At 73.6% G+C, this 56259-nt stretch carries 49 protein-coding genes, 1 other RNA gene and 1 pseudogene (1 of these 51 only partly in view); 26 read left to right on the forward strand and 25 right to left on the reverse strand.

What is annotated here, in order from left to right:
* Positions 1–12 precede the first annotated feature (12 nt).
* From KBZ10_RS10825 to KBZ10_RS10840, 4 genes are all read right to left on the reverse strand, one after another.
* Entirely contained in the window at positions 13–309 is a 297-nt protein-coding gene (locus KBZ10_RS10825) for a hypothetical protein (RefSeq protein WP_039818594.1), read from the reverse strand.
* A gap of 335 nt (positions 310–644) precedes the next feature.
* Positions 645–1517 carry a hypothetical protein gene (locus tag KBZ10_RS10830; RefSeq protein WP_210987316.1) on the reverse strand — a complete coding sequence of 291 codons (873 nt, stop codon included), beginning with the start codon at positions 1515–1517 and terminating at the stop codon, positions 645–647.
* A 233-nt stretch (positions 1518–1750) separates the two neighbouring features.
* Positions 1751–2710: an N-acetylmuramoyl-L-alanine amidase gene (locus KBZ10_RS10835; RefSeq protein WP_210987317.1), complete on the reverse strand. Its 960-nt coding sequence runs from the start codon at positions 2708–2710 to the stop codon at positions 1751–1753.
* A 23-nt stretch (positions 2711–2733) separates the two neighbouring features.
* Positions 2734–3402, reverse strand: coding sequence for a class I SAM-dependent methyltransferase (locus tag KBZ10_RS10840; protein ID WP_210987318.1), 669 nt, complete (start codon positions 3400–3402; stop codon positions 2734–2736).
* Positions 3403–3713: 311 nt separating this feature from the next.
* Here KBZ10_RS10840 and KBZ10_RS10845 point away from each other — a divergent pair, with 311 nt between their 5' ends.
* Positions 3714–4577 carry an SDR family NAD(P)-dependent oxidoreductase gene (locus KBZ10_RS10845; protein WP_210987319.1) on the forward strand — a complete coding sequence of 288 codons (864 nt, stop codon included), beginning with the start codon at positions 3714–3716 and terminating at the stop codon, positions 4575–4577.
* A gap of 197 nt (positions 4578–4774) precedes the next feature.
* Here the strand turns inward: KBZ10_RS10845 and KBZ10_RS10850 are convergent, their stop codons facing one another.
* From KBZ10_RS10850 to KBZ10_RS10860, 3 genes are all read right to left on the reverse strand, one after another.
* Positions 4775–5260 (reverse strand): hypothetical protein, encoded by a 486-nt coding sequence (locus KBZ10_RS10850; RefSeq protein ID WP_210987320.1) that lies wholly within the window; start codon positions 5258–5260, stop codon positions 4775–4777.
* 272 nt (positions 5261–5532) lie between these two features.
* On the reverse strand, positions 5533–5694 hold the full coding sequence (locus KBZ10_RS10855; RefSeq protein WP_210987321.1) for a hypothetical protein: 162 nt from the start codon (positions 5692–5694) through the stop codon (positions 5533–5535).
* Between the two features lie 163 nt (positions 5695–5857).
* The gene (locus tag KBZ10_RS10860; RefSeq protein ID WP_210987322.1) at positions 5858–7360 is read right to left on the reverse strand and encodes a hypothetical protein; all 1503 of its coding nucleotides are present in this window, start codon (positions 7358–7360) and stop codon (positions 5858–5860) included.
* A 550-nt stretch (positions 7361–7910) separates the two neighbouring features.
* On the opposite strand from KBZ10_RS10860, the gene KBZ10_RS10865 reads away from it, so the two are divergent.
* Genes KBZ10_RS10865 through KBZ10_RS10875 form a run of 3 tightly spaced genes read left to right on the forward strand, consistent with a single transcriptional unit; the run spans position 7911 to position 10775 of the window.
* Complete coding sequence (locus KBZ10_RS10865) at positions 7911–8786, forward strand: Nif3-like dinuclear metal center hexameric protein (protein WP_210987323.1); 876 nt, start codon at positions 7911–7913, stop codon at positions 8784–8786.
* The gene (locus KBZ10_RS10870) at positions 8783–9526 is read left to right on the forward strand and encodes a zinc ribbon domain-containing protein (RefSeq protein WP_210987393.1); all 744 of its coding nucleotides are present in this window, start codon (positions 8783–8785) and stop codon (positions 9524–9526) included. The genes KBZ10_RS10865 and KBZ10_RS10870 overlap by 4 nt, the downstream gene beginning before the upstream one ends.
* 4 nt (positions 9527–9530) lie before the next feature.
* On the forward strand, positions 9531–10775 hold the full coding sequence (locus KBZ10_RS10875) for a bifunctional RNase H/acid phosphatase (RefSeq protein WP_210987324.1): 1245 nt from the start codon (positions 9531–9533) through the stop codon (positions 10773–10775).
* A gap of 93 nt (positions 10776–10868) precedes the next feature.
* On the opposite strand, the gene yaaA is transcribed toward KBZ10_RS10875, so the two are convergent.
* From yaaA to KBZ10_RS10895, 4 genes are all read right to left on the reverse strand, one after another.
* Positions 10869–11678: a peroxide stress protein YaaA gene (gene yaaA, locus KBZ10_RS10880; protein WP_210987325.1), complete on the reverse strand. Its 810-nt coding sequence runs from the start codon at positions 11676–11678 to the stop codon at positions 10869–10871.
* 380 nt (positions 11679–12058) lie between these two features.
* The gene (locus KBZ10_RS10885; protein ID WP_210987326.1) at positions 12059–12343 is read right to left on the reverse strand and encodes a hypothetical protein; all 285 of its coding nucleotides are present in this window, start codon (positions 12341–12343) and stop codon (positions 12059–12061) included.
* A gap of 145 nt (positions 12344–12488) precedes the next feature.
* On the reverse strand, positions 12489–13520 hold the full coding sequence (locus tag KBZ10_RS10890) for a hypothetical protein (RefSeq protein ID WP_210987327.1): 1032 nt from the start codon (positions 13518–13520) through the stop codon (positions 12489–12491).
* A complete protein-coding gene (locus KBZ10_RS10895; RefSeq protein WP_210987328.1) occupies positions 13517–14347 on the reverse strand; it encodes a MerR family transcriptional regulator in 831 nt (276 codons plus the stop codon). Before KBZ10_RS10895 ends, KBZ10_RS10890 begins: the two co-directional genes overlap by 4 nt.
* A gap of 186 nt (positions 14348–14533) precedes the next feature.
* Here KBZ10_RS10895 and KBZ10_RS10900 point away from each other — a divergent pair, with 186 nt between their 5' ends.
* Together KBZ10_RS10900 and KBZ10_RS10905 are read left to right on the forward strand one after the other, a co-directional pair.
* Positions 14534–15118, forward strand: coding sequence for a Uma2 family endonuclease (locus KBZ10_RS10900; RefSeq protein WP_210987329.1), 585 nt, complete (start codon positions 14534–14536; stop codon positions 15116–15118).
* A gap of 196 nt (positions 15119–15314) precedes the next feature.
* A pseudogene (locus KBZ10_RS10905) lies at positions 15315–15548 on the forward strand (STAS domain-containing protein); the annotation flags it as partial.
* Here the strand turns inward: KBZ10_RS10905 and KBZ10_RS10910 are convergent.
* Positions 15543–16661 carry a sigma-70 family RNA polymerase sigma factor gene (locus tag KBZ10_RS10910; protein ID WP_210987330.1) on the reverse strand — a complete coding sequence of 373 codons (1119 nt, stop codon included), beginning with the start codon at positions 16659–16661 and terminating at the stop codon, positions 15543–15545. The pseudogene KBZ10_RS10905 and the gene KBZ10_RS10910 sit on opposite strands and share 6 nt — an antisense overlap.
* Positions 16662–16835: 174 nt before the next feature.
* Here KBZ10_RS10910 and rnpB point away from each other — a divergent pair.
* An RNA gene (gene rnpB, locus KBZ10_RS10915) (RNase P RNA component class A) lies at positions 16836–17234 on the forward strand.
* A gap of 219 nt (positions 17235–17453) precedes the next feature.
* Positions 17454–20183 (forward strand): FG-GAP-like repeat-containing protein, encoded by a 2730-nt coding sequence (locus KBZ10_RS10920; protein ID WP_210987331.1) that lies wholly within the window; start codon positions 17454–17456, stop codon positions 20181–20183.
* Between the two features lie 224 nt (positions 20184–20407).
* Here the strand turns inward: KBZ10_RS10920 and KBZ10_RS10925 are convergent, their stop codons facing one another.
* The 6 genes from KBZ10_RS10925 to KBZ10_RS10950 form a co-directional block, all read right to left on the reverse strand.
* Entirely contained in the window at positions 20408–20863 is a 456-nt protein-coding gene (locus tag KBZ10_RS10925) for a hypothetical protein (RefSeq protein WP_247702134.1), read from the reverse strand.
* Positions 20864–21111: 248 nt separating this feature from the next.
* Positions 21112–21390 carry a hypothetical protein gene (locus KBZ10_RS10930; RefSeq protein WP_210987332.1) on the reverse strand — a complete coding sequence of 93 codons (279 nt, stop codon included), beginning with the start codon at positions 21388–21390 and terminating at the stop codon, positions 21112–21114.
* An 88-nt stretch (positions 21391–21478) separates the two neighbouring features.
* Positions 21479–22036: a hypothetical protein gene (locus KBZ10_RS10935; protein ID WP_210987333.1), complete on the reverse strand. Its 558-nt coding sequence runs from the start codon at positions 22034–22036 to the stop codon at positions 21479–21481.
* Between the two features lie 162 nt (positions 22037–22198).
* Positions 22199–22597 (reverse strand): hydroxyphenylacetyl-CoA thioesterase PaaI, encoded by a 399-nt coding sequence (paaI, locus tag KBZ10_RS10940; RefSeq protein WP_247702199.1) that lies wholly within the window; start codon positions 22595–22597, stop codon positions 22199–22201.
* A gap of 280 nt (positions 22598–22877) precedes the next feature.
* On the reverse strand, positions 22878–23423 hold the full coding sequence (locus KBZ10_RS10945) for a MarR family winged helix-turn-helix transcriptional regulator (RefSeq protein ID WP_210987335.1): 546 nt from the start codon (positions 23421–23423) through the stop codon (positions 22878–22880).
* Positions 23420–24775 (reverse strand): MFS transporter, encoded by a 1356-nt coding sequence (locus KBZ10_RS10950; protein ID WP_210987336.1) that lies wholly within the window; start codon positions 24773–24775, stop codon positions 23420–23422. The genes KBZ10_RS10945 and KBZ10_RS10950 overlap by 4 nt, the downstream gene beginning before the upstream one ends.
* A gap of 350 nt (positions 24776–25125) precedes the next feature.
* On the opposite strand from KBZ10_RS10950, the gene KBZ10_RS10955 reads away from it, so the two are divergent.
* Genes KBZ10_RS10955 through hpaD form a run of 6 tightly spaced genes read left to right on the forward strand, consistent with a single transcriptional unit; the run spans position 25126 to position 32055 of the window.
* A complete protein-coding gene (locus tag KBZ10_RS10955; RefSeq protein ID WP_210987337.1) occupies positions 25126–25653 on the forward strand; it encodes a flavin reductase family protein in 528 nt (175 codons plus the stop codon).
* A 59-nt stretch (positions 25654–25712) separates the two neighbouring features.
* Positions 25713–27164: a 4-hydroxyphenylacetate 3-monooxygenase, oxygenase component gene (hpaB, locus tag KBZ10_RS10960; RefSeq protein WP_210987338.1), complete on the forward strand. Its 1452-nt coding sequence runs from the start codon at positions 25713–25715 to the stop codon at positions 27162–27164.
* A 13-nt stretch (positions 27165–27177) separates the two neighbouring features.
* On the forward strand, positions 27178–28626 hold the full coding sequence (locus KBZ10_RS10965; RefSeq protein ID WP_210987339.1) for a fumarylacetoacetate hydrolase family protein: 1449 nt from the start codon (positions 27178–27180) through the stop codon (positions 28624–28626).
* On the forward strand, positions 28623–29558 hold the full coding sequence (dapA, locus tag KBZ10_RS10970) for a 4-hydroxy-tetrahydrodipicolinate synthase (RefSeq protein ID WP_210987340.1): 936 nt from the start codon (positions 28623–28625) through the stop codon (positions 29556–29558). Before KBZ10_RS10965 ends, dapA begins: the two co-directional genes overlap by 4 nt.
* Positions 29555–31045: a 5-carboxymethyl-2-hydroxymuconate semialdehyde dehydrogenase gene (gene hpaE / locus KBZ10_RS10975; RefSeq protein ID WP_210987341.1), complete on the forward strand. Its 1491-nt coding sequence runs from the start codon at positions 29555–29557 to the stop codon at positions 31043–31045. Before dapA ends, hpaE begins: the two co-directional genes overlap by 4 nt.
* Positions 31042–32055 carry a 3,4-dihydroxyphenylacetate 2,3-dioxygenase gene (gene hpaD / locus KBZ10_RS10980; protein ID WP_210987342.1) on the forward strand — a complete coding sequence of 338 codons (1014 nt, stop codon included), beginning with the start codon at positions 31042–31044 and terminating at the stop codon, positions 32053–32055. The genes hpaE and hpaD overlap by 4 nt, the downstream gene beginning before the upstream one ends.
* 183 nt (positions 32056–32238) lie before the next feature.
* Here hpaD and paaK read toward each other — a convergent pair whose 3' ends face one another.
* Positions 32239–33612 (reverse strand): phenylacetate--CoA ligase PaaK, encoded by a 1374-nt coding sequence (gene paaK, locus KBZ10_RS10985; protein ID WP_210987343.1) that lies wholly within the window; start codon positions 33610–33612, stop codon positions 32239–32241.
* 475 nt (positions 33613–34087) lie between these two features.
* Between paaK and KBZ10_RS10990 the strand changes: the two genes are divergently transcribed.
* The 4 genes from KBZ10_RS10990 to KBZ10_RS11005 all read left to right on the forward strand — a co-directional run bounded on the left by KBZ10_RS10990 (position 34088) and on the right by KBZ10_RS11005 (position 37817).
* Entirely contained in the window at positions 34088–34555 is a 468-nt protein-coding gene (locus KBZ10_RS10990; protein ID WP_307847335.1) for an Hsp20/alpha crystallin family protein, read from the forward strand.
* A 215-nt stretch (positions 34556–34770) separates the two neighbouring features.
* On the forward strand, positions 34771–34911 hold the full coding sequence (locus tag KBZ10_RS10995) for a hypothetical protein (protein WP_210987344.1): 141 nt from the start codon (positions 34771–34773) through the stop codon (positions 34909–34911).
* Positions 34912–35062: 151 nt separating this feature from the next.
* On the forward strand, positions 35063–35509 hold the full coding sequence (gene flK / locus KBZ10_RS11000; protein WP_210987345.1) for a fluoroacetyl-CoA thioesterase: 447 nt from the start codon (positions 35063–35065) through the stop codon (positions 35507–35509).
* 679 nt (positions 35510–36188) lie between these two features.
* Positions 36189–37817: an alkaline phosphatase gene (locus KBZ10_RS11005; RefSeq protein ID WP_210987346.1), complete on the forward strand. Its 1629-nt coding sequence runs from the start codon at positions 36189–36191 to the stop codon at positions 37815–37817.
* Positions 37818–37940: 123 nt separating this feature from the next.
* Here KBZ10_RS11005 and KBZ10_RS11010 read toward each other — a convergent pair whose 3' ends face one another.
* On the reverse strand, positions 37941–38915 hold the full coding sequence (locus KBZ10_RS11010; RefSeq protein ID WP_210987396.1) for a Gfo/Idh/MocA family protein: 975 nt from the start codon (positions 38913–38915) through the stop codon (positions 37941–37943).
* 84 nt (positions 38916–38999) lie between these two features.
* Between KBZ10_RS11010 and KBZ10_RS11015 the strand changes: the two genes are divergently transcribed.
* From KBZ10_RS11015 to KBZ10_RS11030, 4 genes are all read left to right on the forward strand, one after another.
* Entirely contained in the window at positions 39000–40388 is a 1389-nt protein-coding gene (locus KBZ10_RS11015) for a multidrug effflux MFS transporter (RefSeq protein ID WP_210987347.1), read from the forward strand.
* A 133-nt stretch (positions 40389–40521) separates the two neighbouring features.
* On the forward strand, positions 40522–41643 hold the full coding sequence (locus KBZ10_RS11020; RefSeq protein ID WP_210987348.1) for a small ribosomal subunit Rsm22 family protein: 1122 nt from the start codon (positions 40522–40524) through the stop codon (positions 41641–41643).
* Between the two features lie 35 nt (positions 41644–41678).
* On the forward strand, positions 41679–42281 hold the full coding sequence (locus tag KBZ10_RS11025; RefSeq protein WP_210987349.1) for a TetR/AcrR family transcriptional regulator: 603 nt from the start codon (positions 41679–41681) through the stop codon (positions 42279–42281).
* A gap of 223 nt (positions 42282–42504) precedes the next feature.
* Entirely contained in the window at positions 42505–43245 is a 741-nt protein-coding gene (locus KBZ10_RS11030) for a bifunctional DNA primase/polymerase (protein ID WP_210987350.1), read from the forward strand.
* A gap of 21 nt (positions 43246–43266) precedes the next feature.
* On the opposite strand, the gene KBZ10_RS11035 is transcribed toward KBZ10_RS11030, so the two are convergent.
* Complete coding sequence (locus tag KBZ10_RS11035) at positions 43267–44241, reverse strand: hypothetical protein (RefSeq protein WP_210987351.1); 975 nt, start codon at positions 44239–44241, stop codon at positions 43267–43269.
* Positions 44242–44554: 313 nt separating this feature from the next.
* Between KBZ10_RS11035 and KBZ10_RS11040 the strand changes: the two genes are divergently transcribed.
* Entirely contained in the window at positions 44555–45292 is a 738-nt protein-coding gene (locus KBZ10_RS11040) for a CDP-alcohol phosphatidyltransferase family protein (RefSeq protein WP_247702136.1), read from the forward strand.
* Here KBZ10_RS11040 and KBZ10_RS11045 read toward each other — a convergent pair.
* Positions 45246–45716 (reverse strand): adenylyltransferase/cytidyltransferase family protein, encoded by a 471-nt coding sequence (locus KBZ10_RS11045; protein WP_210987353.1) that lies wholly within the window; start codon positions 45714–45716, stop codon positions 45246–45248. The two genes, KBZ10_RS11040 and KBZ10_RS11045, sit on opposite strands and share 47 nt — an antisense overlap.
* A 173-nt stretch (positions 45717–45889) precedes the next feature.
* Between KBZ10_RS11045 and KBZ10_RS11050 the strand changes: the two genes are divergently transcribed.
* The 3 genes from KBZ10_RS11050 to KBZ10_RS11060 all read left to right on the forward strand — a co-directional run bounded on the left by KBZ10_RS11050 (position 45890) and on the right by KBZ10_RS11060 (position 50411).
* Entirely contained in the window at positions 45890–47152 is a 1263-nt protein-coding gene (locus KBZ10_RS11050; RefSeq protein WP_210987354.1) for a glycosyltransferase, read from the forward strand.
* Positions 47152–48942, forward strand: coding sequence for a lipopolysaccharide biosynthesis protein (locus tag KBZ10_RS11055; protein WP_210987355.1), 1791 nt, complete (start codon positions 47152–47154; stop codon positions 48940–48942). The genes KBZ10_RS11050 and KBZ10_RS11055 overlap by 1 nt, the downstream gene beginning before the upstream one ends.
* Before the next feature lie 239 nt (positions 48943–49181).
* Positions 49182–50411 (forward strand): hypothetical protein, encoded by a 1230-nt coding sequence (locus KBZ10_RS11060; RefSeq protein ID WP_210987397.1) that lies wholly within the window; start codon positions 49182–49184, stop codon positions 50409–50411.
* An 84-nt stretch (positions 50412–50495) separates the two neighbouring features.
* On the opposite strand, the gene KBZ10_RS11065 is transcribed toward KBZ10_RS11060, so the two are convergent.
* The 3 genes from KBZ10_RS11065 to KBZ10_RS11075 form a co-directional block, all read right to left on the reverse strand.
* On the reverse strand, positions 50496–50987 hold the full coding sequence (locus KBZ10_RS11065; protein WP_247702137.1) for a hypothetical protein: 492 nt from the start codon (positions 50985–50987) through the stop codon (positions 50496–50498).
* Positions 50988–51078: 91 nt separating this feature from the next.
* Complete coding sequence (locus tag KBZ10_RS11070; protein ID WP_247702138.1) at positions 51079–55725, reverse strand: RHS repeat-associated core domain-containing protein; 4647 nt, start codon at positions 55723–55725, stop codon at positions 51079–51081.
* A 428-nt stretch (positions 55726–56153) separates the two neighbouring features.
* Positions 56154–56259 carry the 3' portion of a hypothetical protein gene (locus KBZ10_RS11075; protein WP_374223331.1) on the reverse strand. It continues 1484 nt past the right edge of the window, so 106 of the gene's 1590 nt are visible here — the last part of the coding sequence; its start codon lies off the right edge, out of view; its stop codon occupies positions 56154–56156.

The following is a 56259-nucleotide window of genomic DNA, read 5'->3' on the forward strand; positions in this document are numbered from 1 at the left end:
CGTCCGGCGGGGTCAGGCCCCGCGCGGCATGCGGGCCGCCAGGGCGTGCCCGATGGCGAGGTACACCACGGCCGGCAGGCCGTAGTTCAGCACCACGCGCAGCCAGTCGAGTTCCATGGTGAACAGGTCGCGGGACCACCCGGCCAGCCAGTGGGCCGCGTTCTGCACGAAGTTCACCAGGTCGTTCGCCCGGTTCGCGTCGAGCAGATACATGATGATCCACAGGACCAGGATTCCCGCGGCCACATCAGCCACCAGCCGGATCGCCGCGGCCGCGGTACTGCCGCCTGAACGTCGGTAAGGGCTCATGCAGGGGCGTGTTGCCCCGTTCATGCCACGGAAACCCCGGGGCCCGCGGGACCGTACGGAGCGGCCGGAACCGTCAAGTCCGGTACTGGACGGGTGGGTCCACCGGGGCTGCCGGGTCCACCGGGGCGGCCGGGTCCGCGGGAGGGGCGCCGGATCCACCCGGCCCGTGATGTCCGTACGGGGGCGCGGGACATCCGTGAACGGCCGCGGCCCCCGCCCTCCCGGACGTCCCGGTGACGGGACGGAACAGGGGAGCGGGGGCCGGGGAAAACCACCGGGGCCCGGCACGGTGCGGCACGAGGCGGTGCCGCCGTGCAGGGCCGGGCGGCGCCGGATCAGCCGCGCTGGATGCCGGAGGTGTCCTGCAGGACACCCCGCCGGCCGTCCTGGGTCTGCGCGACGAGCGCCTGGCCGCGCTGCTCGACCGCCAGGTACCAGGTGCCCGGCGCCAGTTCGGCGATCGGCGTCGGCGAGCCGTCCTCCGCGTACAGCGGGCGGGCCACCGGCACCGCGAACCAGAACGGGGAGAACTCGCCGCCACCGTGCGGCGGCTGGCCGCCCTGCGGACCGGGCGCCGGGGCGCCGGCCTGCGGCTGGCCGCCGTACGACGGCTGCTGCCCGCCGGGGCCGGGCTGTCCCGCCGGACCCGGGTAGCCGTAGCCCTGGGGCTGCTGCTGGCCGCCCGGGTAGCCGTAGCCGCCCTGGCCCGGTGCGCCCGGTCCGGCCCCGTACGGGGTGGGCGCCTGCGGCTTCGGGGCGCCCAGCAGGGACGCCCGCAGGGCGGGCACCCGGCTCGGCAGCAGGGCGCCGGCGGCCAGGGCGAGCGCGCCGAGCAGAGCCAGGATCGCGCCGAGGCCGACGCTCACGCCGTCCGGCGTCACGATGAGACCCCAGACGGAGTTCCAGGCGGCGGCCAGCGCCAGCCCGGTGCCCCACTCACCCAGGGACAGCCCGAGGACCTTGCGGCCCTCCGGCTGGAAACGGCCCGCGATCAGCAGACCGGTCGCGATCAGGCCGAGCAGGAAGACGGCCGGCAGGACCAGCAGGAGCGTCTCGATGTCCCACGCGTTGGGGAGCTCCTTCTTGGCCTGGTCGCAGAACTCGCCTTCGCAGTCCACGGAGTAGTAGTTCAGAAACGAGGCGATGAACAGCAACACCGCTGCTCCGATCACCACGCCGTCGCCTCGAGTGAGGGAGCGGATGTTCACGTAAGGTCCTTCGTCGTCTCGTGAGTGTGGTCGCTGCCGCCGGTACGCGGGTGGCCTGGCGCGGGGGTGGCCCCCATCGTACGGACGGACAAACCGCCCTGTGGTGCGGGGTGTGACAGCGGGTCACCATGGCGTCCGCTTCCGCTGCTTTCCCCCGTTTCCTCCCCCGTCTCCCCGTCCGGCCCGGTCCTCCCCTTCTGCAGGGCGGCCGGGGAGGCCTCGGGCGGTGCCGTTCACGTCCTCAGGAAGGACTCCACGCCGTCCGCGATCCCCCGTGCCGCGCGGCCGCGCCAGCGTGCGCTGGTGAACTGCCCGGCGTCGCGCGCGTTCCGCATGTTGCCGCACTCGACGAACACCTTGGGGACCGTGGAGAGGTTGAGCCCGCCGAGGTCGGAGCGTACATCCAAGCCGGTGCCGCCGCCGAGGTAATCCGCAGGCCCGAAACCCGTCTCCCGGGCGTAGGCGCGCGCGACGCGCTCGCCCAGCTCGCGGGAGGGCCCGGTGATCGCGGTGGTGTCCGCCCGTCCTTCCCGGACCCGGCCCGGGAGGATCACGTGGAAGCCCCGGGCGGCGGCGGGGGCGCCGTCGGCGTGGACCGAGACGACGGCGTCGGCGTGGGCCTCGTTGCCGATCTCGGCCCGCTCGTCGATACAGGGGCCGTACGGACGGTCGCCGTCCTGGGTCAGCACCACCCGGGCACCGCGCTGTTCGAGCAGGGTGCGGACCCTGCGGGCCACATCGAGGGTGAACTCGGCCTCCGCGTAACCGGAGTCGGTCGCCGTGCCGGTGGTGTCGCACTCCTTGCGGTGGGTGCCGATGTCGACGGTACGGGCGATCTCGCGCGTGTGCTCACGGTTGCCGGGGTTGTGCCCCGGGTCGAGGACGACCACCTTGCCGGCCAGCGATCCCTCCCGGTCGCCGCCCCCGCCGCCGGAGCCGCCGGCCCCCGGGGACGTCGGCACCCCCGGGACGGGCTTCCCCGGCGGCGCCGGGGAGACCCCGCCGTGCGGCCGTCCCCCGGGGGCACCGCCGTCCGCCGCCGCGGCGCCCCGGCGACCGCCGTCGTCCGGACCGCCGGACACCGGCTGCCAGACCAGCCAGCCGGCCACCCCGGCGGGCACCAGCACGCACAGCCCGATCAGCGCACGGCGGCGGGCCCGGCGGGGCCGTGCGGAAGTGTTGCCGTTCGACACGCCGGCGATGCTATCGGCGGGAGTCAGCCCTCCGCGCCGGTACGGCGCAGCACGTGCAGGGAGCGGGTGACGGACACCTCGGCGAAGCCGCCGGACTCCAGGGCGCGGCGGTAGATCCGGTACGGGGCCTGGCCGCCGTCCGCCGGGTCGGCGAAGACGTCGTGGATGAGGAGCAGCCCACCGGGCGCCAGGTGCGGCGTCCAGCCCTCGTAGTCGGCGGTCGCGTGCTCGTCGGTGTGGCCCCCGTCGATGAAGACCAGGCCCAGCGACCGGCCCCAGACCCGTGCCACCTGCGGGGAGCGGCCGACGACCGCGACGACGTGGTCCTCCAGCCCGGCGGCGTGCAGGGTGCGGCGGAAGACGGGAAGGGTGTCCATCCGGCCCACGTCCGGGTCCACGAGGGTGGCGTCGTGGTATTCCCAGCCGGGCTGCTGCTCCTCCGAGCCGCGGTGGTGGTCCACGGTGACGGCGACCGTGCCGGCGTCCCGGGCGGCGGCGGCCAGCAGGATCGTCGATCGGCCGCAGTAGGTGCCGACCTCCAGCAGCGGCAGCCCGAGCCCGGCCGCCTCCACGGCGGCCGCGTACAGGGCGAGCCCTTCGTCGGCGGGCATGAAGCCCTTCGCCGCCTCGAAGGCCGCCAGGATCTCCGGGGCGGGCCGGGCGGTCGTCGCCTGCTGAAGCTGGGGGGCCATGGCTGTCCTCACTGTTCTGCGGTGCTGTCCGGCGGGGCCGTCCGTGCGGCGGTCGGCGGTACGGGCCCGCGCGGCCCGGGCCGCCGCCCCGGGGCGGGGCAACTGCTCCGGCGCCCGCGGCGGCGAAGCCGGCGGAGAACCTCATGCTGCCCGATGACCTGCGCGGGGAGGCGGGCGGGGGCGGCGTACGGGGGGGCCGGGGACGGCCGCTCGTAGGGTGGTCTCCGCTCCGGCCGGTCCGGCGCGGGCCTCCGAGGCGGCGCCGGCAGCCGCGAGCTGTCAGGAAACCAGTTGTGAGGAAGTGATACGCCATGGTTGCCGCCGACCCGCCGTCCGCGAACCCCGGTGCCGTGGAGGCTGCGTCCGGCCCGAGCCCCGGGGCGGTGTCCGGCGCCCCGGCCGCCGTACCGCCGTTCCCGTCGCGAGGGCGGCGAGTGCTGGTGACGGGTGCCTCGCGCGGGCTGGGGCGGGCGCTCGCCCGGGCGTTCGCGGCCAACGGCGACCGCGTCGCGGTGCACTACGGGACGCGGCGCACGGAGGCGGAGCGGACCCTCGCCGCCCTCGACGGCGACGGCCACGCCCTGCTGGGCGCCGACCTCGCCGATTCCGGCGCGGCGGCCGGGCTGGCCGACGCCGCCCGTGAGGCGCTGGGCGGCCTGGACGTCCTCGTCAACAACGCGGCCGTCAACACCCCCCACCCACCCGACTCCACCGGTTTCGCCGCCTGGGCGGAGGCGTGGCGCCGCCATGTGGACGTCAATCTGCTCGCCACCGCCCACGTCTCCCACAGCGCCGCGCGGTGGATGATCGAGCAGGGAACGGGCGGGCGGATCGTCAACATCGGCTCCCGGGGCGCCTTCCGCGGCGAACCCGACCATCCGGCGTACGGGGCGACGAAGGCCGCGGTGCACGCGCTCGGCCAGTCCCTGGCGGTCGCCCTCGCGCCGTACGGCATCGCGGTCGCCTCGGTGGCGCCGGGCTTCATCCGCACGGAACGGGTCGCGCACCGGCTGACGGGCCCGGAGGGCGAGGCGATCCGGACGCAGAGCCCGTACGGCCGCGTCGCGGACCCGGACGAGATCGCGGCGGCGGTCCGCTGGCTCGCCTCCCCGGAGGCGGAGTGGAGCTCGGGCACGGTACTGGACCTCAACGGGGCCTCTTACCTGCGGACTTGAGGAACGCGGCCGCGTCAACGGCGGACCTCCCGCCCGGCGCCCGGCGCCCGGCTCTGCGCCGCCGTGCCGCCGTGCCGCCGTGAGCGGATCGCACCGGCTTTCCGGGGCCGGGGACCAGTCGTTCCGGCTCACGCGGGGACGCCGGGGAGGAAGCGGGCCGCGGGCCGGGCCGCCGGACGGAACGCGGAGCCCGGTGATCAGCCCTCTCGCCGCCGGACCGATCCGGGCAGCGACCGCACGAACCGGACGTACCCGGCCAGACCGAGCGATCCGCGCACCATGGCGTCGGCCCACACGGGCACGATGCCGTTCCCGGCGTCCCACCCCAGGCCCCGGAGGAGGAGCCAGCTCAGCACGCCGGCCGCGGCGAGCGCGCTTCCGTACCTTGCCGGCGCCGTGCGGTTTCCGCCCGGCCGGGCTCCCAGAAGCCCGGCCGGGATCTGCACCAGCACGTGGAACATCGCGCAGGCCGCCGGCACGGCGAAGAGCAGGATGAAGGGGGAATCCGCGGTGGGATCGCCCGGCGGCGTCGTGTCCGCGGCGTCCAGCATCCAGAACGGCGGCACCAGGAACGTGAGCAGGAGGAGGACTCCGCTCAGATGCATCGCGCCGAGGTGCCGCAGCGCGGGATGTGCGGGGCCCGTGTTCCGTTGCCCGGCCGCCGGGCCGCTGGTTCTCTCCACCGTGTCTCTCCCCGCCGTGGCGCGTTCGCGGGTCATGGTGATCGGGCCGCCATCCCCTCCCGGGCGGAGCCTCCTTCCGCGCGGTGAGCAGGGGTGACCGGCGGGGCGTCCCGGCGCGGCCGGCCTTCGCCGCTGCCACCGGTGCGGACCCTCGCGGGGCCGGACCGGTCGCGCACGCGGCCCGCGCGCTCCGTGTCCGGACGCGGCTGTGGCCGCCGGGGGTCGGCCGGCGGCCACAGACGTACCGTTTCTGCTTCTGCGGGCAGGGCCGGTCAGGCCTCGCGCTCCGGGGACGGGCGGCGGTGCCTGCCGTGCGCGGGAGCGGCGGCGTCCTCGGACGCGGCCGGCCCCCGGTGCTTCCCCGGGCCGGAAGAGGCCTGGGCGGTCCCCATGTGCGGGCGGGCCGCGCTGGTCTCGGTCTGGGTTTCGGACATGTCGGTGCTTCACCCCGTTGACTGACTGCTTGCTGTGTCCGGGGTCCGCGGCCCGCGACCACGGCATGCGGCACCCGCCGGCCATGCCAAGTCCCCTGCGGCGCACCGGTCGTGGACGGGCGCCGACCCCCGCCCCGAGTCTATCGCCGCGCCGCTGCGGCGCTCACCCGGAGGTGCCGGGACACGCGGTGGGCATCTCCCGGAGGGGAACCGGTCCGGTGCCGGGCCGAGTCGCGCTGCGGAACAGCCCAACGGGCACCGCGCGCACCGCTGTTGCGGAGCCGCCGCTGTGCTGCCCGGCGGCTGCGCCGAGCGGTGGCGCGGGATCCCCCGCCGGTGCGCCCTCCGCTCCGGCGGGTGGCGCGGGCGGTGGCGCGGGCGGTGGTGCCGCCGGTGGTGCGGTGCGCGTTCCGGGCCGGGCTTCCGCAGCCCTGGCCGCTGCCGCCCGGAGATCCCTCCGGGGGATCATCCGGAACGCCATCCTGGGCACCCGGGCCGGGCGGAGGAGCGGTGCGGTGGCGGGCAGGGGCACCCGGGCCAGACCGCAGGGCACATCCGCCGTCGCGTACGGGAGCCGCAGTTCGCCGTCCGCCGTCCACAGCCCGGTGCCCGGCAGCCATCCTTCCGGCGCCGTGAGCAGCCGCAGCCGGCCCTCCGCCGGCCGCCACACCCCCACCCGGGGGCCGTCCGGACCGTCGACCCGCAGGGCCACCCCGCACTGCTCGGGCAGCAGCACCTGGCCCGGCTGCACCGCGAAGGGGGTTGGTCCCGGCCAGGCCGCCTCGGCTTCCCCACCGCCGCTCCCGGTGCGGCTCTCACCGGAGTTCGGGCCGCCCGCACCCCCCGTACCTCCGACGGTGTCCGCGCCGGTCCGGCCGGCGGCTGCGGGCAGCAGCGCGCCGGGGAAGCGCGCCGGGCGGGCGCTGCCCAGCACGCCCCAGCCCAGCCGGTCCTGCCCGGGTGCGTTCGACCGCAGCAGCAGCAGCCCGCTGTCCGGGTCGGCGAACAGCAGCCGGTCGTCGCTGTCCTCCGTGATCCGGAGCAGCGGGCTCGTCTCGCCGCCGCGCCCCACATGGACGGTGACCGTCTTGGTGCGGCCGTCCACCGTGCGGTCCAGGGCCAGCAGTTGGCCGCCGCGGTCCAGCCAGGAGCCGCCCGAGCAGTGGCCGGGGATCTCGGTGACACGCTCCGGCCCGCCCGGGCCGCCGTGCACCCGCCACAGCTCCGTGGACCGCTCGCCGGGCGCCAGCGCGTAGACGGTGCCGCCGTCGGGCGCGGGCGGGAGCAGCCGCAGCCGCTCGCGCCCGACCGAGCCGACGGGCTGCTCCCCCGTGACGGAGCCGGCCGGGTAGAGCAGCGCGAGGGCGTGCCGGCCGTCCAGGCGGCGCCGGATGAGCACCCGGCCGTCCGCCAGCGGCAGCACCTCGCTGTCCGGTCCCTCCGGACGGGCGCCGGGCAGCCGCACGGCATAGGGCTCGGGGCCGCTCAGCGTCCACCGCTCCGTGAGCAGGCCGCCCTCGGGGCCGGGCAGCAGCCGGGCGGCGTACGAGCCGTCCGCTGCGAGGGTGAGAGCGGGGGTGGCCTCCGCCGGGGCGGGGGCCGGGGGTCTTTCCGGTGCCGTGGACGGGGCACCGTCCATGGTGGTCTCCAGGACACAAGCCGTCATATCGGGGTCACCTCCGGTTACCGATACTGGATTTCGTCCGCCGGAACGACCCCATGGAGCCAGGACGCTTCATGCATACGGGTGGCGTTCCCCCGAACCGGCTGAACACAGGGGCACATATGTGCTGCCGTTCCGCCGGCGATCCGGTCCGGGTCCGCGCACGGCGGACGTGAGGCGGCGGGCGGACAGCGGACGCGCACCGGGACCCCGCGCACCCAGCACCTGCGGCACCCGCCGGCGCCGTCGGTGATGCGGCGGGCCCGGCCCGCGCGGCTCGCGCGGGGCGCCCGGGCGGAGGGCGGAGAGCCGCCCCGGCGATCCCGCGCAGGCGCGTCGGCGGTGCGGGCCCGGCCGCGGGTCCGTGCCGGTCCGCGGCAGGGCGGGGTGCTGCGGGGGCGGCCCCGGCGGGTCGGCGCCGACGTCGCGGACCGGCGCGACGGCCGGGGGGCGGCCGGACGGCGGCGCGGGGCCCGGAGGCGGCCGGCCCGGGCGGCCGCGGGGGAGAGCCCGGGGCGGGATCGCGGGTCCGGGTGCGGGGTAGCCTTTGCCCGTGCCCGCACTGTCTGAAGTCATCGCCGCGCTCGACGCCCTCTGGCCCCCCGAGCGGGCCGAGGAGTGGGACGCCGTCGGCACCGTCTGCGGCGACCCCGACGCCCCCGTCCGGCGCGTGCTGTTCGCCGTCGACCCGGTGCAGGAGGTGGCCGACGAGGCCGTGCGGCTCGGCGCCGATCTGCTCGTCACCCACCACCCGCTCTATCTGCGCGGGACGACCACGGTCGCCGCCACCACCTTCAAGGGCCGCGTCGTGCACACCCTCATCCGCAACTCCGTGGCGCTGCACGTCGCCCACACCAACGCCGACCGCGCCGACCCCGGCGTCTCCGACGCCCTCGCCGGCGCGCTGGACCTGCGGATCACCGGTCCCCTCGTGCCCGACGCGGCCGATCCCGAGGGCCGCCGGGGCCTCGGCCGGATCTGCGAACTCGACGAACCGGAGACCCTCGCCGCCCTCGCCGACCGCGCGGCGGCCCGGCTGCCCGCCACCGCGCAGGGCATCCGCGTCGCCGGCGACCCCGGCCGCGTCATCCGCACCGTCGCGGTCTGCGGCGGCTCCGGTGACAGCCTCTTCACCGACGTGCGGCGCGCGGGCGCCGACGCGTACCTCACCGCCGACCTGCGGCACCACCCGGCCTCCGAGGCGCGCGAACACGCCCTGCACTCCGGGCACGGGCCGGTGCTGCTGGACGCCGCGCACTGGGCCACCGAGTGGCCCTGGACCGAGCAGGCGGCCGCCCAGCTCGACGAGATCTCCGACCGGAACGGGTGGGATCTGCGCACCCACGTCTCCCGTACGGTCACCGACCCCTGGACCGCCCACGCGGCGTCCGCCGACCCCTTCACCGACACCCCGGGAGCCCCGAACTGAACGCCGAGCCCGCCGACCAGATCCGCCTTCTCGACGTCCAGGCCCTCGACGTCCGGCTCTCGCAGCTCGCGCACAAGCGCAGGACGCTGCCCGAGCACGCCGAGATCCAGACCCTCGAAGCCGACCTCGCGCAGCTGCGCGACCTGCTGGTCGCCGCCCGGACCGAGGAGAGCGACACCGCCCGCGAGCAGACCAAGGCGGAACAGGACGTCGACCAGGTGCGCCAGCGCGCCGCCCGGGACCAGCAGCGGCTCGACTCCGGTGCCGTCACCTCCCCCAAGGACCTGGAGAACCTCCAGCACGAGATCGCCTCGCTCGCCAAGCGCCAGGGCGACCTGGAGGACATCGTCCTGGAGATCATGGAGCGCCGCGAGTCCGCGCAGGAACGGGCCCGGGAACTGGCCGGCCGCGTGGAATCCATGGAGGCCAAGCTGGCCGACGCCGCCACGCGCCGGGACACGGCCGTCGCGGAACTCGACGGGGAGGTCGCGAGCCTCACCAAGGAACGCGAGGTGGTCTCCGCCTCCGTACCGGCCGATCTGATGAAGCTGTACGAGAGGCTCCGCGTCCAGCAGGGCGGGGTCGGGGCGGCCCGGCTCCACCAGCGGCGCTGCGAGGGCTGCCGGCTGGAGCTCAACATCACCGAGGTCAACGACGTCCGCGCCGCGGCACCCGACCAGGTGCTGCGCTGTGAGAACTGCGGCCGCATCCTGGTCCGCACGCCCGACTCGGGGCTGTAGGCCCATGAGCGGACGCAGGCGTCGCTTCATCGTCGAGGCCGACGGCGGTTCCCGGGGCAATCCGGGACCCGCCGGCTACGGCGCGGTGGTCCTGGACGCGGCCAGCGGCGAACCCCTCGCCGAGGCCGCCGAGTTCATCGGCACGGCGACCAACAACGTGGCCGAGTACCGGGGGCTGATCGCCGGGCTGCGGGCCGCGCGCGCCCTGGACCCGGACGCCGAGATCCAGGTGCGGATGGACTCCAAGCTCGTCGTCGAGCAGATGTCCGGCCGCTGGAAGATCAAGCATCCGGACATGCGGCCCCTGGCGGCCGAGGCCAAGACGATATTCCCGGCTCCCGGGCAGGTCAGCTACACCTGGATCCCCCGGGAGAAGAACAAGCACGCCGACCGCCTCGCCAACGAGGCGATGGACGCGGGCAGGCGCGGCGAACGCTGGAAACCGTCACTCTCCACGGCGGCCCTCGACACCGGGCCCCGGCCGGAGGCCGTCGCCGACTCCGCCGAACCGGACGAACTGGACGAGCTGCGAGAGCTGCCCGAACGGGCCGGAGCCCCCGCGCCGGCGGGGCGGGCCCCCGCGCCCGCCGTCCCGCCGCCCGGCTGGGCGGCCCCCGCCGACCTCGGGGCCCCGGCCACCTTCGTCCTGCTGCGGCACGGCGAGACGGCCCTCACCCCGGAGAAGCGCTTCTCCGGCAGCGGCGGCACCGACCCCGGGCTGTCCCCGGCCGGCCGCCGCCAGGCCGAGGCCACGGCGGCCGTCCTCGCCGCACGCGGCACCGTCCAGGCGATCGTGAGCTCCCCGCTGCGCCGCTGCCGTGAGACGGCGGAGCTCGTGGCGGCCCGGACGGGCCTCGACATCCGGGTCGACGAGGGCCTGCGCGAGACCGACTTCGGCGCCTGGGAGGGTCTGTCCTTCGCCGAGGTGCGCGACCGCTACCCGGACGACCTCGACGCCTGGCTCACCTCGCCCCGGGCCGCGCCCACGGGCGGTGGGGAGAGCTTCGAGACGGTCGCCCGCCGGGTGGCCCTCTCCCGCGACAAGCTCATCGCGCGCCACGCCGGCCGGACCGTGCTGCTCGTCACGCACGTCACGCCGGTCAAGACCCTGGTCCGGCTGGCGCTGGGGGCACCCCCGGAGTCGCTCTTCCGCATGGAGCTGTCCCCGGCCTCCCTGTCGGTGGTGGCGTACTACGCGGATGGCAACGCCTCCCTGCGCCTGCTGAACGACACCGGCCACCTCCGCTGACCCGCCGCGCCGGCCCGCCGGTCCCGTCCGGTCCCGCCCCCGCGGGCGGCGGCGGCCGGGCGGGGCCGGGCATCGGTGCCCGCCGGGGTGCGCTCAGTGGACGTCGGTGACGACCACGTCCAGCGCCCAGGGCCTGCCGGTCCTGCCCGCCTTGGGCGCGGGCTGCACCTCGACGGTGTGGCCCAGCTCCCGCAGCACGTCGGCCAGTTCGGCCGGATGCGCGGGCTCCACGCCCGCGACCAGCAGGTCCCGGACGATCCTGCCCTTGGTGGCCTTGTTGAAATGGCTCACCACGGAGCGCTTCTCCACCCCGCCCACGGTCTTCGAGTGCAGCACCCGGACCGTCGCGGTCCGCTCCGCCACCGCGCCCTTCGGTTTCCAGGCCGTGGCGTACGCCGCCGAGCGGAGGTCCAGCACCAGGCCCTCACCGGCAGCCTCCGGCAGCACCTCCGCCATCGGACCGCGCCAGTACGCCCCCAGGGCACCGAGGCCCGGCAGCTTCACGCCCATCGAGCAGCGGTAGGAGGGAATCCGGTCACCGATCCGCACCGCGCCCCACAGCCCGGAGAACACCAGCAGCGTCCGCTCCGCCCGGGCGCGGGCGGCGGCGTCGAGGGAGGCGAGATCCAGGGCGTCGTAGAGCACCCCCGTGTAGATCTCACCCGCCGGCCGGGTGCCGGCTGCCGGCAGGGCGGCGTTCTTGGCGACCTCGCCCCGCAGCCCCTCACCGATCCCGAGGACCGTCCGCGCCTTCTCCTCGTCCGCCTCGCACAGGGCCACCAGCTCGCGCAGTACCTCGCCCCGTGCCGCGGAGAGTCCCGGCAGCGACAACGCGCCCAGATCCAGCGGGGCGCCGGACCCGCCCGCGGCCTTACCTTCGGACGGCGGCAACAGCACGAGCACGGCGGAACTCCTCGCGGGGGCGGACGGAAGCGGCGTGGACACGGACGGTGACGGAACCGGCCGGGCTCCGCGCTGCGGAACGACCGGCTCCGATCCGAGCTTAGAACCCCCGCCGACACCCCCGCCGACACCCCCGCCGGGGACCCGGAGCCGGGCCCGGCAGCCGTGCACCGGACCGGGGTGCCGGTGGCTCCTGTGCTGCGGGCGTCCCCGCACCGGCATGGGCATCGCCATGGGGCCGAACCAGGGGTGGGCCACAGACACGGAGGGCAAGGACTGGCAGGGACTGGCGCGGACGAGCAGGGGCGGGGGACGGCTGAAGCGGGGCGTGCCCGGGGAGCCGGAGCGGCCACCGGGAGGCGGAACCGCCCGGTCGCAGGTCAGCCCTCGGACGCCCTGCCGAGCCGGAAGGGCCCCGCCGCCCCGGGCCCGAACATCACCGGCAGTTTGTTGCCCGCCGGGACGAGCACGATCGGCTCGTCCCGGTACTCCCGGAGGAAGCACTCAAGCGGTTCCCAGATCAGCGTCCGGTAGCCGGATTCCGTCCGCTGCGGGGCGAAGGACAGGGACAAGGACTCGCCTTCGGATTCCCCGTCGGTCACGCTGACGGCCTCGATCGGGAGCCATTCCCCGCCGACCCACGCTTCGAGGCGTATGTAGTCCATGGCGCAAGCCTGCCCTGAGTCACCCTCCGTTCGCACCTCGGCCGGGAATCGGTTCGGCCTCGGTCGGATCCCGCGCGGAACAGGAACCGGAGCCGGACCGAACCGGAGCCCCGGCCGCCGGGAGCAGGGAGCGGAAGCCTCAGCCTCAGCCGGAGCCGGAGCCGGAGCCGGAGCCGGAGCCGGAGGCGCAGCCCGGAGCCGCAGACCCGGCGGCCGGCGCCGAGACCGGAAGCTGCTCCCGGGCAGTCGACGCGCCCCGGGCGGGCGCCCCGGCCGACCGCTCACCCTCCGCCACGGCCCCGTGCCGGAGCGCGGCCACCGCGGCCCGCGGATCATCGGCGTGGAACCGTATGAGCCGGGTCCGGACCGGCTTGCCGAGCGGCCGCACGGCCGTCACGGGCGCCGTCAGCTCGACCGTGACGGAGGTCTGGCTGTCCACGGCCAGATCGAGGGCGCCGGCCTCGTCCACCCGCAGCAGCCGGCCGTCCGTGTACCGCCGCTCGTACCGGGCCGAGGCGATCAGCTCCGCCGGTATCCGCAGGTCGAAGAGCGCGCCATAGCGGAGACGCAGCGAACCGTCCGCACCGACGACATGGGGGCGGGTGACGCAGGAGGCGTGCAGCGCCACCACCATCAGCAGCCCGTACAGCCCCAGCACGAGGAGGACGGCGTGGACGACGGGCCAGGGAATGACGAGCGCCAGCACCACCGTCTCGATGACGGAGGCCAACGTCAGCAAGAACATCATCGGAGCCTGGCACCGGGCGTACCCGGCGGCCCGGGCGCCCGGGCCCACCCCGTGCCTCCGCCGGGCCGCCCAGAGCACGAGACTCACCATCGCCCGCGCCTCGTGCGCGATCATCCGCCGCGCGAGCGGGGGCACGCCCCGCCCCGCGGCCCGGCGCAGCGCGGGGCCGCGCTCCTCGCCGGCGCGACGGAACCGCCGGTAGCGCCGGGCCGCCATGACCACCCCCGTGGTGAACGCGGTGAGCACCAGCGCTTCGGCGGCGAGCACCACCGGCCACGGAAACCGCACCCCGGAGACGAGGCACAGCAGCACCGTCAACTCGCCCACCACGAGGGCGCCGACACCCCACCGCTGCCACCGGGAGATGTGGCCGCCGTCCGCTCCCGCCGTGACCGGATCCACCGCTCCACCGGTGCCGTCCCCGTTCATGTCCGCTCCTTCCGCTCGGTGAGAAGATCCATCGCACGGCTCAGCGCCGCCGCCTGGGCCGGGCGGAGACTGTCGAGGAGGGCGGCCCGGAAGCCCTCGGGCGAACGGCCGCCGGCGCCGCCCGCTCCGGCGTTCCCGGCTCCCTCCGCCGCCATGAGCTCGGATATCGCCTCGCCGGGGACGCAGTCGGCCAGCGCCCGCGCGGCCCGCTCCACGCGCGGATCCGCCGGGTCGGCCTCCGCCAGCTCGTCCAGCAGTGCGTACACCGCGTAGGCGCGCTCGGCCGCCTGCGGGGCCGCCGCCATCTCCCGGACCAGCTCCGCCAGCCGGCGCCGTTCCTCCGGGCCGGAGCCGGCGGTTTCCAGGAGCGCCAGCATCTCCCGGTCCATGGCGGCCATGCGGGGCTCCGGGCCCGGCAGTCCCGCGGACACCCGGGCCATCTCCTCGAACAGGGCTCCCAGCTCCGGGGAGACCGGCCCCTCCGGCGGGAGGCCGCCGCCCTCCCGGGCCTGCCGCAGCAGCACCCCCAGCCGCTCCCGCCGGGCGCGGAGCGCCTCCTCCTGCCGCGCCAGATCGGCGTCCAGTTCCTCCAGGACCTCGTGCAGTTCCCGGCCCGCGTCGTTCGCGAGGACGTCCCGCACCTCCTCCAGCCCGAGCCCCAGCTCCGTCAGCCGCCGTATCCGCGCGAGCCGCACCGCGTCCCGCAGGGTGTAGACGCGGTAGCCGTTGGCACGCCGTACCGGTTCCGGCAGCAGGCCCAGATGGTGGTAATGGCGCACGGTCCGGGTGGACACCCCGGCCAGCGCGGCAAGCTCTCCGATCCGCATGCCACCCATCCAAAACGTTGACGCTGCGACAAGGTCAAGCGTCGCCGTCTCCCGCCCGTCCGGCCCGCCGCGCTCGTGGCAACCCGGAGTCCGCGTATGCCACGATCGAGAGAAGTAACCCCTTCGCGCAGGGATGCGGCCCCCTCCGCTCCCTACCGTGGCGGCGAGACCGGGAAGGTGCGTGACATGAGCGCCATGGCACATGAACACGAGCCGCTCACGCAGGAGGAACGCCTGCTGGAGGGCTTCTTGGCCCTGGACACGCCGGAAGGCTACCGGGCCGAGCTGATCGAGGGGGACATTGTTGTGACGCCGCCGCCCGACGGGGATCACGAGGAACACATCAGCTCCATCGCGGAGCAGGTGTACATCCGGTCGGCGACCCCCATGCAGTTTTCGGGCAACAAAGGGCTGGCCGTCCCGAGAAACTCCCTCAGTGTGAGAAACCATGTCATTCCGGACGGGACGTTCGCGCCGAAGGAACTGCGGCTCTTCCGGGGAGCCGAGCCGTGGATGCCCTGCCAGGGGGTGGCCATGGTGGTCGAGGTGACCTCGACGAACCCGGATCGTGATCGCCGGGCCAAGCGCCTCTGCTATGCGCTGGGGAGCATTCCGCTCTATCTGCTCATCGACCGCCAGAAGGGTTCGGTGACGCTTTTCAGCGAGCCGGAGGGCGGGGAATACCGGCACACCTCGGCGGTTCCCTACGGCAAGCCGATCGCTCTCCCCGCGCCCTTCTCCTTCGACCTCGAAACGGGCGACTTCGTCTGAGTGTCCGAGTGCCGCTCCGGCCGTGCGGGGCCGGGCGGCTTCCGATGAGTTCCGCGCGGTCCGGCCGTCTGTCCTCCTGTGAACCCGCGACAGGAGGACGGCGATGCCCCGTTCCGATGAACCATCGGCCGCGCCCTCCGGGAAGGCGCCGCCGCACGGCGGACCGCGCCGCCCCGTGCCCGGCGGACCACCGGGCATGGTCGTGCTGACGCTTCCCGGCACAGTCACCCGCAGCGAGGTGCCCGCCCTGTGTGAGCGGTTGAGCGTCCTGCTGGAGCATGGGACCGGGACAGGTGAAGTCACCGGCCCCGGAGTGCCGTTCACGGACGTCCTCTGCGATGCCGGGGCCGTCACCCTGCCCGATCTGGCGACCGTGGAAGCCCTCGCGCGGCTCCGGCTCACCGCCCAACGGCTCGGCTGCCGGTTACGGCTGCGGAACACTCGCCCCGAACTGCTGTGTCTCCTCCGTCTCCTCGGTCTGGACGGTGTTCTCGGCGGCCAGGGCGCTGCCATCGGGGCCGAGCCGCGCGGGAAGGCCGAAGAGGGGGAAGAGGTGCGGGGTGTCGAGGAAGGCGTTGAGCCCGGTGATCCGGCCCGCTGAGATCTCCAGGACCTGGAGCGCCCAGGGTTCATAGCCGTGGCCGTCGGCCGCGCGGCGGTATTGGCCGAAGGCGGGGCAGCCGTTGGCGGTGACCGGCAGCAGCCGGGAGCCGCGGCAGCCGATGCCGGTGCCGAGCAGCCAGGCGCGGATCTCGGCGTGGCCGCGCAGCCACAGCGGGTACGGCGGCATGGAGAGCCGCGCGTCCTCGTGGAGGAGGGTGGTCAGCGCGTCGAGGTCGTAGCGCTGGAAGGCGTCGACGTAGCGCTCCAGCAGGGCGCGCTGCTCCGGGTCGAGAGGGCGGACCGTCTCGGTGGTGTCCGCCCCGGTGGCCTCGATGGTCGAACGGGCGCGCTGCAGGGCGCTGTTGACCGAGGCGACCGTGGTGCCCAGCAGCTCCGCGACCTCGCTCGCCCTCCAGGCCAGTACCTCCCGGAGGATCAGCACGGCCCGCTGCCGGGGCGGCAGATGCTGGAGCGCCGCCACGAAGGCCAGCCGGACCGAATCCCGCGCCACCGCCACATCGGCCGGGTCGCCGCCGGACTCCAGGATCCGGCCGTCGGGAGCCGGCTCAACCCAAGTGCTCTCGGGCAGGGCCCCGGGGAGCGGGGTGGTCGCGGGCTGGGGGGAGGAGAGATCCATGGGGCGGGCGCGGCGGTTGTTCCCTCTCAGCAGGCCCAGGCAGACGTTGGTGGCGATGCGGTAGAGCCAGGTGCGGAGCGACGCGCGGCCCTCGAAGCGGCCGAGGCCCTTCCAGGCGCGGACCATGACCTCCTGCACGGCGTCCTCGGCGTCGAACGCCGAGCCCAGCATCCGGTAGCAGTAGCCGGTCAGCTCAACCCGGTACCGCTCCAGCCGTTCCTCGGGCGCGGGACCGCCGGGCCCCGCCGGCCCACCGGCCGCAGCCGTACCGGACGTTCCGTGCGTTGCTACGAGATCACTCACCGAGGCTCACCTCACGCCGTACCCGGACACCGTTTCGGACCGGCTTCTCCGGTCATGGGGGACACGGTAGGAGGGGGGTCTGACATTGCCGGCGGACGGCGGCGGCGGTGGAGGGCGGGCCGCCCGCCGGGCACGGCGACGTGCCTGGTCGGCTACCATGACCGGTACGGCAGACGAGCCGGGCGGACGGCCGCGTGGAGCCCACCGGGCCCCCCGAGGAACGTCCGGACTCCACAGGGCAGGGTGGTGGCTAACGGCCACCCGGGGCGACCCGCGGGACAGTGCCACAGAAAACAGACCGCCGGGGATCTCGGTCCCCGGTAAGGGTGAAACGGTGGTGTAAGAGACCACCAGTGCCCAGGGTGACCTGGGCAGCTGGGTAAACCCCACCCGGAGCAAGGTCAAGAGGGGACACCCCGGTGTCCCTGCGCGGACGTTCGAGGGCTGCCCGCCCGAGTCCGCGGGTGGACCGCACGAGGCCGGTGGCAACACCGGTCCCAGATGGATGGCCGTCTCCCCGGCCGCCGCGAGGCGACCGGGCGACAGAATCCGGCGTACAGCCCGACTCGTCTGCCGTCATGGCCCTGACCCGGGCGTTGACCCGGGTCAGGGCCGTCTTCTGTGCCGCGGACGGCATCCCGCTTCTTCCCGCGGCCCCCCCGGATCCGCCGGGCGGTGATTCATGTCACTCAGCTCTCTCAAGGTGTGATGCCCCGAAGGGGGGCGGCGCTGGGTACAGCAGGTTCTCCCGGTGAGAGGAGAGCCGCACGGAGTTCTTGCGAAAGGTGGGGCATGAGCCCGCGTACAGCGCATGCGTACCGGCCGATGGGTCTGAAACGAAGAGCGTGGCTGACGCTCGGTGCCGTGGTCCTCGCAGGCGGAGGCGCTGTCACCTACGCCGTCGCCGGACCGGGCGGCGACCCGGCAGCGGACGGCAGGGCGAAGCGCCCCGTCAAGGTGCACGACATCACGCTGAAGGACACCGGGCCGGGCAAGCGCGGGCTCCCGCGCACGGACACCGAGCCGTTCTCCCTTCTCGGCGTCACGTGGACCGGTGCCGCGAAGAAGCTCGACGGCAGTGCGCAGGTGCGGACCCGGAACAGGGGCAGCGGGGAGTGGGGGCCCTGGCGGGACCTGGACGCCGGCGAGTCGCATCCGCCCGAGTCCAGGGGCCCGGGTGTACGGGGTGGCTCCGAGCCGCTGTGGGTCGGTCCGTCGGACGGGGTCGAGGTGCGGGTCGTGGCCGTGGACGGCACGTCCTCCGCCGGGATGCCCAAGGGGATGAAGATCAGCCTGGTCGACCCGGGTGTCTCGGCCGCCGAGGCGAAGAACAGCAGCGTGTCCGGGCTCGACCCGGTGGCCTTCGCGGCTGAGCCGACGCCGTCGGAGAGTTCCCCACAGAGCGTTTCCCCCACCGGGTCCCCCGTACCCGGAGGGTCTTCGGCGCCTCCCCCGACCGGCACCGCTTCCGCCACCGGCACCGCTTCCGCCACCGGCACCGCTTCCGCCACCGGCACCGCGGCGCCCTCGGACCCGGCCTCCCCCTCGCCCAGCGCGACCGTGCCGGAGGCCCCGCCGTCCACCGTCACGCAGCCGCCCGTCGTCAGCAGGGCCGCGTGGGGCGCGGATGAGTCGATGGTGGAGGAGCCGCCCACCTACATCGAGAAGGTGGAGGCGGTGTTCGTGCACCACACGGTCGGCACGAACAGCTACAGCTGCGCCGAGTCGCCCGCCCTGGTGCGCGGCATCATGGCGTACCACGTCCAGTCCGAGGGCTGGAACGATCTCGGGTACAACTTCCTGGTCGACAAGTGCGGCCGGATCTTCGAGGGCCGCGCGGGCGGGATCGACCTGCCGGTGACCGGTGCCCACACCTACGGTTTCAACAGCTACTCCGCGGGCATCGCCGTCCTGGGCGACTTCCACGGGGACCCGGCGCGGGGAATCGAGCCGGGCAGGCCGAGCCGGGCGACGCTGGAGTCCGTGGCGCGCGTCGCGGCCTGGAAGCTCGGCCAGTACGGGGGCGATCCGAGCGGCACGGTCACGCTGACCGCCAAGGCCGACACGGGCGTGTGGAAGACGGACGAGGAGGCCACGATCCACCGGATCTCCGGTCACCGCGACGCCTTCGCGACCGCCTGCCCCGGCACCACCCTCCATGCGGAGCTCGGTGAGATCCGCCGCTTCGCCGCCTCCCCGGGCGCGGACGCGGCCGTCCCCACCTCCGACGTCAACCGCGACGGGATCAACGACCTGGTGGCCGGCACGCCCAAGACGTCGAGCGGCGCGGGCTCGCTGACCGTCGTGCCCGGCGGCACGGACGGACCGGTGGCGGAGCTGAAGCGCACGCTGACCCAGAACAGCCCCGGTGTGCCCGGCGGTTCCGAGTCCGGTGACGCCTTCGGCGCCGCCACCGCCTGGGGCGACGTCAACGGGGACGGACACGCGGACCTGGCGGTCGGCTCGCCCGGTGAGAACCTGTCCGCGACGGACCAGGGCGCGGTCACCGTGCTGTACGGGCCGGGTCTGGACTCCGGGTCCCTGTACACCACCACCGGCGTCACGGCGTCCGGCGCCAAGCTGGGCTCGGCGGTCGCGGTCGGCGACTTCGACGCCGACGGCAAGGCCGACATCTTCTCCGCCGGTACCGGCAAGGGCGGCCACTGGAACGCGCGGCACACCGGCGGCGCCACCAAGTACGGCACGCTGACGAGCGCGACCGGCGCTGTCGCCCACATGGACGCCGCCACCGCCGACTTCAACCGTGACGGCTACGCGGACGTGGCGCTCAACTACCGCGACGCGGGCGGCACCGGCCGGGTCACCTGGTTCAAGGGCTCCTCCGCGGGCTTGGTGAAGGTGAGCACGCTCTCCGTGCGCGGCGGCCGCTCGGTCGCCGCGGGCGACGTCAACGGCAACGGCTACGACGACCTGGTCATCGGCCAGGCGTACACGGCCGAGTCCGGCGCGAAGGCCGGCGGCCAGGTGACGGTGGTACCCGGCACCTCGACCGGCTTCACGACGACCGGGATGAAGACCGTCCACCAGGACACCTCCGGTGTCCCGGGCGCCGCCGAAGCGGGCGACGCCATGGGCTACTCCGTCTCGGCGGGCGACTACGACTCCGACGGCTACGCCGACGTTCTGGCCGGCCTGCCGGGCGAGGACCTGACCCGCAGCGGCACCAGCCGGAAGAACGCGGGCGCGACGGTGCTGCTGCGCGGCACCTCCGCCGGCCCGACCGGCTCCGGGGCCCGGTTCCTCTCCCAGGACACCTCCGGCGTCAGCGGCGTCAGCGAGTCGGGCGACAAGGTCGGCTCCTCCGTGGTCCTCCAGGACCTGTCGGGCTGGGGCCGCGCCGATCTCGCCATCGGCGTCCGGGGCGAGGACGGCGGCAACGGAACGATCCTCCAGCTCGACAGCGGCAGCTCGGGAGTCTCCACCTCCGGCGCCGTCTACTACGGCCGCGGCACGCTGGGGCTCCCCTCCGGTGCCGCGATCGGACAGACACTGACGCCGTAACACCGTCAACCGGTGCGGGCCGCCGGCCCGGTCGCCATGAGTACCAGCCAGACGTACCCATGACCGAACCGGGGCCGGCGGTCCTTCACCACCGGCCGGGCGGCCCCGGCGTACCACACCCCGGTACCGCGCAGGCCCGGATCGCCGGCCGGCCGTTCGCCGGCGGGTTGCCCGGCGCTGCCGCGTTGCCGGACCGGCACCCCACCGGTTCGGCGGCGGGCCGGTCAGCCATCGCGGTGACGGCTGCCGACTGCCTCTGACAGCCGCCGCCCGTGGAGCAGCAGATAAAAGGTCTGCAGCGATTCCTCGGGGCCCATGTCATACCGGTTGACGACCTTGCCGAGTGGGTTCCACGACCGGCCGTCCGGCATCCGTACGCCGACCGGCTGTCTGAAATACGCCCGCTCTTCGGTATCGAAGTCGACCCACACCGCACCGGCACGCCGAACGAGGACCTCACCAACGTACGCCCCGAGTCCCAAGAGGGTCCGTCTCGGCGTTTCCTCTTGCGCCGCACCGGCTTTCCGCAGGCCGTCGATGACGAAATCGACGATGCGCAGACTCGCGACGGAGAAATCAAGAGGGAGTCGGTTCCCCGTCGTCGCCCGGACGACGAAAAGCGCTGCGTGACGGCCCATTTCGCCTGCTGTCGGATTCTGCTTCTCGTCCTGTGCGGACATGTCTCTTCTGCCCCTTCAGTCGATCCTTGGGGAACGAATGTTCGCCTTACGGTTGATTCAGCGGGGTGCATGGCTGAAACGTCACAGGTAGCGGAACTGCTGGTATGTCCGGCCACCGCGGATTTCCGCCCATGAAGACCTTCAAAGCGTGGTGTGCGGGGAAGGGGCGACGGCTCGTCATGGCCAGGGCAGGCGGCAGGCGGCAGGTGGCAGCGTCCGGTGGCCACCGGATGGACGGTTGCGCGCGGTCAGTTCTCGGCGGCAGGCAGTTCGCCGGTGCAGGTGGCCCTGCCGAACTCGCCCATGGCGGTGGCGCGCTGGACATGCCGGTCGCGGACGGCGAGAGCGCGGGCCGCCTGACCGCCCTTGCCGTCGAGTGCGATGGCGACGGTCGGGTTCCTGCCGAGCGGAACCTGTACCGTCTTCCTCCGGGGCGGGGTGACGCCCTTCTCGACGGTGGCGGTGCCGGACTCGCTGCGGGCCGGGCAGGAGATTTCGAGGCCGCGCCCCCCCGCCTTGTCCGCCACCTGCTTCGCTGTGCTTTCCCGACACCCGCACACACCGCCGGATGTCTCCGGTGCTGGTGCGCTGTCCGTCACGGCGTGCGCAGCCGTGTCAGTGCGGAGCCATCACCAGGTCTCCGATCACCCGCAAGCCGGCTTGAGCCGCCAACCAGGGAGCGCGTTCGGCCTCGACCTGCTTGACATGCACGAAAACCGAGTGGTCAGTCGCCGGCTCCGTCAGGTCGAGGTCACGGGCATTCACGCACAGCGTCACGTATGCCCCCCTGGAACCACCGGTGCCAAGACCCACGTCAGGAGCTTCCGGCCAGCCGGAGAAGTCCCACCGCACCGTGGCAGGACTCTCCCCCACTGCCTTAAGGAGCGGCTCCACGCTGTCCGGCGACATTGACCAGCTCTGCAACCGGACGGGGAGATGCGCTGACGCGGCACCCCCCTGGTCCGACGAGGTGTCTCCGCCTCCCTCGCTCCACCAGTCCGGATCCGGGAGCAGCTCCCTCAGCGGTGTCAGGGCCCGAGCCGAGAAAACTCGCGCCTCGAAGTCGACTTCCAGCTCATTGGTGTCGGCAATCCCGAGCAATTGCCCAACGACTTGCCTCGCCCTCGCAAGATCGGTGGTCCTCAGGATTGGTTGCGCGTAGGAGTTGGACATCGCGGCCAGTTTGCCACTGGCTCGGCAACCTCGGTGCGCTGCCATTTGTTCGAACTGCGAACTGCGAACTGCGAACTGCGAACTGGGAACTGCTTCGGGCGGGCCGGGCGGGCCCAAAGGGCCGGGAGGCGGCTGTTCCGCCGGCCGTTCCGGTGCGGGCGGTCACGGCCGGCCGGCCGGCTCCGGAGCGGGGCCGGCCGGGTAGACGCGGCTGCGTCCGCGGAACTCCGCGATCACCTCGTCGCCGCGCAGGACCGTCACGTCGTACACGCCGCTGCGTCCGAAGCGGACCCGCTCCATGGCTATGGCCCGGAGCCGGTCGCCCTCGCGGGCGGGGGCCACGAAGGTGACGTCGGCCCCGGCGGCGACCGTGACGGGGCCGTGGCTGTTGCAGGCGCAGGCGAAGGCGGTGTCGGCGAGCAGGAACACATAGCCGCCGTGGGCGATTCCGTGTCCGTTCACCATCGCCGCCGTCACGGTCATCGCGAGTTCGGCGGCCCCGTCCTCGGCGGACAACAGTTCGATGCCGAGGCTCTGTGAGGCCGTGTCGGCCGCGAACATCCGCTGCGCCGCTCCGGGCACCCGGTCGGTGGTGGTGGGCTGTGCCACGTGGTCCGCCTCTCCGCCAGGACGCCGACCGGTCGTTCGGTCAGTCCGTCGTGTGGCCATGCAAACCAGTGCGGCCCCGGCCTGTCAAGAGCTGTGGGGGCGGGGACGAGCCGCCCCGCGCGCCGCCGGCCGGCCGCGGCGGGGACGCGGCGGGCCGGCCGGACGGCGGCGGGCCAGGGCCGGGGGCCGGGGGCCGGGCGGGCCGGTCGCGGGCCGGGTGGCCCGTGCCGGCTCAGCTCCGGTGGCGGACACCGAAGCGGACGGAGCCCGCGGTCATCTTCTGCAGCAGGGTGATCAGGGTTTCCCGCTCGTCCTTGCTGAGGGTGCCCGCCCACTCCTGTTCCCGCTCGTTGTGGGCGCGGAAAGCCTCGGTGATGGAGGCCCGGCCCCGTTCGGTCAGGCTGAGGTGGACCGCGCGGCCGTCGTGCGGGGAGCGCTCCTTCACCACGAGTCCGTCCCGGCTGAGGGTGGCCACCAGGGCGGAGACCGCCGCGCGGCTCATCCCGGACAGCTCCGCGACCTGCTTCGCTTCCACCGGGCCGGTGAGCCAGATGACGAAGAGGACGCGAAAGCCGGGCCAGGACCAGCCGCGCGGCCGGTGCACCGTGGACTCCAGGTCGTAGACCAGCATGCTCGCCGCGCGGTGGAGCGTGAGCACCAGCCGCATGGCCTGCGGGTCGATCTCCGGGAGTTCCCGCGCGGTGCGCGCGATCGCGTGGTCGACGAACGACCAGAAGTGCAGCTGTTCGCTGTCGCTGTCGGAGGGGTCCCGGGTCACCCCTGCAGTGTAGGCACCTGTTCGGGGCCGGCCTGAGGGGCCGGTCCGTGGTCCCGCGGCCGCCGCGTCAGCACGAGCACGCAGACCAGGCTGAAGGAGGCGATGAGCACCAGGTAGAGGGTGATGGGCCAGCTCTGGTTGTTGATGCCGTAGAGGGCGGTGGCGACGGTGGGGGCGATGCCGCCGCCGAGGATCGCGCCGAGCTGGTAGCCCAGCGAGCTGCCGCTGTAGCGGAGCTTGGCCGGGAAGAGCTCGGAGAAGAGGGCGGCCTGCGGCCCGTAGGTGGAGCCGAGCATGACGGCCATCAGCAGGAAGGCGAGCAGGAGGACGGGGACGGAGGCGCTGTCCAGCAGGGGGAAGAACACCGCGGCGGCGGCGACCAGTCCGACGGAGCCCGAGACGAACACCCGGCGGCGGCCCACCCGGTCCGAGAGGATCGCGGATCCCGCGATGGCGACCAGCCAGGTCGCGGCGCCGACGAGGATGACGACGAGCATGGTGTTGCGGCTCAGCCCGAGGACCTTGGTGCCGTACGCGAGGGTGTAGGCCATGAAGATGTAGCCGATGGCGTTGTTGGCGATGAACGTTCCGCCCGCGAGCAGCACGTCACGCCACTGGTTGCGCAGCACCTCGACGATCGGGAGCCGGGCCGGGCGCTCGTCCGCCTTCTCCTGCTTCTCCTGCTTCACCGCGGCGAACTCCGGGCTCTCCTCGATCCCGACCCGGATCACCAGGCCGACCACGATGAGGAGCGCGCTGGCCAGGAACGGGATGCGCCAGCCCCATTCGGTGAAGGCGGCGGTACCGAGGCCCTGCGAGACGCTCAGGAAGACGAGGTTGGCCAGGATGAGGCCGCCGGGCACGCCCATCTGCGGGAAGCTGCCGTAGAAGCCGCGGCGGCCGGCGGGCGCGTGCTCCACTGCCATGAGGACGGCTCCGCCCCATTCGCCGCCCACGCCGAGCCCCTGCACGAAGCGCAGCGTCACCAGCAGAACGGGCGCCCAGACGCCGATGGTGTCGTAGGTGGGCAGCAGGCCGATGCCGGTGGTGGCCAGGCCCATCACGGTGAGCGAGAGCACCAGCATCGACTTGCGGCCGATGCGGTCCCCGAAGTGCCCCATGACGATGCCGCCCAGCGGGCGGGCGGCGAAGCCGACGGAGTAGGTGGCGAAGGAGGCGAGGGTTCCCGCGGCGGGCGAGAACTGCGGGAAGAACTGCGGGCCGAAGACCAGGGCCGCGGCCATGCCGTAGATGAAGTAGTCGTACCACTCGACGGCGGTGCCGACGAAGCTGCCGAGAAGCACGCGCCGAGCGCTCGTTCTCGCAGGTGGGGACGTGTTGGTGCGGGTCATGAGGGGGTCTCCCGGAGCAGAGGTCGTACATCGGGGAAGCGAGCCGTCCGCCCACGGATCGACCAGCGGTACAGGGGCCCCGCCCGGGCTCTGCCTGCCGCGAGGTCACAAGCTAAGTGAGCCGCGCCACGCTGACAAGACTTCGGGTCCAGTCGTGACCAGGGGGTTCCCAAGGCCGGGCCCGGCGAGGTACCGTCCCGGCTTAATCAAAGCTTTGATTAGTTCTGCGGTGGCTCTCCTCTGCGGTGACCGCAGGACGCGGCTCTCCCGGCCCGCCCGCCGGGAGAGCCGTCCCCACCCCTTTCCCCACCGCCCGATCACCCCGCTCACCAGGCAGGTGACTTCCCGCCATGCCCGCTGCACCCCTCCCTGCCCCGCCCCGCCCGGCCGGGCCGGACCCCGGCGCCCTGCGCGCCTGTATGTCCCGCTTTCCCACCGGCGTCACCGTGGTCACCTTCGGTGACGACGACGGCGCACCCCGCGGCGCCACCATGAACTCCTTCACCTCGGTGTCCGCGGACCCGCCGCTGGTCCTGGTCAGCGTGGCCCGCGGGGCCCGCTGCCACCGGCTGCTGCCCGGCCGCCCCTTCTGCGTCAACATCCTCGGCGCGGAGCAGGAACCGCTGGCCCGGCTGTTCGCCGGAGCCGGCGAAGGGACCGAGCCGCACTGGGCGGCCGGGGCGCGGATTCCCCGGCTCGCCAATCCGCTCGCCTGGGTGGCGTGCGAGCCCTGGCGCACCTACGAGGGCGGGGACCACACCCTCGTCCTCGGCCGCGTCACCGACCTCGGCCACCGCGACGGCGACGCCCTGACCTACGCCTGGAGCCGCTTCGGCACCGCGGCGGAAGCCACCGAGGGCGTCGAACACCTCATCTGAGCCCGCCCATCCCGATCAACCCACCCCCCCGTTCTCCCTCCCTCGTAAGGAAGACCAGCATGGCCGCACGTACCGGCAAAGAGTTCCTCGACCGGCTCTCCCGGTCCCGCCCCACGGTGCACATCCAGGGCGAGACGCTCACCGGCTCCGTCCAGGACCACCCCGCCTTCCGCAACGTGGTGCGCAGCTACGCGGAGCTGTACGACCTCCAGCACGCCCCCGAGCACAAGGACGTGCTCACCTATCCCTCGCCCACCACCGGGGAGCCGGTCGCCACGTCCTTCCTCACCCCCCGGACCCCCGAGGACCTGGCCCGCCGGCGCGGGGCCTTCAAGGTCTGGGCCGACCACAGCCTGGGCATGCTGGGCCGCACCGGCGACTACCTCAACAGCTCGCTGATGGCCCTCGCCTCCGCCGCGGACTGGTTCGGCCAGGCCGACCCGGCCTTCGGCGAGAACATCCGCCGCTACTACGAGAAGGTCCGCGAAGAGGACCTGCTGTGCACCCACACCCTGATACCGCCGCAGGCCAACCGCGCCGTGGCCGGCACCGGGCAGGGCGGCGGGCGGCTGGCGGCCCGGATCGTCCGCGAGGACGACAACGGCGTGGTGGTCCGCGGCGCCCGGATGCTCGCCACCATCGCCCCGTTCGCCGACGAGATGCTGGTCTTCCCGTCCACCGTGCTGCGCGGCACCCCCGAGGACAAGCCGTACTCCTACGCGTTCGCCATCCCCAACGACACCAAGGGCCTGCGGTACATCGCCCGGGAGCCGCTGGACCACGACCGGCCGCGCCACGACCACCCGCTCGGCTCCCGCTTCGAGGAGAGCGACGCCGTGGTGATCTTCGACGACGTCCACGTCCCCTACGAGCGCTGCTTCGTCCTCGGCGAACCGGAGCTGTGCAACGGCTTCTACGCGCAGACCTCCTCCGTGGTGCACATGGCCCACCAGGTGGTCACCCGCACCACCGCCAAGACCGAGTACATCCTCGGCCTGGTGTCGCTGCTCACCGAGGCCATCGGCATCGAGCAGTTCCAGCACGTCCAGCAGGACGTCGCCGAGGTCATCACCACCCTGGAGACCCTGCGCGCCTTCCTCCGCGCGGCCGAGGCCGACGCCGAGGTCAACGAGTACGGGGTGCTCACCCCCGCCTTCGCCCCGCTCAACGCGGCCCGCAACCTCTACCCCAAGCTCTATCAGCGCTTCCCGGAGATCCTGCGGAAGCTCGGCGCCTCCGGCCTGATGGCCACCCCGACCGAGGCCGATGTGACCGGCCCGGCCGCCGCCGACATCGAGGCGTACCTGCAGTCGGCCACCCTCAGCGGTGCGGACCGCGTGAAGCTGTTCCGGCTGGTGTGGGACACCTGCATCTCCGCGTTCTCCGGCCGCCAGGCGCTGTACGAGTACTACTTCTTCGGCGACCCGGTGCGGATGGCCGGCGCCTACGTCCAGAGCTACGACCGCGAACCGTACAAGGCCCGGGTCCGGGCCTTCCTCGACCGCGCCTGAACGGGTGGACGCCATGCCGCACCCGCTCGGGACCACCCCGTCGAAAATCATCGCCGTCCACGTCAACTACCCCAGCCGCGCGAGGGAGCGCGGCAGCACCCCGGCAGCCCCCTCGTACTTCCTCAAGCCCCCTTCGTCCCTCGCCGGCACCGGGGAGGCGATCGTCCGTCCGCGCGGCTGTGAACTCCTCTCCTTCGAGGGCGAGATCGCCCTGGTCATCGGCGAGCGGGCGCACCGCGTCCGCCCCGGGGACGGCTGGCGCCACGTCCGCTGGGTGACCGCCGCCAACGACGCCGGCGTGTACGACCTGCGCCACGCCGACCGCGGCTCGAACCTGCGCTCCAAAGGCGCGGACGGATTCACCCCCATCGGCCCGCGCCTGCTGGAGGCGCGCGAGCTCGACCCGGCCCGGCTGCGGCTGCGCACCTGGGTGAACGGCGAACTCGCGCAGGACGACACCAGCGACACCCTGCTGTTCCCGTTCGCGGAACTCGTCGCCGACCTGTCCCGGCTGGTCACCCTGGAGCCGGGGGACGTCATCCTCACCGGCACCCCGGCCGGGGCCTCGGTGGCGTCACCCGGTGACGTGGTGGAGGTCGAGGTCACGGCGGAGGGCCGCAGCACGGGACGGCTGCGCAACCCGGTCACCGAGGCCGGTCACGACCTGGAGCCCTGGGGCGCCATGCCGCGCACCGGACCGGGCGAGCGCGCCGCCGCGCTGGGTCCGGGACACCCGCCCGAACCGGTGCTCGACCCGGTTCTCGCGGAGGGGCTGCGGTCGGTGGCCGTCGCCACCCTCAGCGCTCAGCTGCGCCGGCGCGGCCTGCCCCATATGAGCCTGGACGGGCTGCGGCCCACCCGGCCCGGGGACACCATGGCCGGCGTCGCCCACACCCTGCGCTACCTGCCGCTGCGCGAAGACCTGTTCGAGCGCTATGGCATGGGCATGAACGCGCAGAAGCGCGCGGTGGAGGAGCTCCGCCCCGGCCACGTCCTGGTGATGGACGCGCGCCGCGACACCACCGCCGGAACCCTCGGCGACATCCTGGCGCTGCGCGCCCTGCGGCGCGGAGCGGCCGGCGTGGTCACCGACGGCGGGCTGCGCGACTCCGCCGCCGTGGCCGGACTGCCGCTGCCCGTCTACCACGGCGGCGCACATCCGTCCGTCCTCGGCCGCCGCCACGTCCCCTGGGACACCGGGGTGCCGGTCGCCTGCGGCGGGGCCCTGGTGCAGCCGGGGGACCTGCTGGTCGGCGACGCCGACGGCGTGGTGGTCGTGCCCCCCGACCTGGCCGGGGAACTCGTCGCCGACTGCCGGGAGCAGGAGTCGCAGGAACGGTTCATCACCGAGCAGGTCCAGGCCGGCCACGGCATCGACGGCCTCTACCCGCTCGGCCCCGCCTGGCGCGCCCGGTACGAGCAGTGGCGCGAGCAGCACACCCCAGAAGGAGACCGCAGATGAAGTTCCGCAGCGACCCCGGGCGCATCCGCGGGTCCATCGCCCCCGTCGTCACTCCCTTCGCCGAGGACGGCTCCGTCGACCACGCCTCCCTGCGCTCCCTGATCCGCTTCCAGCTCGAGTCCGGATCGCACGGCATCTCCCTGGGCGGCTCCACCGGAGAGCCCGCGGCGCAGACCGCCGCCGAGCGGATCGCGGCCATGCGCACCGCAGCCGGGGAGATCGCCGACCGGGTGCCGTTCCTGCCCGGCACCGGCTCGCACAAGCTCGACGAGACCCTGGAGATCACGGAGGCCGCGCGGGCCCTGGGCGCGGACGCCGCCCTCGTCATCACCCCCTACTACGCGCGGCCCACTCAGGAAGGGCTCTACCAGTGGTACGCCGCCGTGGCCCGGGAGTTCCCCGACCTGCCGCTGGTGATCTACAACGTGCCCTCGCGCACCGCCGTGGACATCGCGCCGGAGACCGTGCGGCGGCTCTTCGGCGACTTCGAGAACATCGTCGGGATCAAGGAGACCACCAAGGACTTCGAGCACTTCTCCCGCGTCCTGCACCTCTGCGGCCGCTCGCTGCTCGTCTGGTCCGGCATCGAACTGCTGTGCCTTCCCCTGCTGGCGCTCGGCGGCGCCGGATTCGTCAGCGCGGTCGCCAACCTCGCCCCCGGCGCGGTGGCCCGGATGTACGAACTGTGGGAGGAGGGCGCGTTCGACGCCGCCCGCGACCTGCACTACCGGCTGCACCCCCTGGTCGACCTGCTCTTCACCGAGACCAACCCGGCCCCGGCCAAGTGGGTGCTCCACCAGCAGGGCCGCATCGCCTCCCCCCGGGTCCGCCCGCCGCTGGCACCGCTCACCCCGGCCGGGACGGCCCGTATCCGCACCCTGCTCGCCGAGGGCGGCGATCTCACCCGGCAACTCCGAGAGGCCACACCATGACCGAGCACACCCCGGCCGGACTGCCGGACACCATCCTCCACTGGATCGGCGGCGCCGCCGTCCCCAGCCGGGACGGCCGCACCTTCGACGTGGCCGACCCCGTCTCCAACACCCCCTACGCGCAAGCCGCCGCCGGCGGCCCCGCCGACGTCGACCGGGCCGTGGCCGCCGCGCACGCGGCCTTCCCCGGCTGGTCGGAGCTCACCGGCCGGGAACGGGCGCGCGTCCTCTACCGGATCGCCGACGCGGTCGAGGAGCGCCACGAGCAGCTCGCCCGCTTCGAGTCGTACGACACGGGGCTGCCGATCACCCAGGCGCGGGGGCAGGCCCGGCGGGCCGCGGAGAACTTCCGCTACTTCGCCGACGTCGCCGCCGCCCTCGGCGAGGAGGCGTTCCGCCAGGGGAACGAGCAGTTCAGTTATGTGGTGCGCACCGCCGCCGGCGTGGCCGGGCTGATCACCCCGTGGAACACCCCCTTCATGCTGGAGAGCTGGAAGCTCGCCCCGGCCCTGGCCGCCGGCTGCACCGTCGTCCTCAAGCCGGCCGAGTGGACACCGCTGTCGGCGAGCCTGTGGCCGGAGATCCTCACCGCGGCCGGCCTGCCGGACGGTGCCGTCAACATCGTGCACGGCATCGGGGAGGAGGCCGGGCAGGAGCTGGTCGACCACCCCGCGGTGCCGCTGCTCTCCTTCACCGGCTCCACCACCACCGGCCGGCACATCGCGGCCTGCTCCGCCCGCCACCTCAAGACCCTGTCGATGGAACTGGGCGGCAAGTCCCCGGTCGTCGTCTTCGCCGACGCCGATCTCGACGCGGCCCTCGACTCCGTCGTCTTCGGCGTCTTCTCGCTCAACGGCGAGCGCTGCACGGCCGGATCCCGGGTCCTGGTGGAGCGCTCGTGCTACGCCGAGTTCACCCGCCGCCTGGCCGAACGGGCCGAGCGGGTGCGGGTCGGGCCGCCCGCCGACCCCGCCACCGAGGTCGGCGCCCTGGTCCACCCGGAGCACTACGCCCGGGTGCTCGGCTACGTGGACCTCGGCACGGAGGAGGCGCGCCTGGTCGCGGGCGGTACCCGCCCCGCACACCTGGACGCGGGCAACTACCTCCAGCCGACCGTCTTCGCCGACACTCCGCGGGACTCCCGGATCTTCCAGGAGGAGATCTTCGGCCCCGTCGTCGCCGTAGCGCCGTTCGACGACGAGGCCGAGGCCGTGGAGCTCGCCAACGCCACCGAGTACGGCCTGGCCGCCTACGTCTGGACCTCCGACCTCAAGCGCGGCCACCGGATCGCGCACGCCGTCGAGTCCGGCATGGTCTGGATCAACTCCCACAACGTGCGCGACCTGCGCACCCCCTTCGGCGGCGTCAAGGCGTCCGGCCTCGGCCGCGAGGGCGGAGCCCACAGCATCGACTTCTACACCGAGTACAAGACCGTGCACGTCGCCCTGGGCGAGGTGCGCACTCCGCGCTTCGGAGGCACCGCATGACCACCGCACCTCCCGACGCTCCCGACGTCGTCCGCTCCGCCTACGCCCAGCTGGCCGTCACCGACCTGGCCCGGTCCCGCTGGTTCTGGGTGGACATGCTCGGCCTGCACGTCCAGTACGAGGACGAGGACACCCTGTATCTGCGGGGCACCGACGAACTCACCCACCACAGCCTGGTGCTGCGCCGCGGGGACACCGCCGCGCTCGACCACATCGCCTACCGGGTGCGCGCTCCGCGGGACCTGGACCGGGCCGAGGCGTTCTTCTCCGCGCTGGGGTGCCCGGTGCGCCGCGTCCCGGCCGGCGCGGGGGCCCGGGGCATCGGCGACGCCGTCCGCGTCGTCGACCCGCTGGGCTTCCCCGTCGAGTTCTTCCATCACACCGAGCGCGCCGAGCGCCTCATCCAGCGCTACGACCTGCGGCGCGGCGCCGAGGTGGCCCGCCTGGACCACTTCAACCTCTGCACCCCGGACATTCCGGCCGCCTACCGGCACTACCGCTCGCTGGGCTTCGGCTGCTCGGAGACCATCGAGGGCGACGGCGAGCACGAGATGTACGCGGCCTGGATGTACCGCAAGCAGACCGTGCACGACGTGGCCTTCACCGGCGGCGCGGGCCCCCGCCTGCACCACCTCGGGGTCGCCACCCACGAATCCCATCAGGTGCTGCGGACCGCCGACCTCTTCGGCGCGCTCCGCAAGGAGCACCACATCGAGCGCGGCCCCGGCCGGCACGGCGTCTCCAACGCCTTCTACCTGTATCTGCGCGACCCCGACGGCCACCGGGTGGAGATCTACACCTCCGACTACTACACCGGCGACCCGGACCACGAGACGTACCGCTGGAGCGTGCGGGACGACCGGCGCCGCGACTTCTGGGGCAGCGCGGTCATCGAGTCCTGGTACAAGGAGGCCTCCCCGGTCCTGGACCTGGACGGGAGGCCGCGGCCCGTCTCGGACTCCCTGCTCGACGAGTCCGCCGTGCGGATCGGCGCCGACGGGCTGGGCTGAGCCCCGTACCGCCCCCGGGCCCGGCCCACGGCCCGGGCCCGGGGGCGCAGACCGGCCCCGTGCTCCTCCCCCGGGGAGCACGGGGCCGCGGCGTGCCCGCACGGCCGCCGGGCGGTTCGCGGCCGTGCGGCGCCCGCACGGTCGCGAAGGGCGGTTCGCGGCCGTGCGGGGGACCATCGGCTGTCAGCTCCGGCGCAGGTCCTTGACGCGCCGCAGCTTGCCCACCGAGCGCTCCAGGCTCTCCGGTTCGACGATCTCCACGTCGACGGTGACGCCCACCCCGTCCTTCACCGTCCGGGTGATCGATCCGGCGGCCGCCTCGCGCAGCTCGGGACCCGTGCCGGGGCGGGCTTCGACGCGGACGGTCATGTGGTCCATGCGGCCGCGGCGGGTCAGCTCGACCTGGAAGTGCGGAGCGACACCGGGGGTGCGGAGCACGATCTCCTCGATCTGGCTGGGGAAGAGGTTGACCCCGCGCAGAATGATCATGTCGTCGCTGCGGCCGGTGATCTTCTCGATGCGGCGGAAGGCGGGCCGGGCGGTGCCGGGCAGCAGCCGGGTCAGGTCGCGGGTGCGGTAGCGGATGACCGGCAGCGCCTCCTTGGTGAGGGAGGTGAAGACCAGCTCGCCCTCCTCGCCCTCGGGCAGCACGTCACCGGTGAACGGGTCCACCACCTCGGGGTAGAAGTGGTCCTCCCAGACGTGCAGCCCGTCCTTGGTCTCCGCGCACTCCTGGGCCACCCCCGGGCCGATCACCTCGGAGAGGCCGTAGATGTCCACCGCGTTGATGTCCGCCCGCTCCTCGATCTCGCGGCGCATCTCCTCCGTCCACGGCTCGGCACCGAAGATGCCCACCTTCAGCGAACTGGTGCGCGGATCGATGCCCTGCTTCTCGAACTCGTCGAGCAGGGTCAGCATGTAGGACGGCGTCACCATGATGATCTCGGGCCGCAGGTCCTGGATGAGCTGCACTTGGCGCGCCGTCATGCCGCCGGAGGCGGGGATCACCGTGCACCCGGCGCGCTCGGCGCCGTAGTGCGCGCCGAGACCGCCGGTGAACAGGCCGTAGCCGTAGGAGATGTGCACTCTGTGGCCGGGGCGGCCGCCGGCGGCCCGGATGGACCTGGCCACCACGTCCGCCCACACGGACAGGTCGTTCTCCGTGTAGCCGACGATGGTGGGACGGCCGGTGGTGCCGCTGGAGGCGTGGACGCGCCGCACGTCCGCCATCGGCACGGCGAACATGCCGAAGGGGTAGGTGTCCCGCAGGTCGGCCTTCGTGGTGAAGGGGAACCGGGACAGGTCGCCGAGCGTCCGGCAGTCGTCGGGCGTGACCCCGGCCTCGTCGAACTTCCTCCGGTACGGCTCGACGTGGTCGTAGGCGTGCCGCAGCGTCGCCCGCAGCCGTTCGAGCTGCAGGTCCGCGAGCTGTTCACGGGTGAGGCGCTCACCGTCGTCCAGCAGGTCGCGGGGGACCGGTTCCCCCAGCCGGGCGGGGCGGCTGCCCGGGTCCGCGGGGGACGGGCCGGGGGCCGCCGTGGTGTCTTCGCTGCTCATCGCGACTCCTGCGTCGTCGTAGTCCGGCAGCCCGGTGCCGGGACTCCGTGGTACCTCGTCCGCGGGGCGCACCGCCTCGGCAGCGCCGCAGCGGCGGCGGCCTGTCCGGCCCCGCCACCATCACCCCGCACGCCCGACCGAACATTCGGTAAGCCTGGGACGGGGACCAAGTAATCCAGTGGCGCCGCCGCCTGTCAAGGGTCGAGGCGCTGCCGGAGCCTTTCCGGTACCCGGGCTTCTCCGCACGTCAGCGGCGCCCCGGCAGCGCTCCGCCGCCTCCGGCGGCCGGGCCGCCGCCGTCCGGTTCCGCCCGGGGAGCCCGGGGGGCCAGGGGGGTCGGGGTGCCCCGGGGGCCGGGGTGAGGGCTCGAGTGGGATTGAATGTGTAGATAGAGGGCTACTCGGCAACTATCGGACACCTGGAGGTCGTGGGGCCTCCGGGCGGCCGGTGCCACAGGGTTGTCTCAGGAGAGGTGATGATCGGAATGACGCTTCCCGTCCGCCGTCGCACGGCCGCACCGAGCTGGCAGCCGTTCCGCGAGTTCGAGGATCTGTACGACCGGATGGGCCGGCTGCTCCGCGGCGGGTTCCCCCCGGCCGGCGAACTCGCCGAGACCGGCATGTGGTCGCCCCTGGCCGACATCGAGGAGAGTGACGACACCTACACGATGGATCTGGAGCTCCCCGGTGTCGGCAAGGACCAGATCACGATCGAGGCCATGGAATCGCAGCTGGTCGTCCACGGTGAGGTCGAGGAGAAGGAGCGCAAGGGGGTGCTCCGGCAGCGGAGCCGCCGGTATGGGCGGTTCGACTACCGCTGGAGCCTGCCGGCGGACGCCGATACGGACAACATCACCGCCGAGCTGGCCGACGGCGTGCTCAGCGTGCGTATTCCGAAGACCGAGAGCGCCAGGCGGCGCCGCCGGGTGAAGATCAAGGGCTGACCGCGGAAGCGGGACTCCGTCCGGCCGGGTCCGTCCGCCGCGCCACGCGGGTGCGGCGGGCGGACCCCGCCGCGCCCGGCTGTCCCTCTCACGTTCCGCTCCCGGAACGCAGCGCGAAGTGAACGCCGATTCCGTGATGTGGACCGGTGCTGGCCTTCTTCGCCCTGTCTCCTTTGGATGGGTGGACCATTTCCGGTGCAGAGGATTCACCCGTCATGAGCCAGCATGTGCACGTCCGCCTCACCAAGGGCCTCGGCGTCTCCGAGCAGGGGGAGCTGATCGAGGAGTCCTACTGCCGGTGCGGGGCGCACTGGACCCGGCTCTTCACCGTGGAACAGGGCGAATCCGAGCAGTGACCGGGCCCCCCGGCCCCGTACGGCCGGCCCGGGGCCGCGATGGCGATGCCCGCCGGGCGCTTCCGCCCGCTTGCGCGCCGCGTCACAGTGAAGGCCCCGCCGTGCCGCGGGACCGGAAGGACGGGGCGGCCGCCCCGGCGAGGGAGGGGCAATGAGGGACGGTCTGCGCGTCGGGGACATCTTCACCCACGACTATGTCGTGCCGCCGGACAAGACGGTGCGGCATCTCTATCCGGAATCCCCTGAATTCGCCGCTTTTCCCGAGGTGTTCGCGACCGGCTTCATGGTCGGGCTCATGGAGTGGACCTGCGTGCGCGCGCTGACGCCCCACCTCGAACCCGGCGAGGGAAGCCTGGGCACGGAGATCTGCGTCACGCACACGGCGGCCACCCCGCCGGGGCTGACGGTCACGGTCACCGCCGAGCTGCTCGCCGTGGAGAAACGGCGGATCCGCTGGCGGGTCACCGCCCACGACGGGGTCGACACCATCGGTTCCGGGACCCACGAACGCGCCGTGGTGGTGCTCGACCGCTTCACGGCGAGAATGCGGGAGAAGCTCAGCCGGGGCACGGGCGCCGGGCCGGCGCCTTCCGCGTAGTCCCGGCCCCCCGGGGCCGCCCGTCCGCCGCGTCCGGGCCGGGGGAATCCGGCCGGTCCCGCGCTCCTTCCGGCCGGTCCCGCGCTCCCGCGGACCTCCGCACACGGGGTGTGAACGACACGCACGCATCTTTCCGTGCGCGCACCCTGTCTTTTGTCCGCGATGCGCGGTTCACTCGGATCACGGGTCGCCGCCCCCCGCCCAGCGGCCCGTCCCGCTCCGCCCCCGGTCGCACACCTCCTCCCTCCGCGCGACGGGGGCGGGGTCGTGCCGGGCCCGGCTTCCGGACGAGGCTTGCAGTCCTCCTGACCGCGTCCTCCCGAAGCCGTCCCCTCTGACCGCTGCTCCCCGGCCGCCCGGGCCCGGCCTCCGTCCGGCTCCCCGGCCGCCCGGGCCCGGCCTCCGCGGTTCTCCGCCCGGGCCCGGCCTCCGCGGTTCTCCGCACGCGCCCGGCCTCCGCGGTTCCGCGGCCACCGGCGCCCGGGCGCCCCGGCCGTTCGCCCGCCGGGTGCTCCACACCGGCCCCTGCGGCGCCCCCCGGTGGCGTAATGCGGCCGATCGTCCCAGTCGGGGGCGAAGCTCATCCCGCGGCCATGTAGGCGTTGTGCACACGACAACGGCCCGCCGTTCCCCGCCGCCACTGTCTTCCCGACACCAACCCACGTCAGGGGAGGGCCACATGACGTCCACGTTCCACGACCGGGAACTCCGGGCCGCCGCCGCGCACCTCGGCCGCCGCCGCTTCCTCACCGTGACCGGAGCCGCCACCGCACTCGCCTTCGCCACCAACCTGCCGGGCAGCTCCCAGGCCGCGGAGCTGGACGCCCGCCGGGCGCTCGCGGCCGATCCCTTCACGCTCGGCGTCGCCTCCGGCGATCCCCGGCCCGGCTCCGCCCTGCTGTGGACCCGGCTCGCCCCCGAGCCGTACACACCCGACGGCGGGATGCCGGAGGCCAGAGTCGAGGTCTCCTGGGAGGTGGCGCGCGACGAGCGGTTCACCCGGATCGTCCGCCGCGGCACGGCCACGGCCCACCCCGAGTACAACCACGCCCTGCACATCGAGGCGGACGGCCTCGAACCCGACCGGGTGTACTGGTACCGCTTCCGCGCCGGGGACTACATCAGCCCGGCCGGCCGCACCCGCACCGCGCCCGCCGCCGGCGCCCGGATCGCGGACCTCAAGCTCGCCGCCGTCTCCTGCCAGGCCTACCACCAGGGCTACTTCACCGCCCTCCGGCATCTCGCGGACGAGGAACTGGACGTCGTCCTCCACCTCGGCGACTACCTCTACGAGTACGCCGTGAACGCCGCGGGCGGCGCCCGCGCCTACACCGGCGGCCGCACCCTGCCGGCGCACTTCAACCGGGAGACCGTCAGCCTCGACGACTACCGGATGCGCTACGGCCTCTACAAGTCCGATCCCGACCTGATCGCCGCCCACGCCGCCCACCCCTTCGTCGTCACCTGGGACGACCACGAGACCGAGAACAACTACGCGGACGACATCCCCGAGAACGGCGTGCCGCCGGAGGAGTTCCTGATCCGCCGCGCCGCCGCCTACCGCGCGTACTGGGAGAACCTGCCGCTGCGCGCCCCCCAGCGCCCCAACGGCGCCGACATGCGGCTCTACCGGCGGCTGTCGTTCGGCACCCTGGCCCAGTTCGACATCCTCGACACCCGCCAGTACCGCTCCGACCAGGCCTACGGAGACGGCTGGAAGACCCCCGGGCCCGAGTCCGGGGACCCCTCGCGCACCATCACCGGCAGCGCCCAGGAGCGCTGGCTGCTGAACGGCTGGCGCGCCTCGCGGGCCCGCTGGAACGTCGTGCCGCAGCAGGTCACCTTCTCCCGCCGGCGCAGCAACTCCACCGACGACTACACGGTCAGCATGGACGCCTGGGACGGCTACCCCGCCTCCCGCGAACGGGTGCTGGCCGGGGCGGAGACGGCCGGGGTGGAGAACCTCGTCGTCCTCACCGGTGACGTGCACGTCGGCTACGCGTTCGACATCAAGCGGGACTTCGACCGCCCGGAGTCCCGCACGGTCGGCACCGAGTTCGTCGCCACCTCCGTCAGCAGCGGCGGCGACGGCGCGGACCGGCCGGCCAACTACCAGCGCTACCGGGACGCCAACCCGCACATGCGCTTCTACAACGGGCGGCGCGGCTACGTCACCGTCACGCTGGACGAGGAGAAGGCCCGCGCGGACTTCCGCACCCTCCCCGCGGTGACGGCCCCGGGGGCGCCGATCGGCACGGCGGCGTCCTTCGTCACCGAGGCGGGCGACCCGGGTCTCCGGGAGGTCTGACCGCCCGGCCGCGCCCCCGGCCGCGGCCCGCCCCGCCGGCTCCCGGGCGGGACGGTCCGCGACGGGCGGCGCGGGGGCGGGGGCGGGAAGCAGGCCGTGAGCTTCTCCCTCCCGCCCCCGCGTTCACCTCTCGCCGGGGTAGCGGACACCGATCCGCTCACGCACCGCGTCCAGCGTGCGCATCACGGCCAGCGTGCCGTCCAGCGGCACCAGCGGGGACTCCGTCTCGCCCGCCCGCAGGCAGCGCATCACCTCGGCCGCCTCGTGCTGCATGCCGCTGTGCTCACTCCGTACCGTGATCTCCCGCGGCTCCCGGCCCGGCCGGTACAGCACGCACTGCCGCGGATCGAAGAAGCCGCGCGGGAACTCGATCCGCCCGGCCGTCCCCGTCACGGCCGCCGTCATCGGGGTGTCCGCGGTGATCGAGCAGCTCAGCATCCCGACCGCGCCCGAGTCCCAGCCCAGCAGGATGCCGGTGTTGGCGTCCACGCCCTCCGGAGTGAGCTGCGCCCGCGCCTGGACGTCGTCCGGCTCGCCCAGCAGGAGCTGCGCGAACGCCACCGGGTAGACACCGAGATCGAGGAGCGCGCCGCCGCCCTGCGCCGGGTCGCGCATCCGGTGACCGGCGTCGAACGGGCCGGTGATGCCGAAGTCGGCGTGGACCGCCCGCACCTCGCCGATCGCGCCGTCCCGCACCAGCCGCAGCATCTCCAGCACCACGGGATTGCAGTACGTCCACATGGCCTCCATCAGGAAGCGGCCGCGCGAGCGGGCCAGCTCCACCAGTTCCGCGGCCTCGCCCGCGTTCAGCGTGAACGGCTTCTCGCAGAGCACCGCCCGGCCCGCCTCCAGGCAGAGCCCGGCCGCCGCCCGGTGCGCGGCGTGCGGCGTGGCCACGTACACCACGTCCACGCCGGCGTCCCCCGCGAGCGCGTCCCAACTCCCGTACGCCCGGGGGATGCCGAAGCGCTCGGCGAAGGCCTCGGCCGGTCCCGCGCTGCGGGAGGCCACGGCGGCGACCTCCGCGTCCGGCAGTCTCCGCACCTGCTCGGTGAAGGTGGAAGCGATACCACCCGTTGCCAGAATGCCCCACTTGATCTGATCCACGACCAACCCCACCTGCTCTCGGCCCGCTGATGCTGAGAGGATATGGGAGCGATTTCACCAGCGATGGAGAGGCTCATGCGGAAGAGCGGCCCGGCCGGCGACCGGCGCATACCCGGGCAGCGGTCCCGTTCCGCCCGCCGTGCCGGCGGCGGGCACGGTGCGGCGGCGCCCGGACAGCGGCGGGCGAGCCTGCTGGTCACCCTGATCCTCGGCGGACTGACCGCCGTCCCGCCGCTCTCCATGGACATGTACCTCCCGGCCCTGCCGGAGGTCGGCCGCTCCCTCGGCAGCTCCGCGGCGACGGTCCAGCTCACCCTCACCGCCTGCCTCACGGGCCTGGCGCTCGGCCAGCTGGTCATCGGGCCGATGAGCGACCGCTGGGGGCGCCGCCGCCCGCTGCTCATCGGCATGGTCGTCTACGTGATCGCCACCGCCCTCTGCGCGCTGGCGCCCGGCTCCGGGACGCTCATCGCCCTGCGGCTGGTGCAGGGGCTGGCCGGCTCGGCGGGCATCGTGATCTCCCGCGCCGTGGTCCGCGATCTGTACGACGGCAACGCGATGGCCCGCTTCTTCTCCACCCTGATGCTGATCGCCGGAGTCGCCCCGATCATCGCCCCCGTGGTGGGCGGGCAGGTCCTGCGGATCACCGACTGGCGCGGGGTGTTCGCCGTGCTCACCCTGATCGGTGCGGTGATCACCTTCGCCGTCTGGCGCTGGCTGGGCGAAACCCTTCCGCCGGAGGCCCGGCACGCCGCCGCCGCTCCCGGCGGCGGCACCCTCCGCACCCTGCGCGGGCTCCTCGCCGACCGGGTCTTCACGGGGTACATGCTCACCAGCAGCTTCGCCTTCGCCGCCCTCTTCGCGTACGTCGCCGCCTCGGCCTTCGTCGTCCAGGAGATCTACGGCGCCTCCCCGCAGACCTTCAGCCTCCTGTTCGGGATCAACTCCGTGGGGCTGATCGGCGTCAGCCAGATCAACGGCAAGATCCTCGTCGGACGCGTCAGCCTGGACAAGGCGCTCGCCCTCGGCCTCGCCGTGATCACGGCGGCCGCGGCCGCTCTGCTGCTCATGACGGCCGGGGCGTTCGGCGAGGTGGGGCTGGTGCCGGTGGCGTCCGCCCTGTTCGTGCTGATGTCCGCGATGGGGCTGGCGATGCCCAACACCAACGCCCAGGCGCTGATGCGGACCCGGTACGCCGCCGGTTCCGCCTCCGCGCTGCTGGGCACCAGCACCTTCCTCGCCGGAGCCGTGGCCTCGCCGCTGGTCGGCATCGCCGGCGAGGACACGGCCGTGCCCATGGCGGTCGTCCAGCTCGTGTGCTCAGTGGCGGCCGTCGCCTCCTTCCTGCTGCTCTGCCGTCCGTGGCGGCGCAAGGAGACGCCGCCGGCGACGGAGGCCGGGGCCGTACCCGACGGGCCGCGCGACCGGGAGGGAACGGGGAGCCGGGAGGGAACGGGGAGCTGAGCCACCCCGGGCCGCGGCCGTGCGGACCGGGGCCGGGCCGGACTCCGCGTCCCGGCACCGGTCGTCCGGGGACGGGGCGCCCGTCTGCCCGCCGTGGTCCCGGTGGTTCTTCCGACCGCCTAAAATCGGCCGAATGTACGCCTCCCCCTCCGGCCCGGCCGAGGCCGTCCCCGCCGGCGACGATCTGCGGGCCGGGCTCGCGCGCGTGCTCGACGGGCTGCCGCCCCGGCAGGCCGCGCGGGCCGTGGAACGGCTGATCGCCACCTACCGCGGACGCACCCCGACCGACGCCCCCGTACTGCGTGACCGGCCGGACGTCGCCGCGTACGCCGCCTACCGGATGCCCGCGACCTTCGAGGCCGTCGGCTCCGCGCTCGCCGCCTTCCGCGCGAACACCCCCGGCTGGGAGCCGGCGAGCCACACCGACGTCGGCGGCGGGACCGGTGCCGCCGTCTGGGCGGCCGAGGCGGCCTGGCCCGGCGGAGACCGCCGCACCACCGTGCTGGACTGGGCGGAGCCCGCCCTCGCCCTCGGCCGTGAGCTGGCCGGGGCCGCCGGGTCCGCCGGGCCGCGCGCGGCGGAGTGGCGGCGCGCGGCCATCGGGGACGGACTGCGGCTGCCGGAAACCGGTCTCGTCACGGTCTCGTACGTGCTGGGGGAGCTGACCGCCGCGGACCGCGCTGCCGTGGTCGGCGAGGCGGCCCGCGCGGGGCAGGTCGTGGTCCTCGTCGAACCCGGCACCCCGGAGGGCTATCTCCGGCTCCGCGCGGCCCGGGAGCAGCTCCTCTCGGCCGGGCTGCGGATCGCCGCTCCCTGCCCGCACGGTGCGGCCTGCCCGATCGAGCCGGGCCGGGACTGGTGCCACTTCGCGGCCCGGGTCGGCCGGTCCTCGCTGCACCGCCAGGTCAAGGGCGGCTCCCTGCCGTACGAGGACGAGAAGTTCGCGTATGTGGCGGCCACCCGCCTGCCCGTCCCCGAGCCGGCTCCGGACGCGGACCCGGACGCGGACCCGGACCCGGTCCGCCGCGCCGCACCGGTGGCCTCCCGCGTCGTGCGCCATCCGCAGATCCGCAAGGGGCAGGTACTGCTGGATCTGTGCACCCCGGAGGGTGACCTGCGGCGGGTGACCGTCACCAAGAGGCACGGCGCCGGCTACCGCCGGGCGCGCGACACCGCCTGGGGCGACGGCTGGCCCCCGCCGCCCGCCTTGCCCGGGGCGGACCGAGGCGACGGACAGCGAGGCGGTTCCGGGTGAAATATGCCGCCTCGCCCGACTGCTAGATTCTCGCCATGGCCGAACCCCGCAGCCCGCAGACCTCCCGGCGCAGCGAACGCTCCCGCCGCGCCATCCTCGACGCCGCTCTCGAGCTCGTCGCCGAGACCGGATTCGGCAAACTCACCATCGAGGCGATCGCGGCCCGGGCGGGCGTCGGCAAGCAGACGATCTACCGCTGGTGGCCGTCCAAGGCCGCGGTGCTGTTCGACTCCTTCCTCGCCCTCGGGGAGGGGGAGGAGGGGATCGCCCTCCCCGACACGGGTGATCTGGAGGCCGATCTCAAGCTGGTCCTGCGGGCCACGGTCGACGAGCTCAACGACCCCAAGTACGACCTGCCGAGCCGCGCGCTCGCCGCCGAGAGCCAGAACGACCCCGCGCTGGCGGCCGAGTTGACGGCCAAGGTGCTCGAACCGCAGCTGGCCGCCTACGAGGAGCGGCTGCGCAGCGCCCAGCGGGCCGGGGACATCGCGGAGGGCACGGATCTGCGCGTCGCGCTGGAACTGCTCGTCGGGCCCCTCCACCACCGCTGGATGCTGCGGACCCGTCCGCTGACCCACGCCTTCGCGGACACCGTCGTCGAGATGGTGCTGCGCGCGCTCGCTCCCCCCGCCCGGTGACGGCATGGCCGTGACCGGAGGTGCGGCAGGGGCGGGTGTGACGGACGCCCCGGCCGCGGCTGCTGTGAGCATGAAGACAGTCGCGGAACGGAATATCCGGATATGAGGGCCAAAGGCAAACCACACGGCGGGTAACTCCGAGTACCCCGGATGTGAACACCGGCCACTTCGGACCCCGGAAGGTGGCAGCATTGACCGCGCAACGGTCGAAGTGAGGGGACTGATGGAACGCGAAAAGGGGTTCTCCCAGTGGCTGCGCCGCCGTCCGCGGGGCGGGGCGCGGGGCCGTACGGCCGCCGAGGCGGCGGCCGCGGACCGTGAGGACCTGCTGCTGGCGGCCGTGGCCGCGGGCTTTCCCCTGGCCGAGGCCGCGTATCCGGAAGGCTACGGCTGCTCCTGCGACCGGATCGGCTGCCCCACGCCCGGCCGGCACCCCGTCTCCTTCGCGTGGCAGACCCAGGCGACCACCGACGCCGAGAAGATCCGCAAACTGCTGCACGACCGTCCGCGGGCCAACTTCGTCACCGCCACCGGCATCGACCACGACGTGCTGGACGTCCCGGCCGAGGCCGGGCACCAGGCCCTGGAGCGGCTGGAGGCCGAGGGGGTGGAGGTCGGCCCGGTCGCGGAGAGCGGCGACGGGGGCCCGCTCGGCCGGGTCCTCTTCTTCACGGCGACGCGCGGTACGCCCGAGGACGAGGACGAGTGGTGGCCCTGCGAACTGGACTGCCATCCCGAGACCATGGACGAGCATCCGGGCCTGCGCTGGCACTGCCGCGGCAGCTATGTGCTCGTACCGCCCGCCGCGCTGCCCGCGGAGGGCTCGGTGCGCTGGCTCCGCGGGCCGGAACGGCCGCTGCCCGATCCGCTGACGCTGCTGGAGGCGCTGACGGACGCCTGCGCCCGGTACGCGGACGGCGCCGGCGCGGGCCAGGAGGCCCCGGCCTGGCCAATGGGCCGCTGAGCGGCTCCGGCCGTCGGCCGGTCAGCCGCCGCGGGCCGCGGTCAGGCCCTCCAGGCGGTTGAGGAAGACCACCTTCCCGCCGTCCTCCTTCGCGGGGATGCTCACGGCCGCCTGCGATATCCGCACCAGGGTGAGGCTCTTCTCGGCCCTGCCGGTCAGCAGGGCGGTGGCCTTCTGGTCGTTGATCTTGTTGATGGTGAAGCCCTCGGCCATCGTCTGCTTCTGCGTGTGGTGCGCCGCGAAGAAGGCGAGCGCTCCGCCGTCCTCCGTGCGGAGGGCCACGGTCCGGTACTGCGGCGGCCGGGCGGGCTGGTCGGCGAACTGGGTCCAGTACCGGGGGGTCCTGCTCTCCTTCTTGCGGTAGGCCAGCTGGGCGGAGGTGGCGTAGCCGTCGGCGAAGAGGTCCCCCTTCCCGGAGCCGAGGTAGTCGGTGTACGTCTTGCTGATCCTCGCGGGATCCACGACCAGGCCGGAGCTCCGGCCGCCGGTCACCGGCTCGGCGTAGCCGTCCTCGTCCACCGCGAACTCCGGTACCTCGTCCCGGCCGAGGATCGACAGATACGCCGCCTTCCACGGGTCGTCGAGGGCGCCGCGGGTGAAGACGAGGAGCCAGCGGTTGTCGTCACGGTTGCTGTCGGTGTCGGCGACGAAGAACTTCGGCCAGCCGGCCTGACGGGGGATGGCGAACCGCGCGTCGGTCAGCTTGAGCGGCGGGTAGTCGGGCAGACCGTCCGGATTCTTCACCCGGCGGGCCCTGAGGTCCGCCTCTCCCATGGTGTGGAGCGCGCCGGTCTCCACGCGGGCGCCGAGGGCCGGGTCGAGTTCCCGGTTGGCCTCGTTGTAGCCGTCCGTGAACCGCTGGAGAGCCTTGGCCGCCTCGGCCTTGGTCACGGCCGGTATCACCGCGCGTTCGCCGTGCACCGTCACGCAACCCGTCAGCGTCAGCAGTGCTGTGGCCGACAGGACCGCCGTCACCTGCGGCAACCTGCGTCTCATGGGGCTCGATGCTCCTTCGGACTGCTCGATTCGGCGCAACCCTACCGGGCGCGGGGCCGGCGCAGGGGCGGGATCCGGGTCCGGTGCCCCGCGGGTCGCGGTCCGCGGACGTCCCCGTAACCGGTGGAACGTGCCGCGCCGGCGGGAGGTTCAGCCTCCGCGGCGATGTCCCGGGACGGCTCGGGCCGGCCGAGGCACCTCGTACGGGGGTGGGGGCGGGGCGCCGGCGGCGGGCGGTTGTCCGTGGTGCGTGCCATCATGCACGGTGTGTGGGTGACCGCCCACCGGGGGTGTGCTTTCGTCTGGGGGGATGATGGCCGGGACTGCGGAATCGGGGTACGCGGCGGCGCTGCGCGAGCTGCGCGGGGCGCAGAAGGCCGCGAAGGGGGTGTCGCTCTACTCCCGTTACGTCAACCGCCCGACCGGGCGGGTCCTCGCCGCGGCGGCGTACCGCGCGGGGCTGACGCCAAATCAGGTGACTCTGGTCAGCGGAGCGTTCAGCTTCGCCGGGGTGGCGGCGCTCGCCCTGGTCCGGCCCTCCTGGTGGCTGGCCGCGGCGGTCTGGGCGGCGCTGTTCGCCGGTTTCGCGCTCGACTCGGCGGACGGCCAGCTGGCCCGGCTGCGCAAGGAGAGCAGCCCGGCGGGGGAGTGGCTCGACCATGTGGTCGACGCGGGGAAGATCACCGCCCTGCACGCCGCCGTGCTGATCTCCTTCCACCGCTTCTTCGAACTGCCCGGTCCTGGCTGGCTGCTGGTGCCGCTGGGCTTTCAGTTCGCCGCCCTGCTGATCTTCACGGGCGGGCTGCTGGCCGACAAGCTCAAGCCGAAGGGCGGCGCGCCGGCCGGTGCGCCCGCTCCGCCCCCCTCGCGGCTGCGGGCGGTGGCGCTGCTGCCGGTGGACTACGGCGTCTTCTGCGCGGTCTTCCTGCTGCTCGGCAGTGAGACGGCCTTTCTCGCCGCCTATACCGCCCTGTTCGCCGTGCACGCGCTGTTCCTGGCGGCCTTCATGGCGAAGTGGTTCCGGGAGCTGGCCGCGATACGCCCGGTATGACGGGCGGCGCCAGCGCGTCGAGGGCGCGCCGCAGCTGGGTGCTGGAGGTGTGGACGGTGTACGGGAAGTAGACCACCTCCACCCCCACGGTCGCGAAATCCCGCTCCAGTTGGTCGCCCTTGGGGGTGCCGCGCCAGTCGTCACCCTTGAAGATCTTGTCGAAGCGGACCTGCTGCCAGGTCTCCAGTTTGTCCGGCACGGTCTCCACGAAGGCGGCGTCCACGAACCGGATGGAGCGGATGATCTCCAGCCGTTCCACCAGCGGGACCACGGGCACCCGGCCCTTGGCCCGTTCCGCCATCTCGTCCGAGACCACTCCCGCGATGAGATAGTCGCACCGAGAGCGTGCGTGTCTCAGGATATTGAGGTGACCCACGTGGAACAGGTCGTAGACGCCCGGTGCGTAGCCGACGGTGTGCGTCATGCGGTGGTACCCCCCTTCACGGCGCGCTCCCCAGCACGCCGCTGTCGACGATAGCCCGATGCGGGGCCCCTGCACGGTCGGATTGCGAAAGGCCAACTGCCAAGGAAGAAAGCCACGTTGCAGTAATGAACAGCTAGGGTGCTGTCATTCGACTCCGGGGGGAGGAGCGCGCCATGCCGGACAGCGGTACGGCCGCGGCGAGACGGGTCCTGCTCGTCTCCACCAACTACGCGCCAGAGCAGGCCGGAATAGGGCCGTACGCCACGCAGATCGCCGAACACTGGGCCGCCGGCGGGCGGATGGAGACCCATGTCCTCGCGGGCATCCCGCACTACCCCGCCTGGCGGGCCGATCCGGCCTACCGCGGCGTGTGGCGCCGCGAGGAGACCCGCGCCGGCGTGCGGGTGCACCGCCGCCGGCACACCGTGCCGCCGCGGCAGACCGCCGTGCGCCGGGCGCTGTACGAGGCGTCCATCCTCGCCGGGGGGCTGCTCGCGCCGCCGCGGATGGGACGGCCCGACGCCGTGGTCGCCCAGCTGCCGAGCCTCGCCGGCGGCGTCCTCGGCGCGCGGATCGCCCGCCGGCACGGCGTCCCGTACGTGCCCGTCGTCCAGGACCTCATGGGTGCCGCCGCGGCGCAGAGCGGCATCCGCGGCGGTGACCGCGCCGCCGCCGCGGCCGCCGCGGTCGAGCGCCATGTGCTGCGCCGGGCGACCCTCGTCGGCGTCATCCACGAGACGTTCACCGGCAAGGTGGCCGCCATGGGCGTGGACCCGGGCCGCATCCGCCTGGTGCCCAACTGGTCGCACGTCGCCCGCCCTTCCCGGCCCCGGGCCGAGACCCGCGCCCGGCTCGGCTGGAGCGCAGACCGGCCCGTCGTGCTCCACTCCGGCAACATGGGCCTCAAGCAGGGGCTGGAGGTGCTCGTGGACGCCGCCCGCGCGGAGCCCGGCGTCGACATCGTCCTCATGGGCGACGGCAACCAGCGGGAGCGGCTGCGGAGCCTCGGCCGGGGGCTGCCGAACCTGCGCTTCCTCCCGCCCGCCGAGGAGACCGACTTCCCCGACGTCCTCGCCGCGGCCGACGTCCTGGCCGTCACCCAGCGCGCCTCCGTCCTGGACATGAGCATCCCGTCCAAGCTCACCTCCTACTTCGCCGCCGGCCGGCCCGTGGTCGCCTCCGTCGCGGAGGAAGGCGGCACCGCCGGGGAGGTACGGCGCTCCGGGGCGGGCGTGCTCGTCCCCCCGGAGGACGCGGAGGCCCTGCTGGACGCGGTGCGGAGACTGGCCGCCGACCCCGGCGCGGCCGATGCGCTGGGCGCCCGCGGCCCCGCCTACGTCGACGCCCACCTCAGCCGCGAGGCGGGGCTGGCCCGGATCACCGGGCTCCTCGACGAGGCACTGGAAACCCACCCGAGCCCGAGGGGACCCCGCTGATGACGGTGGTACAGCCCGGCGCCCCGCAGGGGCCCGACGAGCCGGACCTGCTGCGCGACCAGTTCCGCCAACTGCTGCGCTACCGCGCGCTGATCCTGGCCGGCGTCGTCCTCGGCCTGCTCGGCGGGGCCTGGACCGCCCTCGCCGGCGGCGCCGCCTACACGGCCACCAGCGAGGTGACCGTGCGCTCGGCCAGCTTCGACCCCTTCTCGCCCGGCGGCGGCAACCCGGAGAAGGAGGTCAGCATGGGCTCCGAGCGGCAGACGGCGCTCAGCAACGCCGTCGCCGCCCGCGCCGCGAAGGAACTGGGCGACCCGGACGGCGTCGACCGGCTGCAGGACGGGCTCCAGGTCACCAATCCGCCCAACACCCTGGTGCTGCGCTTCTCCTACACCGACGGCTCCCCGCGCTCCGCCGCGACGGCCGCCAACGCCCTCACCCAGGCCTACCTGGACAACCGGCGCGACCAGACCCGGTCCGTGATCGACAACATGATCAAGGGCTATGAGGAGCAGCTCGAACCGCTGAAGAAGCAGCGCGACAAGCTCGCCGAGCAGATCGACGCACTCGGCGAGGGCCGGGCCCTCGACACGACGCTCTCCGTGCAGTCCGGCGTCATCGGCAGGATCTCCGAGCTCAACAGCAGCATCACCAAGCTGAAGGCGGTGGACACCACCCCCGGCTTCGTGGTGCGCACCGCCACCCCGCCGGCCGATCCCTCCGGGCCGGGGCTGCCGCTGCTGCTCGGTCTCGGCGGTGCCGTCGGCATCGGTATCGGCCTGGTCGCCGCCTGGGTGCGGCTGGTCTTCGACCCCACGGCCCGCTCCCAGAGCGATGTGGTCCGCGCCCTGCACGCGCCCGTGCTGGGCACCCTGCCCCGGCCGCGGCGGAAGCAGCCGCGCCGCCTGCTGGCCCAGGGCCGGGTCGCCGAGGAGTACCGTTCGATCGCCTTCCGCCTCGCCTACGACCAGGACTTCGCCGAGCGCCGGCGGCTGCTCGTCGTCGCACCGCGCGGTCCCATCGACACCGCTGCCGAGGCCGCCGTCAACCTCACCGCCTGTTTCGTGGAGATGGGCCGGGACGTCCTCCTCGTCGAGGCCGACCTGCGCACCCCGGGCCTCGCCGGCAAGCTGCGCTCCGCCGAGGGGGTACGGCCCGGCTGGGCCCGCACCCCCGCCCGGGGCGACAACGGCTGGCCCACCGGCCTGCAGATACCCATCGACGCGGGGGAGTCGGGAGCCTTCGACCTCGTGCCCGGAGGCAAGGTGCGCAACGTCGCCCGCGCCCTCACCTCCGGGCCCGCCACCCGGCTGTTCGCCGAGGCGGACGCCCCCGGGACCGTGGTCGTCGTCCTCGCACCCGCCGTGCTCTCGTACGCGGACGCCATAGCGCTCGCCGACCGCGTCGACGGTGTCCTGGTCGTCTGCGACCCGCGCGAGGTGCGGCGCGACGATCTCGCGCGGGTCCGGGAACTCGTCAGCGGTGCCGGCGGCAAGGTCCTCGGGGCACTGCTGCACTCCGAGGACTCCGCCCGGCGCGGTCGCGTACCGTCCCTCCGCCGCCGCGGGCGCGGCACCGCGCGGTCCTCCCGCCCGGCCTCGGACGCCGGCGGCGCGGGCGCCGGGCGCGACACGGCAGCGGAGCCCGGAGCGGGGACCGCCGCCGTGAGCGGGCCCGCGTCCGGCGGCCCGGACCGGCGGGTCTCCTGGCCGGCGGCCGGGGGCGGTGCCGGCGGCACGGGCGAGGAGGGCGACCGCACCGCGGACCCGGCCCCTCCCGCCCGCCGATGACGCACGGCCCATCGGGCGGCACGCCGGACCCGGACGCCGCCGCCCGGCCCGCCCGGCCCGCCGGACCCGCCGGACGACCGGGCGGCGCGGCAGCGGGAGAACGCGGTGCCGGAGAGCCCGTGGCCGCGGCACACGGCACGGGAGAGCCGGGGCCGGGCGGAACCCGGCCCGGGGCCCGGGCGCACGGGCCGGGGGAGCCCGGGGCCGGGGCAGGGGCCGCGGAGCGGGGGGCCGGGGGGCTGCGGACGCGGGCCGCCGTGCTCTGCTCCGTCGCCGACCAGGGCGTCTCCGCGCTCACCAACATCGTCGTCCTCATCGTGGCCGCCCGGCTCTCCACCGCCGCCGGCTTCTCGGTCTTCTCCATCGTCTACACCGTCTTCACCGTCCTGCTCGGCCTCTCCGTCTCCTATGTCGGCCAGGCCCTGGTGCTGGAGCGCGGGGAGCCGGCCGCCGTCCGCTCCGCCTGCCGTTCCGCGGTCGTCTTCACCGCCGCGGCCTCCGCCGCAGCCGGCGCCACCCTGGCCGCCGTGCTCGCGTTCGTGCCCGGGGAGACGGCGCGCGGGCTCGCCGTCCTCGGACTGGTCCTGCCCGTCGTCCTCACCCAGGACGCCGTCCGCTACTGCTGCTCCACCCTCCGGCTGCCGCACCTGGCGCTCGCCGCCGACCTGCTGCGACTCGCCGCCGTCGTCCCCGCCCTCGCCGTCCAGCCGCAGGGCAGCGGGCCGAGCCGGCTCATCGCCGTCTGGGGCCTGTCCGCTCTCCCCGCCCTCCTGCTGGGCGCCGCCCTGCTGTGGCCCCGGCTGCGCGGCGTCCCGGGCGACCCGCGCCGCTTCCTGCGCCGGGGCCATCTGGGGCGGCGCTTCGTGGTGGAGTTCGCCGTCGGCAACGCGTCGAGCCAGCTCGCGATCGTCGGGCTCGGTCTCTTCGCCAACCAGCTCGCCGTCGGCGCGCTCCGCGGCGCCGTGGCCCTCTTCGGCCCGATGAACGTTCTCTTCAACGCGGCGACCTCCTTCGGCCCGCCGCTCCTGAACCGCGTCTCCGGCACCGGGCGCCGCATCCGCGCCACGGCCGTCCTCGCCCTCCTCCTCGCGGGCACCGCCGCGCTCTGGGCCGCCGTCCTCACCCTGCTGCCCGACCGGACGGGCCGCGAACTCCTCGGCGCCACCTGGCAGTCCGCCTCCGCCCTGCTTCCCGCCACCGGGGCGCAGTACACGGCCATCGCCCTGGGCACCTGTGCCCTGCTGACCCTGCGCGTGCTCAGCCCCCGGAGCACCCTGCCGATCCAGGTGGTGTTCTCCCTGCTCTCGGTGGCCTTCCTGCTCGGCGGCTACGCCCTGGGCGGTGTGCTCGGCGCGGCCTGGGGCCTCTGCCTCGGTTCCGCCCTCAAGGCGGCGGCGGCCTGGACCCGCACGGCTCTCCTCGGACGTCGAGGGATGGAGGCAACGGAGGAACACGGGGCCTGTCGATGACTTCCGGGAAGCGGGGGTACGACGTCGTCCTCGGCCGAGTGCGGGCCGGCCGAGGCGGCCGGCGCCCGGTTGACGGAAGCCGAGTCAGTCCCCGCGCGGCCCCCGGAAGTCCACCGAGGTGACGAGGGCGTAGTCGAAGTAGATGGGGTCCCCCTCCTCGTCCATCGGGTAATCGAAGCTGCTCTCGTTCGAGAGGATCACCTTGAGGTCGGGAAGGGTGTCCACGCCGTCGTCGTTCTGCTCAACCGTGTGGCCACGTTCCTGAAGACGCTCCAGCAGCTCTTCGCCGGGAGTCCGGAAGACGTCGAGCCCGTCGAGGAGGACGGTGACATCCGCGTCCTCGACGCGGAACCGGTACACGTGGATGTCGGTCAGCGCGCCCTTGGTGAAGCCGAGATTGAACTCCGTCCGGGACTGCGCGTGCTCGCAGAGCACCTGTCCGGGCGCGTCACCGTAGTCCGGGTCGGAGGGGGCGAAGCCCAGTTCGCGCGCGGCTCCGACCGCCTCGTCGGCCGACATGCCGAGCCGGAGTGTGGCAACTCCCACCTCCGGCAGCAGTTCCAGAATCATCGCCATCCCTTCCAACCGTCCGATACCTGCTGTTGCCCACTCTGCCGCATCCCCCGTGTTCCCATCCCGGGGGGCGGCGCGGATCGCGGGGGAGTCCTCACCGCAGCAGTTCGGCCTCGTCGATCGTCCAGCCCTTCTTGGTGAGCAGTGCCTGAAGGTTCTTGTTGTCCTTCAGGCTCGCCACCATGTCCCGGATGTGGTCGTCGTATTTTCCCGGGAATTTATGCTTGATGTCGTCGATGTCCATCCGCATCGCCTCGGTGAGCCGTCCCTGGCTGATCAGTTCGCGCTGCCACTGGTGCCATGCCTGGGCCACCAGGTCGTTGTCGGTGCTGTTCAGCTTCTTGTGGTCGGCGCGCTCCATGCGAATGGCCGGGCCGTTGTTGACCTTCTGCTTTCTGTGCGGCTTGTTGGCGATGTAGAACCCCGGCTCGATGACCTGCTTCCAAGCCGCCTTGGGCGGGATGTGGTTGACCTCCATCGAGACGGGGAACTGCGTCCCGTCCGCCCTTTCGTTGGCCGGCAGCAAGCCGCCGTACCATCCGCCGTTCTCGGTGCATCCCTTGGCGATCAGCCCCTCGGGATCCATCCAGGTGCAGGGGTTGGTGACATAGGCGGCCGGATTGGCGGCGGGCGCGAGCCCCAGGGGGTCGGACGACACATAGCGAGCCGTCTGCGGGTCGTAGTGCCGGTGGACGTTGTAGTGGAGACCGGTCTCCGGGTCGTCGTACTGGCCCGGGAAGCGCAGTGGGGTGTAGGCGGTGGCGTCGCGGTTCCAGGCCGTGAGCCCCCAGACGGTGGAGCGGTTGTGCCAGGCGATCCCGCCCTGTTCGTCGACGAGTTCGGTGGGCGTTCCCACCAGGTCGGTGACGATGGCGAAGAAACGGCTGTCGATCTCCTCCTGGTGGGCGGGGCCGCCGACTGTGCGGCGCTCCAGCTGGGAAAGGGGGCGGTAGCCCTCGTGATCCCAGGTCAGGGTGACCCCGGAGGCGGTATCGGTCTGCTCGGCCAGCCGGGTGTCCTCCCAGCAGAAGAGGACCGTGGCAGCGACCGTGGTCCCGTCGGCGGCCATGCGGTGTTTGGCGGTACGGCGGCCGAAGGGATCGTAGGCGTAGCGCCAGACCGTGCCGTCCGGGGTGGTGCAGGAAATGAGCCGGTCCTCGGCGTCCCAGGTGTAGTGCCAGGTGTCGGGCTTGCGAGACAGGCGCTTCTTCTGGCGCAGTACGACCCGGCCGGCGTCGTCGTACTCGTAGCGCAGACCGCCCGCGGAGACCAGACGCGTCCCCTCGTACATCCGCTCCCCGCGGCTCTCCGGGTGGCGGGCCCGGTCGGGCCACTGAGCGCCGGTCTGGTTCCCGGTGGCGTCGTAGCTGTAGCGCTCCGACCAGTCCTCCACGGTCACCGCGAGCGGCCGCCCCAGCGGGTCGAGGTCGAAGCGGGTGGTCAGCCCGTTGAGTTCGTCGGTGGCCGACGTGAGCAGGCCGTCGGCGCGGTAGCCGAAGGTGCGGGAACGGACCGTGCGCCGGTCCGTGGACACTGTCTGGGACGTCAGACGGCCGATGGTGTCCCAGACGGAGGAGAGCGCCACCGGGGCGGTGCCGGGACCGAAGGTGCGGGTCAGCTCGCGGCCCAGTACGTCGCGGGTGAAGTCGATGGCGTGGCCGTCCACCGCGACGCGGGTCCGGTTCCCGCCTGCGTCGTACAGGTACGACGTGACGGCCCCGGTCGGTGTGGTGCGCGAGATGAGCTCGCCGTGGGCGTCGTAGCCGAACCGCATGGTGCGCCCGTCGACGGTCTCCGCCAGCAGGCGGCCCGTGGCGTCGCGCTCCAGGGTGAGGACGGACGTCGGTGTCTCGGCGCGGGTCAGCCGGTCGGCCGCGTCGTAGGTGAATCGGGTGACCACGCCGGCGGCGTCCTTCTCCCGCAGACGGCCGAGGGCGTCGTAGGCCATGGTGACGCGGTGGCCGGACGGGCCGGCGCGGGCGACGAGCCGGCCGGCCGCGTCGTGCTCGTAGCTCGTGGTGCGGCCGTCGAAGTCCGTCTCCGATGCCGCCAGTCCGGTCGGGCCGTAGGCATAGGCCCATGTCCGGCCCTGGGGGCTGCGGACTCCGGTGACCCGCAGTTCGGTGTCGTACGTGAACTCATAGCGGGCTCCGTCCACACCGGTGCGTGCGGCCAGCAGATCGAACCAGGTGTATTCGAACCGGACCGTGCCGCCCAGGGGGTTGGTGTGCGAGAGGCAGTTGCCCTCCTCGTCCCAGGTCCACGACTCGGTCGTGCCGTCCGGGGCCGTGCGCCGGGACAGCCAGCCGTCCGGCGTCCACTCCAGCCGGGTGACGGAACCGGCCGCGTCGGCCGACTCGCAGGGCCGTCCGAAGGCGTCCCGGGTGAGGGTGTACGTGGCGCCCAGGGAGTCCGTGGCCGACAGGGTGAGTCCCGCAGGATCGTTGACCCGCCGCTCCGTCACGCCGTTGGGGAAGGTCACCGTGGCGGGGGCGCCCGTCGCGTCGTAGGTGTAGCTGGTCGATGTTCCGTCCGGGGCCGTCACCGACAGCCGGTTCCCCCGCTCGTCGAAGGTCTGCCGCCAGACGGACCCGTCCGGGCCCGTAACGGATACGGGCAGATGCCGCTCGTCGTAGGCGGCCGACATGCTGCGACCGTCGGGCAGGAGGACCGTGGTCAGGTCGCCACGCTCGTCGTAGTGGAACTCGGCGGTGTTGCCGAGTTCGTCGGTGCGGGAGAGCAGATTGTCGTAGCGGTCCCAGGTGAACCGCACGGTGTGACCGAGGGCGTCGGTCTCGGCGACGGTCTGGCCCAGGCTGTTGAACCGAGTGAGGGTCACCGCACCCGTGGAGTCGGTGAACCGGGTGGCGCGAGCCTCGGTGTCGTAGGAGAAGCGCGAGGAGAGCACCCCGTCGGGGCCTATCGTCTCCACCACCCGGCCCGAGGCGTCGTACACATAGGTGTACGTGTGGCCGTTGCGGTCGGTCCACGACGTGACACGGTGGTCGTCGTCATAGGTGAAGCGCAGCGGTACACCGGATGAGCCCGCGACGGCCTCCAGATTTCGCTCCGCGTCATACCCGAAGGAGGCGACGCGCACCGGCCCTTCCGGCGTCTGGACATCCAGGGCGGTGACCAGTCCGCGTTCGGGATCGGTGACGACACGCACGCGGTAGCCGGCGTCGTGGCTCACCAGGACCGGCAGGCCGTCCTCGGTGCGACTGATCCGGTAGGCATTGCCGTTGCGGTCCTCGACCTCGCTCAGCCAGTACAGACCCGAGCGGTACGGGCTGCCCGTGAAGCGGCGGGTGAGTCCCGAACGCGGGTCGGTGACCGCGTACGTGACATCGCCGAGGACTCCCCGCTCGACGAAGACCAGCGGCAGCCGATCCCCCTCCAGCGGCAGCGTCTCCTGGCCGCCTTCGGCCGGCAGCGCCGGATAGAACAGGACCGAGCCGTCCTCCCGTGCCCAGGCGGGGCCCGCACCGGTCATCTCCAAGCGCTCGTCGAATGTGGATGCCCAACTGCTGCCGTGGCAGTGACCGAAGCGGTAGCTGGATATGTGCGTGCGCCGCAGCACCAGGGACAGCATGCCCGGCAGGACCAGGTCCGTCTGGGTCATCACCATCTCTCCGGTGGCCACGTCCACCGGATCGGTCTTACACCGCCTGCTGAGCAGGGACATCGCGGCCTCGCGGACGCGGTCGCGCAACTCCCGCATCGACGTGGGGCGTCGGCGTCCGGGCTTCGAGCTGCCATGGCGGCCGTCGAGGCCGCCCTCGTTCTTGCCGTCCCCGGCCAGGATGCTCCTGACGCGGTCGCGGACGTCACCGTCGGTCTTCTTGTGGGTCCTGGAGCCCCCGGTGATGGCGTCGGGCACCTTCTTGCCGATGTGGTCGCCGAGATCATTGAGAGCTTTGGTGAGCTTCTCGGTGACGCCTTCGATGGTGGTGTCGAGGACGGCGGTGAGGGAGTCCTTGCCCTTGGCCCGGCCGTGGTGGCTCTTGGCCTTGCGGAGCTTGCTGCCGGTCTTGTCCCGCATGGTGATCCGAACGCTCGCCAGGTGCAGTCCGGCTTTGCCGTGGGCGTCGTGGTCGATCTCCGGACCGCCGCCGGGGCCGGACGGTCCGCCGGCGGAGTTGAGCTGCAGCCCTTCCTGGCCCGCCTGCTTCGTCTGGTCGGTGTTGTAGCCGTCCTGGACACCGGTGGCATTCAGCACGGTCTGTATCGCCAAGTCGGCGACGATGTTCTCGACGGCGGCGACGGCGGGCTCGGTGAGGACGGTCACGACCTCGGCGACGGCCGCCTCGGCCATCTCCTTCAGGATGCGCTTGAAAGCGATACGGGTGGCGGCGACCTTGGCTCCGGCGAGCAGCGTCGAGAGCCCGGCCGTCACCGGCGCCAGCGCCAGCGTGATGCCCACCGTCGCGCACAGGTCGGCCAGTTCCCCGACCGCGGCGATCTTGCGGGCGACGATGATGTCGGCGGCCCGGTCGAGTGCGCCCGCGACCAACCGGGCTGCCCTGGCCAGGTCCTTGTGCTTGCCCTGCACTTTCGACCAGTGCTGGTCCAGCGCGGTCAGCGACTCACTCCGCCCGGTGGACAGAAGCTTCTGGACGTGCCCGTGGGCAACGCCCGCGTCGTCGTCGGCGTCGTCCGCGAACTCCCGCAGAGCGTCCGCCATGTCGCGGTACGCGTCCTCATCGACGTTGGGCCAGCCCACCCCCACGACATCGAGCATCGTGTCGACACCTTCAGGAATCGTGTACCCCACGACGCAACAGCCCCCCGGTTCAGCAGAAACAAGATCAACCAGCATGCCAGGAGACGTACACCTGCGGCCGTGCGGTTCCTGGCCACCCGTCAGCCGGCACCCAGAAGATGACTGCTCACAGAGAAGTCCCGGCACACCTTCCAGGGCCGGCGCTCGGTGGGTTCTCCTGTCCGGAAGGGAGGACGGCACCGGTGACCAGCATGAAGGTCGCCGTCGGTGGAGTGTGAGCGGAAGGAGCCGCCCAGGGAGACGAAAGCCCCCGTACGATCCGGTACGACGCCTTCCGGTCGGCACACCGGGAACACGCACCGGACGCCGCCCCTGCCCGGAGGGCTTGGGGGAGCCGGGCGCCGCCACGGGCCGAACGTCTGCCCCGGCACCGGCCGCTCCGCCCGCTAGCGCAGCAGTCTCCGGGCGTCCGACCGGAACGTCGTCACCAGGGCCAGGCAGAACAGCGCGATCCCGATGCGCCCGGCGGCCTGCAGCAGCGGGCCCCGGAGC

This window comes from Streptomyces sp. F63, assembly GCF_018070345.1.
GTDB lineage: Bacteria > Actinomycetota > Actinomycetes > Streptomycetales > Streptomycetaceae > Streptomyces.

Bases quoted from the DNA above. Each gene is read 5' to 3' on its own strand.
- KBZ10_RS10825 (WP_039818594.1), bottom strand. From the start codon at position 309: ATGAGCCCTTACCGACGTTCAGGCGGCAGTACCGCGGCCGCGGCGATC.
- KBZ10_RS10840 (WP_210987318.1), bottom strand. From the start codon at position 3,402: ATGGCCCCCCAGCTTCAGCAGGCGACGACCGCCCGGCCCGCCCCGGAG.
- KBZ10_RS10845 (WP_210987319.1), top strand. From the start codon at position 3,714: ATGGTTGCCGCCGACCCGCCGTCCGCGAACCCCGGTGCCGTGGAGGCT.
- KBZ10_RS10855 (WP_210987321.1), bottom strand. From the start codon at position 5,694: ATGTCCGAAACCCAGACCGAGACCAGCGCGGCCCGCCCGCACATGGGG.
- KBZ10_RS10860 (WP_210987322.1), bottom strand. From the start codon at position 7,360: ATGACGGCTTGTGTCCTGGAGACCACCATGGACGGTGCCCCGTCCACG.
- KBZ10_RS10875 (WP_210987324.1), top strand. From the start codon at position 9,531: ATGAGCGGACGCAGGCGTCGCTTCATCGTCGAGGCCGACGGCGGTTCC.
- KBZ10_RS10885 (WP_210987326.1), bottom strand. From the start codon at position 12,343: ATGGACTACATACGCCTCGAAGCGTGGGTCGGCGGGGAATGGCTCCCG.
- KBZ10_RS10890 (WP_210987327.1), bottom strand. From the start codon at position 13,520: ATGAACGGGGACGGCACCGGTGGAGCGGTGGATCCGGTCACGGCGGGA.
- KBZ10_RS10895 (WP_210987328.1), bottom strand. From the start codon at position 14,347: ATGCGGATCGGAGAGCTTGCCGCGCTGGCCGGGGTGTCCACCCGGACC.
- KBZ10_RS10900 (WP_210987329.1), top strand. From the start codon at position 14,534: ATGAGCGCCATGGCACATGAACACGAGCCGCTCACGCAGGAGGAACGC.
- KBZ10_RS10920 (WP_210987331.1), top strand. From the start codon at position 17,454: ATGAGCCCGCGTACAGCGCATGCGTACCGGCCGATGGGTCTGAAACGA.
- KBZ10_RS10925 (WP_247702134.1), bottom strand. From the start codon at position 20,863: ATGTCCGCACAGGACGAGAAGCAGAATCCGACAGCAGGCGAAATGGGC.
- KBZ10_RS10935 (WP_210987333.1), bottom strand. From the start codon at position 22,036: ATGTCCAACTCCTACGCGCAACCAATCCTGAGGACCACCGATCTTGCG.
- paaI (WP_247702199.1), bottom strand. From the start codon at position 22,597: ATGTTCGCGGCCGACACGGCCTCACAGAGCCTCGGCATCGAACTGTTG.
- KBZ10_RS10950 (WP_210987336.1), bottom strand. From the start codon at position 24,775: ATGACCCGCACCAACACGTCCCCACCTGCGAGAACGAGCGCTCGGCGC.
- KBZ10_RS10955 (WP_210987337.1), top strand. From the start codon at position 25,126: ATGCCCGCTGCACCCCTCCCTGCCCCGCCCCGCCCGGCCGGGCCGGAC.
- hpaB (WP_210987338.1), top strand. From the start codon at position 25,713: ATGGCCGCACGTACCGGCAAAGAGTTCCTCGACCGGCTCTCCCGGTCC.
- KBZ10_RS10965 (WP_210987339.1), top strand. From the start codon at position 27,178: ATGCCGCACCCGCTCGGGACCACCCCGTCGAAAATCATCGCCGTCCAC.
- dapA (WP_210987340.1), top strand. From the start codon at position 28,623: ATGAAGTTCCGCAGCGACCCCGGGCGCATCCGCGGGTCCATCGCCCCC.
- hpaE (WP_210987341.1), top strand. From the start codon at position 29,555: ATGACCGAGCACACCCCGGCCGGACTGCCGGACACCATCCTCCACTGG.
- hpaD (WP_210987342.1), top strand. From the start codon at position 31,042: ATGACCACCGCACCTCCCGACGCTCCCGACGTCGTCCGCTCCGCCTAC.
- paaK (WP_210987343.1), bottom strand. From the start codon at position 33,612: ATGAGCAGCGAAGACACCACGGCGGCCCCCGGCCCGTCCCCCGCGGAC.
- KBZ10_RS10990 (WP_307847335.1), top strand. From the start codon at position 34,088: ATGATCGGAATGACGCTTCCCGTCCGCCGTCGCACGGCCGCACCGAGC.
- KBZ10_RS10995 (WP_210987344.1), top strand. From the start codon at position 34,771: ATGAGCCAGCATGTGCACGTCCGCCTCACCAAGGGCCTCGGCGTCTCC.
- flK (WP_210987345.1), top strand. From the start codon at position 35,063: ATGAGGGACGGTCTGCGCGTCGGGGACATCTTCACCCACGACTATGTC.
- KBZ10_RS11005 (WP_210987346.1), top strand. From the start codon at position 36,189: ATGACGTCCACGTTCCACGACCGGGAACTCCGGGCCGCCGCCGCGCAC.
- KBZ10_RS11015 (WP_210987347.1), top strand. From the start codon at position 39,000: ATGCGGAAGAGCGGCCCGGCCGGCGACCGGCGCATACCCGGGCAGCGG.
- KBZ10_RS11020 (WP_210987348.1), top strand. From the start codon at position 40,522: ATGTACGCCTCCCCCTCCGGCCCGGCCGAGGCCGTCCCCGCCGGCGAC.
- KBZ10_RS11025 (WP_210987349.1), top strand. From the start codon at position 41,679: ATGGCCGAACCCCGCAGCCCGCAGACCTCCCGGCGCAGCGAACGCTCC.
- KBZ10_RS11030 (WP_210987350.1), top strand. From the start codon at position 42,505: ATGGAACGCGAAAAGGGGTTCTCCCAGTGGCTGCGCCGCCGTCCGCGG.
- KBZ10_RS11035 (WP_210987351.1), bottom strand. From the start codon at position 44,241: ATGAGACGCAGGTTGCCGCAGGTGACGGCGGTCCTGTCGGCCACAGCA.
- KBZ10_RS11040 (WP_247702136.1), top strand. From the start codon at position 44,555: ATGGCCGGGACTGCGGAATCGGGGTACGCGGCGGCGCTGCGCGAGCTG.
- KBZ10_RS11045 (WP_210987353.1), bottom strand. From the start codon at position 45,716: ATGACGCACACCGTCGGCTACGCACCGGGCGTCTACGACCTGTTCCAC.
- KBZ10_RS11050 (WP_210987354.1), top strand. From the start codon at position 45,890: ATGCCGGACAGCGGTACGGCCGCGGCGAGACGGGTCCTGCTCGTCTCC.
- KBZ10_RS11055 (WP_210987355.1), top strand. From the start codon at position 47,152: ATGACGGTGGTACAGCCCGGCGCCCCGCAGGGGCCCGACGAGCCGGAC.
- KBZ10_RS11065 (WP_247702137.1), bottom strand. From the start codon at position 50,987: ATGGCGATGATTCTGGAACTGCTGCCGGAGGTGGGAGTTGCCACACTC.
- KBZ10_RS11070 (WP_247702138.1), bottom strand. From the start codon at position 55,725: ATGCTCGATGTCGTGGGGGTGGGCTGGCCCAACGTCGATGAGGACGCG.